The sequence below is a fragment of the Reyranella sp. genome (genome assembly GCF_004297265.1).
In the GTDB taxonomy this organism is placed as follows: Bacteria; Pseudomonadota; Alphaproteobacteria; order Reyranellales; family Reyranellaceae; genus Reyranella.
The window spans coordinates 222,278-277,878 of sequence record NZ_SCUT01000003.1 but is presented as its reverse complement, the minus strand read 5'-3'; the positions used below and the strand labels follow the sequence as shown (position 1 = coordinate 277,878).

General features: G+C 66.2%; 54 protein-coding genes (1 of these 54 cut by a window edge). 27 read left to right on the top strand and 27 right to left on the bottom strand.

The features are described 5' to 3' along the window. A partial coding sequence (locus EPO41_RS01625) for an aminotransferase class V-fold PLP-dependent enzyme (RefSeq protein ID WP_296319533.1) occupies window positions 1–1,102 on the bottom strand: 1,102 nt, incomplete at its 3' end. A gap of 99 nt (window positions 1,103–1,201) precedes the next feature. Between EPO41_RS01625 and EPO41_RS01620 the strand changes: the two genes are divergently transcribed. Beyond that, the gene (locus EPO41_RS01620; RefSeq protein WP_296319531.1) at window positions 1,202–2,605 is read left to right on the top strand and encodes an aminotransferase class III-fold pyridoxal phosphate-dependent enzyme; all 1,404 of its coding nucleotides are present in this window, start codon (window positions 1,202–1,204) and stop codon (window positions 2,603–2,605) included. 116 nt (window positions 2,606–2,721) lie between these two features. Beyond that, window positions 2,722–3,642: an SMP-30/gluconolactonase/LRE family protein gene (locus EPO41_RS01615; protein WP_296319529.1), complete on the top strand. Its 921-nt coding sequence runs from the start codon at window positions 2,722–2,724 to the stop codon at window positions 3,640–3,642. Window positions 3,643–3,648: 6 nt separating this feature from the next. Here the strand turns inward: EPO41_RS01615 and EPO41_RS01610 are convergent, their stop codons facing one another. Further along, window positions 3,649–4,038, bottom strand: coding sequence for an SET domain-containing protein-lysine N-methyltransferase (locus tag EPO41_RS01610; RefSeq protein WP_296319526.1), 390 nt, complete (start codon window positions 4,036–4,038; stop codon window positions 3,649–3,651). Between the two features lie 177 nt (window positions 4,039–4,215). Between EPO41_RS01610 and EPO41_RS01605 the strand changes: the two genes are divergently transcribed. Continuing rightward, complete coding sequence (locus EPO41_RS01605; protein WP_296319524.1) at window positions 4,216–4,653, top strand: GNAT family N-acetyltransferase; 438 nt, start codon at window positions 4,216–4,218, stop codon at window positions 4,651–4,653. Here EPO41_RS01605 and EPO41_RS01600 read toward each other — a convergent pair. After that, complete coding sequence (locus tag EPO41_RS01600; protein ID WP_296319518.1) at window positions 4,650–5,051, bottom strand: RidA family protein; 402 nt, start codon at window positions 5,049–5,051, stop codon at window positions 4,650–4,652. The two genes, EPO41_RS01605 and EPO41_RS01600, sit on opposite strands and share 4 nt — an antisense overlap. 19 nt (window positions 5,052–5,070) lie before the next feature. Next, on the bottom strand, window positions 5,071–6,042 hold the full coding sequence (locus EPO41_RS01595) for a tripartite tricarboxylate transporter substrate binding protein (RefSeq protein WP_296319516.1): 972 nt from the start codon (window positions 6,040–6,042) through the stop codon (window positions 5,071–5,073). Between the two features lie 20 nt (window positions 6,043–6,062). Between EPO41_RS01595 and EPO41_RS01590 the strand changes: the two genes are divergently transcribed. Next, window positions 6,063–8,162, top strand: a complete 2,100-nt coding sequence (locus EPO41_RS01590) for an acetate--CoA ligase family protein (protein ID WP_296319514.1) — start codon at window positions 6,063–6,065, stop codon at window positions 8,160–8,162. Window positions 8,163–8,176: 14 nt separating this feature from the next. Here EPO41_RS01590 and phhA read toward each other — a convergent pair whose 3' ends face one another. Then, window positions 8,177–8,920: a phenylalanine 4-monooxygenase gene (gene phhA / locus EPO41_RS01585; RefSeq protein ID WP_296319512.1), complete on the bottom strand. Its 744-nt coding sequence runs from the start codon at window positions 8,918–8,920 to the stop codon at window positions 8,177–8,179. A gap of 110 nt (window positions 8,921–9,030) precedes the next feature. Here phhA and EPO41_RS01580 point away from each other — a divergent pair, with 110 nt between their 5' ends. Next, on the top strand, window positions 9,031–9,516 hold the full coding sequence (locus EPO41_RS01580) for an Lrp/AsnC family transcriptional regulator (protein WP_296319511.1): 486 nt from the start codon (window positions 9,031–9,033) through the stop codon (window positions 9,514–9,516). On the opposite strand, the gene EPO41_RS01575 is transcribed toward EPO41_RS01580, so the two are convergent. Further along, window positions 9,489–10,445, bottom strand: a complete 957-nt coding sequence (locus tag EPO41_RS01575; protein ID WP_296319508.1) for a threonine dehydratase — start codon at window positions 10,443–10,445, stop codon at window positions 9,489–9,491. The two genes, EPO41_RS01580 and EPO41_RS01575, sit on opposite strands and share 28 nt — an antisense overlap. Before the next feature lie 48 nt (window positions 10,446–10,493). Here EPO41_RS01575 and EPO41_RS01570 point away from each other — a divergent pair, with 48 nt between their 5' ends. The 6 genes from EPO41_RS01570 (at window position 10,494) to EPO41_RS01545 (ending at window position 17,490) form a co-directional block, all read left to right on the top strand. Beyond that, the gene (locus tag EPO41_RS01570; protein ID WP_296319506.1) at window positions 10,494–11,663 is read left to right on the top strand and encodes a M20 aminoacylase family protein; all 1,170 of its coding nucleotides are present in this window, start codon (window positions 10,494–10,496) and stop codon (window positions 11,661–11,663) included. Window positions 11,664–11,687: 24 nt separating this feature from the next. Further along, entirely contained in the window at window positions 11,688–13,448 is a 1,761-nt protein-coding gene (locus EPO41_RS01565) for a glucan ABC transporter ATP-binding protein/ permease (protein WP_296319505.1), read from the top strand. A 68-nt stretch (window positions 13,449–13,516) separates the two neighbouring features. Next, window positions 13,517–14,530, top strand: coding sequence for an ABC transporter substrate-binding protein (locus EPO41_RS01560; protein WP_296319503.1), 1,014 nt, complete (start codon window positions 13,517–13,519; stop codon window positions 14,528–14,530). Window positions 14,531–14,548: 18 nt separating this feature from the next. Then, the gene (locus tag EPO41_RS01555; RefSeq protein WP_296319501.1) at window positions 14,549–15,334 is read left to right on the top strand and encodes an ABC transporter ATP-binding protein; all 786 of its coding nucleotides are present in this window, start codon (window positions 14,549–14,551) and stop codon (window positions 15,332–15,334) included. Continuing rightward, window positions 15,331–16,107 carry an ABC transporter permease gene (locus EPO41_RS01550; protein WP_296319499.1) on the top strand — a complete coding sequence of 259 codons (777 nt, stop codon included), beginning with the start codon at window positions 15,331–15,333 and terminating at the stop codon, window positions 16,105–16,107. The genes EPO41_RS01555 and EPO41_RS01550 overlap by 4 nt, the downstream gene beginning before the upstream one ends. 132 nt (window positions 16,108–16,239) lie before the next feature. Next, window positions 16,240–17,490: an Hsp70 family protein gene (locus EPO41_RS01545; protein WP_296319497.1), complete on the top strand. Its 1,251-nt coding sequence runs from the start codon at window positions 16,240–16,242 to the stop codon at window positions 17,488–17,490. A 7-nt stretch (window positions 17,491–17,497) separates the two neighbouring features. Here the strand turns inward: EPO41_RS01545 and EPO41_RS01540 are convergent, their stop codons facing one another. After that, window positions 17,498–19,030: an ABC-F family ATP-binding cassette domain-containing protein gene (locus EPO41_RS01540; protein WP_296319495.1), complete on the bottom strand. Its 1,533-nt coding sequence runs from the start codon at window positions 19,028–19,030 to the stop codon at window positions 17,498–17,500. A 138-nt stretch (window positions 19,031–19,168) separates the two neighbouring features. On the opposite strand from EPO41_RS01540, the gene EPO41_RS01535 reads away from it, so the two are divergent. After that, the gene (locus EPO41_RS01535; RefSeq protein WP_296319494.1) at window positions 19,169–20,263 is read left to right on the top strand and encodes an LLM class flavin-dependent oxidoreductase; all 1,095 of its coding nucleotides are present in this window, start codon (window positions 19,169–19,171) and stop codon (window positions 20,261–20,263) included. Here the strand turns inward: EPO41_RS01535 and EPO41_RS01530 are convergent. Then, complete coding sequence (locus EPO41_RS01530; protein ID WP_296319492.1) at window positions 20,260–21,438, bottom strand: amidohydrolase family protein; 1,179 nt, start codon at window positions 21,436–21,438, stop codon at window positions 20,260–20,262. The genes EPO41_RS01535 and EPO41_RS01530 overlap by 4 nt on opposite strands. 13 nt (window positions 21,439–21,451) lie before the next feature. After that, the gene (locus tag EPO41_RS01525) at window positions 21,452–22,234 is read right to left on the bottom strand and encodes an aldolase/citrate lyase family protein (protein ID WP_296319490.1); all 783 of its coding nucleotides are present in this window, start codon (window positions 22,232–22,234) and stop codon (window positions 21,452–21,454) included. 57 nt (window positions 22,235–22,291) lie between these two features. On the opposite strand from EPO41_RS01525, the gene EPO41_RS01520 reads away from it, so the two are divergent. From EPO41_RS01520 to EPO41_RS01505, 4 genes are read left to right on the top strand one after another with little or no spacing between them, the layout of a single operon-like run. Further along, a complete protein-coding gene (locus tag EPO41_RS01520) occupies window positions 22,292–23,158 on the top strand; it encodes an aldose 1-epimerase (protein ID WP_296319488.1) in 867 nt (288 codons plus the stop codon). A gap of 9 nt (window positions 23,159–23,167) precedes the next feature. Beyond that, window positions 23,168–23,935, top strand: coding sequence for an SDR family oxidoreductase (locus EPO41_RS01515; protein WP_296319486.1), 768 nt, complete (start codon window positions 23,168–23,170; stop codon window positions 23,933–23,935). Further along, the gene (locus EPO41_RS01510; RefSeq protein WP_296319484.1) at window positions 23,932–24,615 is read left to right on the top strand and encodes a hypothetical protein; all 684 of its coding nucleotides are present in this window, start codon (window positions 23,932–23,934) and stop codon (window positions 24,613–24,615) included. The genes EPO41_RS01515 and EPO41_RS01510 overlap by 4 nt, the downstream gene beginning before the upstream one ends. 10 nt (window positions 24,616–24,625) lie before the next feature. Then, window positions 24,626–25,501: a DUF3592 domain-containing protein gene (locus EPO41_RS01505; RefSeq protein ID WP_296319482.1), complete on the top strand. Its 876-nt coding sequence runs from the start codon at window positions 24,626–24,628 to the stop codon at window positions 25,499–25,501. Here the strand turns inward: EPO41_RS01505 and EPO41_RS01500 are convergent. Genes EPO41_RS01500 through EPO41_RS01480 form a run of 5 tightly spaced genes read right to left on the bottom strand, consistent with a single transcriptional unit; the run spans window position 25,491 to window position 32,146 of the window. Next, complete coding sequence (locus EPO41_RS01500; protein ID WP_363246939.1) at window positions 25,491–26,183, bottom strand: alpha/beta hydrolase; 693 nt, start codon at window positions 26,181–26,183, stop codon at window positions 25,491–25,493. The two genes, EPO41_RS01505 and EPO41_RS01500, sit on opposite strands and share 11 nt — an antisense overlap. Window positions 26,184–26,225: 42 nt before the next feature. Beyond that, window positions 26,226–27,470 carry a DUF4010 domain-containing protein gene (locus EPO41_RS01495; protein WP_296319479.1) on the bottom strand — a complete coding sequence of 415 codons (1,245 nt, stop codon included), beginning with the start codon at window positions 27,468–27,470 and terminating at the stop codon, window positions 26,226–26,228. 42 nt (window positions 27,471–27,512) lie between these two features. Beyond that, on the bottom strand, window positions 27,513–28,697 hold the full coding sequence (locus EPO41_RS01490) for an MFS transporter (protein ID WP_296319477.1): 1,185 nt from the start codon (window positions 28,695–28,697) through the stop codon (window positions 27,513–27,515). Then, on the bottom strand, window positions 28,694–29,797 hold the full coding sequence (gene mtnA, locus EPO41_RS01485; RefSeq protein ID WP_296319475.1) for an S-methyl-5-thioribose-1-phosphate isomerase: 1,104 nt from the start codon (window positions 29,795–29,797) through the stop codon (window positions 28,694–28,696). The genes EPO41_RS01490 and mtnA overlap by 4 nt, the downstream gene beginning before the upstream one ends. A 9-nt stretch (window positions 29,798–29,806) precedes the next feature. Then, window positions 29,807–32,146: a transketolase gene (locus tag EPO41_RS01480; protein WP_296319473.1), complete on the bottom strand. Its 2,340-nt coding sequence runs from the start codon at window positions 32,144–32,146 to the stop codon at window positions 29,807–29,809. A gap of 100 nt (window positions 32,147–32,246) precedes the next feature. On the opposite strand from EPO41_RS01480, the gene EPO41_RS01475 reads away from it, so the two are divergent. After that, window positions 32,247–32,720 (top strand): Lrp/AsnC family transcriptional regulator, encoded by a 474-nt coding sequence (locus tag EPO41_RS01475; protein ID WP_296319471.1) that lies wholly within the window; start codon window positions 32,247–32,249, stop codon window positions 32,718–32,720. 116 nt (window positions 32,721–32,836) lie between these two features. On the opposite strand, the gene EPO41_RS01470 is transcribed toward EPO41_RS01475, so the two are convergent. Further along, window positions 32,837–33,745: a PhzF family phenazine biosynthesis protein gene (locus EPO41_RS01470; RefSeq protein WP_296319469.1), complete on the bottom strand. Its 909-nt coding sequence runs from the start codon at window positions 33,743–33,745 to the stop codon at window positions 32,837–32,839. A 36-nt stretch (window positions 33,746–33,781) separates the two neighbouring features. Between EPO41_RS01470 and EPO41_RS01465 the strand changes: the two genes are divergently transcribed. The 3 genes from EPO41_RS01465 (at window position 33,782) to EPO41_RS01455 (ending at window position 37,206) form a co-directional block, all read left to right on the top strand. Next, window positions 33,782–35,455 carry an AMP-binding protein gene (locus EPO41_RS01465; protein ID WP_296319467.1) on the top strand — a complete coding sequence of 558 codons (1,674 nt, stop codon included), beginning with the start codon at window positions 33,782–33,784 and terminating at the stop codon, window positions 35,453–35,455. Window positions 35,456–35,667: 212 nt separating this feature from the next. After that, window positions 35,668–36,798, top strand: a complete 1,131-nt coding sequence (locus EPO41_RS01460) for an acyltransferase (protein ID WP_296319464.1) — start codon at window positions 35,668–35,670, stop codon at window positions 36,796–36,798. Window positions 36,799–36,948: 150 nt separating this feature from the next. After that, window positions 36,949–37,206, top strand: a complete 258-nt coding sequence (locus EPO41_RS01455; RefSeq protein ID WP_296319462.1) for a DUF2798 domain-containing protein — start codon at window positions 36,949–36,951, stop codon at window positions 37,204–37,206. A 12-nt stretch (window positions 37,207–37,218) separates the two neighbouring features. On the opposite strand, the gene EPO41_RS01450 is transcribed toward EPO41_RS01455, so the two are convergent. Then, window positions 37,219–37,965: an alpha/beta hydrolase gene (locus EPO41_RS01450; protein ID WP_296319460.1), complete on the bottom strand. Its 747-nt coding sequence runs from the start codon at window positions 37,963–37,965 to the stop codon at window positions 37,219–37,221. Between the two features lie 39 nt (window positions 37,966–38,004). After that, entirely contained in the window at window positions 38,005–38,487 is a 483-nt protein-coding gene (locus EPO41_RS01445) for a PaaI family thioesterase (protein WP_296319458.1), read from the bottom strand. A 163-nt stretch (window positions 38,488–38,650) separates the two neighbouring features. Here EPO41_RS01445 and EPO41_RS01440 point away from each other — a divergent pair, with 163 nt between their 5' ends. After that, window positions 38,651–39,211, top strand: coding sequence for a hypothetical protein (locus tag EPO41_RS01440; protein ID WP_296319456.1), 561 nt, complete (start codon window positions 38,651–38,653; stop codon window positions 39,209–39,211). 38 nt (window positions 39,212–39,249) lie between these two features. Further along, window positions 39,250–39,723 (top strand): hypothetical protein, encoded by a 474-nt coding sequence (locus tag EPO41_RS01435; protein WP_296319454.1) that lies wholly within the window; start codon window positions 39,250–39,252, stop codon window positions 39,721–39,723. On the opposite strand, the gene EPO41_RS01430 is transcribed toward EPO41_RS01435, so the two are convergent. Both EPO41_RS01430 and EPO41_RS01425 read right to left on the bottom strand, forming a co-directional pair. Continuing rightward, entirely contained in the window at window positions 39,720–40,874 is a 1,155-nt protein-coding gene (locus EPO41_RS01430; protein WP_296319452.1) for an ArgE/DapE family deacylase, read from the bottom strand. The two genes, EPO41_RS01435 and EPO41_RS01430, sit on opposite strands and share 4 nt — an antisense overlap. A 10-nt stretch (window positions 40,875–40,884) precedes the next feature. After that, window positions 40,885–42,126 carry a Zn-dependent hydrolase gene (locus tag EPO41_RS01425; RefSeq protein WP_296319450.1) on the bottom strand — a complete coding sequence of 414 codons (1,242 nt, stop codon included), beginning with the start codon at window positions 42,124–42,126 and terminating at the stop codon, window positions 40,885–40,887. 78 nt (window positions 42,127–42,204) lie between these two features. Between EPO41_RS01425 and puuE the strand changes: the two genes are divergently transcribed. Together puuE and EPO41_RS01415 are read left to right on the top strand one after the other, a co-directional pair. Then, window positions 42,205–43,119, top strand: a complete 915-nt coding sequence (gene puuE, locus EPO41_RS01420; protein WP_296319448.1) for an allantoinase PuuE — start codon at window positions 42,205–42,207, stop codon at window positions 43,117–43,119. A 235-nt stretch (window positions 43,120–43,354) separates the two neighbouring features. Beyond that, window positions 43,355–43,807 (top strand): hypothetical protein, encoded by a 453-nt coding sequence (locus tag EPO41_RS01415; protein ID WP_296319446.1) that lies wholly within the window; start codon window positions 43,355–43,357, stop codon window positions 43,805–43,807. A gap of 91 nt (window positions 43,808–43,898) precedes the next feature. On the opposite strand, the gene EPO41_RS01410 is transcribed toward EPO41_RS01415, so the two are convergent. Genes EPO41_RS01410 through EPO41_RS01400 form a run of 3 tightly spaced genes read right to left on the bottom strand, consistent with a single transcriptional unit; the run spans window position 43,899 to window position 47,105 of the window. Beyond that, window positions 43,899–45,101, bottom strand: coding sequence for a pyridoxal phosphate-dependent aminotransferase (locus EPO41_RS01410; protein WP_296319444.1), 1,203 nt, complete (start codon window positions 45,099–45,101; stop codon window positions 43,899–43,901). 14 nt (window positions 45,102–45,115) lie between these two features. Continuing rightward, entirely contained in the window at window positions 45,116–45,964 is an 849-nt protein-coding gene (locus EPO41_RS01405; RefSeq protein ID WP_296319442.1) for a DMT family transporter, read from the bottom strand. 1 nt (window position 45,965) lies between these two features. Beyond that, the gene (locus EPO41_RS01400) at window positions 45,966–47,105 is read right to left on the bottom strand and encodes an amidohydrolase family protein (protein WP_296319440.1); all 1,140 of its coding nucleotides are present in this window, start codon (window positions 47,103–47,105) and stop codon (window positions 45,966–45,968) included. Between the two features lie 86 nt (window positions 47,106–47,191). On the opposite strand from EPO41_RS01400, the gene EPO41_RS01395 reads away from it, so the two are divergent. Together EPO41_RS01395 and EPO41_RS01390 are read left to right on the top strand one after the other, a co-directional pair. Next, the gene (locus tag EPO41_RS01395) at window positions 47,192–48,937 is read left to right on the top strand and encodes an NAD(P)/FAD-dependent oxidoreductase (protein WP_296319438.1); all 1,746 of its coding nucleotides are present in this window, start codon (window positions 47,192–47,194) and stop codon (window positions 48,935–48,937) included. Window positions 48,938–48,983: 46 nt separating this feature from the next. Continuing rightward, the gene (locus EPO41_RS01390; RefSeq protein WP_296319437.1) at window positions 48,984–49,445 is read left to right on the top strand and encodes a CHRD domain-containing protein; all 462 of its coding nucleotides are present in this window, start codon (window positions 48,984–48,986) and stop codon (window positions 49,443–49,445) included. Here the strand turns inward: EPO41_RS01390 and EPO41_RS01385 are convergent, their stop codons facing one another. Continuing rightward, window positions 49,446–50,273, bottom strand: coding sequence for an amidohydrolase family protein (locus tag EPO41_RS01385; protein ID WP_296319434.1), 828 nt, complete (start codon window positions 50,271–50,273; stop codon window positions 49,446–49,448). It abuts the gene before it with no gap. 10 nt (window positions 50,274–50,283) lie between these two features. After that, window positions 50,284–51,312, bottom strand: coding sequence for an aldo/keto reductase (locus tag EPO41_RS01380; protein ID WP_296319432.1), 1,029 nt, complete (start codon window positions 51,310–51,312; stop codon window positions 50,284–50,286). Window positions 51,313–51,376: 64 nt separating this feature from the next. Here EPO41_RS01380 and EPO41_RS01375 point away from each other — a divergent pair, with 64 nt between their 5' ends. After that, entirely contained in the window at window positions 51,377–52,018 is a 642-nt protein-coding gene (locus EPO41_RS01375; RefSeq protein WP_296319430.1) for a glutathione S-transferase family protein, read from the top strand. 153 nt (window positions 52,019–52,171) lie between these two features. Here EPO41_RS01375 and EPO41_RS01370 read toward each other — a convergent pair whose 3' ends face one another. The 3 genes in view from EPO41_RS01370 to EPO41_RS01360 are tightly spaced (at most 26 nt apart) and all read right to left on the bottom strand, a layout consistent with a single transcriptional unit that may run on beyond the window. After that, window positions 52,172–53,068: a TauD/TfdA family dioxygenase gene (locus EPO41_RS01370; protein ID WP_296319428.1), complete on the bottom strand. Its 897-nt coding sequence runs from the start codon at window positions 53,066–53,068 to the stop codon at window positions 52,172–52,174. A 26-nt stretch (window positions 53,069–53,094) separates the two neighbouring features. Continuing rightward, window positions 53,095–55,131: a bifunctional aldolase/short-chain dehydrogenase gene (locus tag EPO41_RS01365; RefSeq protein ID WP_296319426.1), complete on the bottom strand. Its 2,037-nt coding sequence runs from the start codon at window positions 55,129–55,131 to the stop codon at window positions 53,095–53,097. A gap of 8 nt (window positions 55,132–55,139) precedes the next feature. Beyond that, window positions 55,140–55,601, bottom strand: partial view of a tripartite tricarboxylate transporter substrate binding protein gene (locus tag EPO41_RS01360; protein ID WP_296319424.1) — the 3' end only. The gene runs 525 nt beyond the window's last position; the window shows 462 of its 987 coding nt (coding positions 526–987); the start codon falls outside the window, past its right edge; its stop codon occupies window positions 55,140–55,142.

Sequence of the window (55,601 nt, the reverse complement as noted above, 5' to 3'; positions counted from 1 at the left end):
CGGTCGTGGCGAGGCAGCCCAGCAGCATCGGCTCGTTGAGATCGCCCATGTGGCCGATGCGGAACATCTTGCCCATCATCTTGCCGAGCCCGCCGCCCAGCGACAGGTTGAAGCGATCGATGGCGGCCTTGCGCATCGGGTCGGAACTGATGCCCTCGGGCATGACGACCGCCGTCACCGAATTCGAAAGGCGCTCCTCGTTCTGGCAGAAGAGCTGCGGCCCCTTGCCGTCGGAGCCCCAGACGCGCACCGCGGCGCGGGTCGCCTCGGCGAGACGGGCATGGCGCGCGAACACCGCGTCGAGGCCTTCCTCCTCCAGCATCTTCAGCGACTCCTGCAGGCCGAAGAACATGTGCACGGGCGCGGTGCCGACGAACTTCTGCGGCGCGCGGCCGGTCATCATCTCCCAGCTCCAGTAGTGGCGCGGCGTCTTGGACTTGCGCGACACTTCCAGTGCTTTGTTGCTGACGCCGGTCAGCGACATGCCGGTGGGCAGCATCAGGCCCTTCTGGCTGCCGCCGACCGTGAGGTCGATGCCCCAGGCGTCCATCTTGTATTCCATGCTGGCCAGCGAGGAGATCGTGTCGCTGAGCAGCAGGGCGGGATGCTTGGCCTCGTCGATGGCGCGGCGCACTTCGGCGATCGGCAGGACCATGCCCGTCGCGGTCTCGTTGTGGACGGTCAGGACGGCCTTGATCCTGTGTTCCTTGTCGGCGGCGAGGCGCTCGGCGACCCTGGAAATGTCGGCGCCCTTGCGCTGGTCGGCGGCGAGCAGCTCGACCTTGATGTCGAGATGATGCGCCATCTCGGTCCAGCTCTCGGAGAAGTAGCCGGTCTCGACCATCAGCACGGTTTCACCGGGCGAGAACAGGTTGGCGAGGGCCGCTTCCCAGGCGCCGTGGCCGGTCGAGGAATACATGAACAGGTTCTGGTCGGTCTTGAGCACCCGCTTCACGCCGTTGTGGCAGGCATGATGGATGGCGACGAACTCGTCCGACATGAAATCGATTACGGGCCGGTCCATCGCACGAAGGATGCGGTCGGGAATGTTGGTCGGGCCGGGATTGTTGAAGAATTGGCGGCCACGGGGCTTGGCGTTCACGGCGTTCCTCCACCTTGGGACGGCGAACTTTGGCGCGAGGCCCTTGGCGAAACAAGCGAGACAAGCGATGCTCAGCCATTAGCTGGATTGAGGGCAAGTATGACCGTGCAAGAGAAAGATTCATCGCAGACGAACTCGGCCGTGGTCGCCGACTACAAGGCGAAGACGGGCAAATCGGCGGCCCTGTTCGAGCGCGCCCACAAGGTGCTGCCGAGCGGCATCACCCACGACGCGCGCTACCTCGATCCTTATTCGATCCACGTGTCGCGCGCCGCGGGACCGCGCAAGTGGGACGTCGACGGCAACGAGTATGTCGATTACTTCGGCGGCCACGGCGCCATGCTGCTCGGCCATTCGCATCCCGCCGTCGTCGAGGCGGTGAAGCGCCAGATCGAACTCGGCACGCATTACGGTTCGAGCCACGAGCTGGAAGTGCGCTGGGCCGAGCTGGTGTGCGAGCTGACGCCCTGCGCCGAGCGCGTGCGCTTCACCGCATCGGGCACCGAGGCCTCGCACATGGCGATCCGCCTCGCGCGCGCCCACACGGGCAAGGACAAGATCGTCCGCTTCCTCGGCCACTTCCATGGCTGGCACGACCATGTGACGGCCGGTGCGGGTGCGACCTATGACGGTGGCACCACGCCCGGCGTGCCGCAGGAGGTGAGTTCGCTCTCGATCGTCATGCCGAGCAGCGATGTCGCCGCGGTCGTGAAGGTGATCGAGGAGCGCGACGACATCGCCGCCGTGATGTTCGAACCGTCGGGCGCCTCGTGGGGCCAGGTGCCGCTGCCGCCGGGCTTCATCCAGGCGGTACGCGACGCCACGGCGAAGAAGGGCGTGGTCATGCTGATGGACGAGGTCATCACCGGCTACCGCTGGTCCTCGGGCGGCGCGCAGAAGGCGTTCGGTATCACGCCGGACCTCTGCATCCAGGCCAAGATCGTGGCCGGCGGCCTGCCGGGCGGCGCGGTCTCGGGCAAGCGGGAGATCATGGACCGGATCGATCATGCCGCGACCGCGGCCCGCAAGATCGAGCGCATCCTCCATCCCGGCACCTTCAACGCCAACCCGCTGTCGGCCGCCGCGGCCGTCACCGCGCTGTCGCTGGTGCGCGACGAGGACCTGGCCGAGAAGGCCAACAGGACGGCGGCCGAACTGCGCAAGGCGCTGACCGAGGTGCTGGTGCAGGAAGGCGTGCCGTGGGGCATCTACGGCCAGAGCTCGACCTTCCTGATCTATCCCAATCCGTTCGGCGATTCGATCGATCCCGCGACCTTTGATCCGCTCACGGTGCCGATCGAGAAGCTCAAGGGCGCGCGCGGCGCCGGCCCGCTCACCGGCAAGATCCGCATGGGTCTGATGACCCACGGCGTCGACGTCATGGGCGCCCCCGGCGGCTTCGTCTCGGCCACGCACGGCGGTGCCGAGATCGAGAAGACGGTTCACGCGCTGCGCCAGACCATCCGTGCGCTGAAGGCCGAACGCGAAGTGAAGGCGGCTTAGGCGGCTGGGGGCGCGCGACTCCAGTCGCGCGTCTTCGTTGCTGAAAAAATGATCGCGCCACTTAAGACCGGAGGTTACTCCGCTCGCAGTGGCGCGCCCCCGGCGGGAGACCAAACATGTACGGAATGACTAAGCCCGTCCGGGCGACTGAGTTCACGCGGCTGCCGGAGAGGTTCCGCAAGCCGTCGCGCACCGCGTGGGGCGATACCAATGCGGTGGGCCAGCTGCTCGACTCCTTCCTCGAAGGACCGAGCTTCGATCGCGCCGGCAATCTCTACGTCACCGACATTCCGTTCGGGCGCGTCTTCCGCATCGACCCGGCGGGCGAATGGACGCTGGTGACCGAATACGACGGCTGGCCGAACGGGCTGAAGATCCACAGGGACGGCCGCATCTTCATCACCGACTACAAGCGCGGCATCGTCCTGCTCGATCCCGATACCGGCACGGTGACGCCGCTCCTCGAGACGCGCGGCTCGGAGAGCTTCAAGGGCGTCAACGATCTCTTCTTTGCCGCCAACGGCGATCTCTATTTCACCGACCAGGGCCAGACCGGTCTGCACGACCCGACCGGCCGCGTCTACCGCTACGGCACGGACGGCAGGCTCTCCATGCTGGTGAACACCGTGCCGAGCCCCAACGGGCTGGTGATGAACAAGGCGGAGACCGTCCTCTATGTCGGCGTCACGCGCGGCAATGCCGTCTGGCGCCTGCCCCTGATGGGCGACGGGACGGCGAGCAAGGTCGGCCTGTTCATCCAGATGAGTGGCGGCCATGCCGGTCCCGACGGCATGGCGCTGGACGAGGAGGGCGGGCTGGTGATCGCCCATCCCAGCACGACGGCCTGGCGCTTCGATTCGCTCGGCCGCCCGACGCACCACGTCGATTGCGGCGACGATATCTACTGCACCAACGTCGCTTTCTCAGGCAACGACCTCTATGTCGTCGTGTCGCGCCGCAGCGAGAAGGTCGCGGCCGGCACCATCCTCAAGGCGACCATGCCGGTCGCCGGCAAGGCGATGTTCTCGCACGCCTAGGCTTGGTTACACTTCCGCGGTCGGGTCGTAGCCGTAGTCGAAGGTCAGCTCCTCGCCGCTGGAGAGACGGCGTATGGACCACGTCTCGATCATCCAGCGATCGTGGACCTGGATCATCCGCCATTCGCAGTTCGGCTCCGGATCGTGGTTGATCAGGGAGATATGCCCGATCGCCACAAGGCCGCGTGTGGAGCAGACAGGATGGTCGAAGTAGTTTCCGTTCAGGACCGTCTCGGTGACGTGCTTGATGTCCCGCTTGGGCAGCTCCCAGGTAAAGCAGTCATCGATCTTGGTGCGCGGATCGATGGTGGAGCAGGCGGTGAGCCCGAGACCACGACCCGGTATTGCCGTGACCTGATACGGTCGGACGGTCAGAGGGGTTTTAATGCGCTTCACGTGCTGGCAGCTTCTGAAACTCTAGGTACGCGCAAGCGGCCTTCTTCTTCCCGAACAGCCGCATGCAGACAATGAGGTGGCAATACTCGATCCCCCTGTTGCCGATCAAGTGTCCGAAGCTCCCGGAGTAGCAATGGCCGTGCCGATCATCGGCAAGAGCGTGTATGGTCGGGCGCAATGATCATCATCAGCAAGCTCGCACCGTCCGACCGCGTGCAATGGGAAGCTCTGTTCCGTGCCTACATGGATTTCTACGAGCGCACGCTCCCACAGGCGATGTACGACCGCGCCTGGGCCGAGTTCGCGAAGGACACGCGCATGCACGCGCTGGGCGCCCGGCTCGACGGACGCCTGGTCGGCATCACGCACTTCCTGATCCACGCCAACACCTCGTCGGACGATGTCTGTTACCTGCAGGACCTCTTCACCGAGGCCGATGTGCGCGGCAAGGGCGTGGCACGCGCGTTGATCCAGGCGGTCGCCGACTGGGCGAAGTCGCAGGGCTGCCCGCGGCTCTACTGGCAGACGCAGGCCGGCAACGCGACGGCGCGCCTCCTCTACGACAAGATGGCCGTGAACCGCGGGTTCATTCGCTACGATATTGAGCTGACTTAACGCCTGCCCTTGCCGATATGGGCGACGGCCTCGATCTCGACGAGGATTTCCGGCGCCGCCAGCGCGCTCACCTCGACCAAAGTCGAGGCCGGGAAATCGCCGGTGAAGAACTCGCGGCGTGCCTGCCAGACCTTGGTGTTGTTGGCGATCTCGGTGAGGAAGATCGTGATCTTCACCACGTCCGACATGGCGCCGCCGGCGGCTTCGACCAGGGACTTGATCTTGCCGAAGATCACCTTGGCCTGGGCATATTCGTCCATCGCGCCCAGCGCCTTGGGATCGGCGCCGCGCGCGGTCATGCCGGAGACATAGGCGACGCCATCGACCACGAGGCAGTTCGACCAGCGCTCGGGCGGCGGCTCGGCGACGTCGGGCGAGGTCACGCGGCGGATGGTCATGTCGTCCTCCTGTATCTGGCTATCCGGGTTTGGCGCCGGAAGCTTTCACGACCGGCGTCCACTTGTCGATCTCGCCCTGGATGAAGCGCGTTACCTCGGCAGGCGTCATGGTGCTGCCCTCGGCGCCGATCTCCTCCCAGCGCTTGATGACGGCGGGCTCCTTCAGCACGGCCTGCATCTCCGTGGCCAGCCGGTCGACAATCGGCTGCGGCGTCTTCGCCGGCACCGAGATGCCGAACCAGGAATAGGAGATCAGGTCGGGATATCCCAGCTCCTTCATGGTCGGCACGTCGGGGAAGGCGGGGCTGCGGGTCTCGCCGCTGACCGCCAGCGCCGTCACCTTGCCGGCCTTGATGTGCGGTGCGGCCGAAGGCAGCGAATCGAACATCACCGGCACATTGCCGGCGATCGTGTCGATCATGGCAGGTCCGGCGCCGCGATACGGGACGTGGACCAGGCCGGCGCTGATCACCTGCTCGAGGCGCGCGCCCAGCAGGTGGTTGCTCGAGCCCGCGCCCGAGGTCGCGTAGGAGACCTTGCCGGGATTGGCCTTCGCGTAGTCGATGAACTCCTTGAAGGTCTTGGCCTGGAAGTTCGGGTTGGCGACCAGGACGCTGGGATTGGTCGAGGCGATGGAGACATGGATGAAGTCGCCCATCGGATCGAAGTCGGCTCCGCCATAGAGGGTGGGCGAGATCGACAGGCCGGAGATCACCGACATCAGCAGCGTGTAGCCGTCGGGTGGAGACTTGGCGACGATCGCCGTGCCGACCATGGCACCCTTGCCGGGCTTGTTGTCGACGATGATGTTCTGACCAAGCCGCTGGCCGAGATACTCGGCGACCATGCGCGCCACGACGTCGGTGGTGCCGCCGGGTGCATAGGGCACGACGAGCTTGATGGGCTTGCTGGGCCATGGCGCGGTTTGCGCGGCGGCGGGGGTGGCGGCGACGGCGAGCGTCGCGGCGACGAAGGAGCGGCGGTTGAGCATGTGCGGAGTATACTTGGGGCATGAGCGATCCCAAGGTCCTGTTCTCCGCCCTTTTCGAACCGCGACGTGTCGCGCTGATCGGCGCGTCGTCGGATGTCACCAAAACGACTTCGCGGCCTCAACGCTTCCTGCGCAAGCATGGTTTCACCGGCGAGATCCTGCCCGTCAATCCGTCGCGTAGCGAAATACTGGGCGAGAAAGCCTACAAGGATCTCGACGCGATCCCCGGCGACATCGATCACGCCTATATCCTGCTGAACGGCGCGGCAGCGGTGCAGGCGCTTGCCGATTGCGGCCGGCGCGGCGTCAAGGTGGCGTCGATCCTGGCCGGCGGCTTTGCCGATGCGGGCGCCGCCGGCGCCTCGCTGCAGGACGATCTCGCGAAGGTCGTGCGCGAGACCGGCATCCGTCTGGTCGGGCCCAACAGCATCGGCACGGTGAGCACCGATCCCGCCATCGCGCTCACCGCCAATGCCGCCTTCGCCGTGGAAAAGCTTCGCGCCGGGAATTGGGCCGTCGTGAGCCAGAGCGGCAGCCTGATCGGCGCCCTGCTGTCGCGCGCCGACGCACGCGGCATCGGCTTCTCGCGGCTGATCTCCGTCGGCAACGAGGTCGACCTTGCGGTGGGCGAGATTGCGGATCTGCTGGTCGACGATCCGAAGACAAAGGCCATCCTGTTGTTCATGGAGACCCTGCGTGACGGCGAGCGGCTGGCGCGCGCGGCGCGGCGGGCGCATGAGGCCGGCAAGCCCGTGATCGCCTACAAGCTCGGTCGGTCCGATATCGGCCAGGAACTCGCAAAGTCGCACACCGGCGCCATTGCCGGTTCCGATGCGACGTTCGATGCGTTCTGCCGCCGACACGGCATCGCCCGCGTCTCGATGTTCGAATCGCTGATCGACGTGCCGTCGCTGCTGGTCGGGCACGCAAATCCACGGCGTGGCGGGCGTCGCGTCGCGGTGGCGACCACGACGGGTGGCGGCGCGGCGATGGTGGTCGACAGCATGGCGGTGGCCGGCCTCGACATCGTTGGTCCGCCGCGCAATCTCGTCGAGTGGTTGAAGCCGCAGGGCATCGCGGCCGGTGACGGCAAGCTGGTCGATCTCACCCTGGCCGGCGCCAAGCCCGAGATCGTGGCGGGCACGATCGAGCGGCTGCTGGCCCACGACGGCAACGATGCGGTGATCTTCGTGGTCGGCTCCTCGGCGCAGTTCAATCCCGAACTCGCGGTCGAGCCGCTGCTGCGCTTCGCCAGATCGGCCAAGCCCTTCGCGGTGGCGCTGACGCCGGCGGCGGAGAAGTCGCTGGCGCTGCTGACGGCGGCGGGCGTGCCGGCGTTTCGCCATCCCGAGTCCTGTGCCGAGGCGATGGCGCTCTGTCTTCTGCGCACACCGCCGCAACCTGTGCCGCGTCTCGAAGAACCGTCACTGGAGGCGATCTCGGCTCTGCAGGCCGGCCGCGAATCGGGTTTCGACGAGCGCCGTGCCGCCGATTTCTTCGCCGCGCTGGGCATGCCGATGGCGAAGTCGGTGGCGGTCCCGGATGCCCGGCGTATCGCCGCCGCCGTCGCCGAGGTCGGCGGGCCGGTGGTGCTCAAGATCCTGTCGGTTGACATCCCACACAAGACGGAAGCGGGAGGCGTGGCGCTGGGCATTCCCGACGGTCAGACCGCCGCCGTTGCCGCGCGCGAGATCGAGAAGCAGGTGAAAGCCTACGCGCCCGACGCGCGGCTGCAGGGCTTCCTGGTGCAGAAGATGGAGCGCGGGCTGGTCGAGGTGATCCTGGGTTACCGTCGCGATCCCTTGGTTGGTCCCACCATCACCGTCGGCCTCGGCGGCGTGCTGGCCGAGATCTACAAGGACGCCTCGACGCGTCTCGCCCCGGTCGACGCGGCCGAGGCGATGCAGATGATCGCCGAGGTGAAGGGCCTCGCGACCGTGCGTGGCTATCGCAACATGCCGAAGGGCGATGTCGCGGCGTTGGCGAAGGCGATCGCGGCGTTTTCGAGTCTGGCGCACAGGCAATTCGCCGGCGTGGCCGAAGCGGAGATCAATCCGCTGCTGGTGAAACGCGATGGCGAGGGCGTCGTCGCGGTCGACGGGCTGGTCGTGCTGGCCTGAGGGGCGTTGCTGCGTCAGTGACGCTGCGGCCGGTCCATGAGCTGGCGGAAATCGTCGAGGACGAAGTAGGTGTTCTGCAGCCGGTCGATCTCGTAGGGCCGGTTCATCGCGACCGACGCATCGAAGGGCACGCGCTCGACGCCTTCGCCCTCGAGCGCGTGCTTAACCTCGGCGGCCGAGGATAGAATGCCGGCGCCATACGCCTTCAGCCCCTGCGCGGTGCGGATCAGGCCGAACTCCACGGTGAACCAGTAGAGCCGGGCCAGCAGATGGACGTCTGGGCCGGCTTCGACGCCGCGGCGGCCATACTCCTGCATGTAATCCGCGAACACGGGATTGGTGAGCAGCGGCACGTGGCCGAAGAAATCGTGGAACAGGTCGGGTTCGACCAGATAGTCGATCTCCTCGCGCTTGCGGATCCATACCGTCACCGGAAAGCGGCGATGGGCGAGATGATCGTAGAAAGCCGCATCCGGGATCAGCCCGGGTACGCCGACGATGCGCCAGCCGGTCAGCGGCTCCAATCGCGCGTTCACCTCTGCGAAATCGGGGATGGTGTCGCCCAGCCCGATCGCGTCGAGGCCCGCCAGGAATTCGGCACAGGCATATCGCTCGGCCAGCGCGCGCTGACGCTGGACCAAAAGGCGCCACACCGCCTGTTCCTCTTCGGAATGGAGGTCGGGATGCTGCGGTACGGTCCAGTCCGGCGCCATGCCAGCATAGTCGCCACGCAGATTGTCGAGGGGTGCAGTATCCATGACCTCAATATGGGCGCGCCCGGCTGGTGAATCCCGGCGAAGTTGAACTTCGGAAAGGCAGATTTGAGGGATATTATCCAATAAATATCCTCAAGAGAGTGATTATCACCATGGTCGAGCTCGATGACATAGACAGGCGCATCGTCGCCACCCTGCAGGCGGAAGGCCGGCTCCCGATGGTCGATCTGGCGGAACGGGTGGGCCTGTCGCCCACGCCCTGCCAGCGTCGGGTGAAGCGACTAGAGGAAGAGGGTGTGATCGACCGCTACGCCGCCCTGGTCTCGCCGGCGGCGCTGGGCCTCGCCCTGCAGGCCATGGTGCAAGTGACGCTGGAGGATCATTCCGAGAAGACCGTCGACGCGTTCGAGGCGGCCATCCGCGCGCGGCCCGAAGTCGTGGCCTGCTATGCCATGACCGGCGACATGGATTTCCTGCTGCACGTGCTGGCGCCGGATCTCGCGAGCTTCAGCGACTTCGCGATGAAGGCACTGCTGCGCATGCCCGGCGTCCGCGGCACGCGCTCCTCCTTCATCATGCAGGCGGTGAAGAGCGATCTCGCCTGGGCGCCTCAATCACCAGCGAGCGTGCGCAGGTAGACCGGCCGGTCGATATTGCCGCCGCTCAGGATGAGGCCGATCCGCTTGCCCGCGAAACGGTCGCGTTCCTGCAGCAGCGCTGCGAGCGCGGCGGCCCCGGCGCCTTCCGTGAGCTGGTGCGTGTCCTCGTAATAGGCGCGCATCGCGGCGCCGATCTCGGCGTCGCTCACCTGCACGATGCGCTCCGCTCCCTTCAGGATGATCTCGAGCGCTCCGGCGTCCGGGCCACGCACCGCCATGCCGTCGGCCATCGTGTCGGCGCTGTTGGTCGCCACGACCTTGCCCGCGGCAAAGGAGAGCGCGTAGGCCGGCGCCTCGGTCGAGACGACGCCCACGATCTTCGTCTTGAGCCCCAGCGCGTCGCGTACGGCAATGGTGCCGCAGATGCCCGAGCCCAGTCCGATCGGCACATAGACCGTGTCGAGCGTCGGCGCAGCGCGGAACAGTTCGAGCGCGTAGGAGGCGACGCCCGCCACCAGGTCTCGATCGAACGACGGCACCATCGCAAGGCCGCGCTCGCCCGCGAGCTTGATCGCGGCGTCCTTGGCGGCATCGAAGTCGTGGCCGGCCTCGATCAGCTCGGCGCCGAAGGCGCGCATGGCGGCGTTCTTCTCGACCGAATTGCCATGGGGCACGACAATCGTGGCGGCGATGCCATTCCGCGCCGCCGCCAGTGCGATGCTCTGGCCGTGATTGCCGCGGGTGGCGCTGACGACGCCCTCGAGCTGCGGCGAGCTACGCTTCAGCCGGTCCATGTAGACCAGCCCGCCACGCACCTTGAAGGCGCCGGTCGGCGTGTGGTTCTCGTGCTTGACCCAGGTTTCGCAGCCCGTGCGGCGGGCGAGCAGGGGCCACGCATATTGTGCGGTGGGCGGCATCGCGGCATGCACGATTGCGGAAGCCGCTTCGATTTCGCTAAGGGACAACATGCCGTTCACTTTGGTCTAAGATGGCCGAGGTTCCAACCGGAGTACTCCATGCCCGTCCTGCCGCGTTCCCTCGAAATTCAGGCCGAGATTTCGGCGATCCGCCGTGACATCCACGCTCATCCCGAACTTGCCTTCGAGGAAAACCGCACCTCCGACGTGGTGGCGGCCAAGCTGGAGGAATGGGGCCTGGAAGTGACGCGCGGGTTGGGCAAGACCGGCCTGGTCGGGACCTTGCGCAAGGGAAATTCGCTGAAGTCGATCGGGCTGCGGGCCGACATGGACTGCCTGCCCATGGACGAGACCAACGATTTTGCGCACCGGTCGACGAACCCCGGCCGGATGCACGCCTGCGGCCATGACGGCCACACCGCCATGCTGCTGGGAGCCGCCAAGATGCTCAGCGAGACGCGGAACTTCGAGGGGGCGGTCCACTTTATCTTCCAGCCGGCCGAAGAGGGGGGCGGGGGGGCCAAGGTGATGATCGAGGACGGGCTGTTCGAGAAATTCCCCTGCGACGCGGTGTTCGCGATCCACAACAAGCCCGGCGTCCCGCTCGGCCATATCGTGACCAAGGGCGGGCCGCTGCTGGCGGCCGCCGACCGCTGGGACATCCGCATCACGGGCAAGGGCGGTCATGCCGCCCATCCGCATACCACGCTCGACCCGATGGTCGTCGGCGCCAATATCGTCATGGCACTGCAGACCATCGTCTCGCGCAACATCGACCCGATCGATTCCTCGGTCGTGACCGTCGGCTTCTTCCATGCGGGTTCCGCCTACAACGTCATTCCGGGCGACGTGCATATTGGCGGCACCACCCGCACGACGACTCCGGAAAACCGCGCGCTGGTGAAGCGGCGCATCGACGAGATCTGCGAGGGCGCGGCGAAGATGCACGGAGTGAAGATCGAGGTCGAGCACAAGCCGGGCTATCCGCCGACGGTGAACGACGTCGAGCAGGCCCGCTTCGCGGCCGACGTGGCGGCCGGCGTCTGCGGCGACCACGCGGTGAAGGACAATACCCGCCCCAGCATGGGCGCCGAGGATTTCTCCTACATGTTGGAGAAGGTGCCGGGCGCCATGGTATGGCTGGGCAATGGCGGCGACTCGGTGAGCCTTCACAACTCCCGTTACGACTTCAACGACATGGCGATCCCCTTCGGCGTAAGCTTCTTCGTGCGCACCGTCGAGCGCTTCCTCGACCCGAAGGCAGCCTAGAGAGAACGGACGCGGACGAACCTCATGGAATTCTTCCGCGTCTATGGCCGTGTCATCGGCCTGTTGCGGGCCGAGAAGGGCCTCGCCATCACGCTCGCCATCGCGAACATCGCGGTGGCCGGCCTGCAATTCTATGAACCCGTGCTGTTCGGCAAGGTCATCGACCTGCTGAGCAACGCGCGCGACCGGCCGGTCGACCAGCTCTGGCACGATGCGCGTTATATCCTGGGCCTCTGGGCGCTCGTCGGCCTCGGCGGCATCGTGGCCAACATGGTTGTGTCGCTGCAGGCTGACCGCATGGCCCATCGTCGCCGCCTGGGCGCAATGGCGACCTACTTCGAGCATCTGCTGATGCTGCCCTTCTCGTTCCACAACGCCCAGCATTCCGGCCGGCTGATCAAGATCATGCTGACCGGCGTCGACAACCTGTTCGGCATCTGGCTGTCGTTCTTCCGCGAAAACCTCGCGACCCTGGTGGCGCTGTTCGTCATGCTGCCGCTCAGCATGTTCATGAACTGGCGGCTGGGGTTCCTGTTGCTGGTCCTGATTCTCGTCTTCGCCGTTACCAACGTCTGGGTCGTGAGTCGCACCGACCGCCTGCAGAAAAAGGTCGAGGACCTTCACAGCGAGCTGGCGGGCCGGGCCGGCGACGCGCTGGGCAACATCAACCTCATCCAGAGCTTCGTGCGGCTGGGCGCGGAAACCAGCGAAATGCACCGCATCATCGGGCAGACCCTGCAGGCACAGTTCCCGGTGCTGAACTGGTGGGCGCTGCTGTCGGTGATGACGCGCGCCGCCTCGACGGTCACCGTGATCGCGATCTTCGTGCTCGGCACCTGGCTCTACACCCGCGGCGAGGCGACGGTCGGCGAGATCGTGAGCTTCATGGGCTTCGCCACCATGCTGATCGGCCGCATGGACCAGGCCTCGGGCTTCGTCAGCCGCATCTTCTTCCAGATGCCGTCGCTGGGCGATTTCTTCCGCGTGCTGGATTCGCAGTCGAGCGTGCCGGACAAGCCGAACGGCATCGACATCGGTCGCGTCCGCGGCGACGTCGAATTCGACGACATCAACTTCTCCTACGACGGCAAGCGTCCGGCGCTGGTCCATTTCTCGCTCAAGGTCCCGGCGGGCTCGACGGTGGCCTTCGTCGGCCCGACCGGCGCCGGCAAGAGCACCGCGCTGTCGTTGATGCACCGCATGTGGGACGCCCAGTCGGGCGTGATCCGCATCGACGGCGTCGACCATCGCGATATCAAGCTGGAATCGCTGCGGCGCAACATCGGCGTGGTGTTCCAGGACAGCACCATGTTCTACCGCTCGATTGCCGACAATCTGCGCATCGGCAAGCCCGATGCCACGCAGGCCGAACTGGAGGAGGCCGCCAAGCTCGCTGAGGCGCACGACTTCATCATGCGCCAGCCGCAGGGTTACGAGACTTTGGTCGGCGAACGCGGCACCACCCTTTCGGGCGGCGAACGTCAACGCCTCGCAATTGCCCGGGCGCTGCTCAAGAATCCGCCGATCCTGATCCTCGACGAGGCGACCAGCGCACTCGACTCCGTCACCGAGGCGCGCATCCAGAAGGCGTTGAAGGTCCTGATGCAGGGTCGCACCACTTTCGTGATCGCCCATCGCCTGTCGACCATCCGCGATGCCGACCAGGTCGTCGTGTTCGAGCACGGCCGGGTCGTCGAGCAGGGCGCCTACCAGGCACTGATCGGCCAGGGCGGGGCCTTCGCGCGCCTCGTGGCCACGCAGCAGGCTGGCATAGAATCTGCCTGATATCCCCTTGGCGGGCGTGAAATGTCCGCCTAAGAGTCGCCGACAGGGAACCCAGGGGGATCAAGAAGATGAGCAAATTCGCCAAGATGCTGGGCGGTGCGGCAGCCGTTGCGCTGGCGCTCGGGAGCTTCCCGGCCAATGCCCAGACTGCCATCAAGTTCACCCTGGACTGGGTCTTCCAGGGCCCGACCTCGCCGTTCCTGGTGGCGCTGGAGAAGGGCTACTACAAGGCCGAGGGCCTCGACGTCACGATGGACCCCGGCCAGGGCTCGGCCGGCGCGGTGCAGCGCGTGGCCACGGGTGCCTACCAGATCGGCTTCGCCGACGTGAATTCGACCATCGAATACAATGCCAAGAACCCGGGCAAGGAAGTGCTCTGTGTGTTCATGGTCTACGATTTCGCGCCGTTCGGCGTCTATGCGCTGAAGAAGAGCGGCATCAAGACGCCGAAGGACCTCGAGGGCAAGAAGCTGGGCGCTCCGGTGTTCGACGCCAGCTTCCGCCTGTTCCCGGCCTTCGCCAAGAAGAACGGCATCACCAAGTGGGAGCACGTCAACCTGACGCCCCAGCTGCGCGAGCAGAGCCTGGTCCAGGGCACGGTCGACTTCATCTCCGGCCACTATTTCTCCTCGATGCTCGACCTCAAGGCGCGCGGCGTGGCCTTCGAGGACATCGTGGCGATGCGCTTCGTCGATTTCGGCATGGACGTCTACGGCAACGGCGTCGTCGTCTCCGGCGAGATGGCCAAGAACGAGAAGGCCGTGAAGGGCTTCCTCGCCGCCACGATGAAGGGCTGGAAGGACGTCATCGCCAACCCGCAGCTCGGCATTGCCGCCGCCAAGAAGCGCGATCCGCTGATCGACGAGAAGCTCGAAATGGAGCGCCTCAAGATCTCCCTGGAGACCAACATCCTGACCCCCTGGGTCAAGGCCAACGGGATGGGCGACGTCGACCCGGTCCGCTTCGCGCGCGCCGTCAAGGACGTCTCCGAGGCGTTCGGCCTGCCGAACGCGCCGGCCCCGGACAAGGTGTTCAGCAACGCCTACCTGCCGCCCAAGGCCGACCGGATGGTGTCCAAGTAAGCGACCGGGCCCGAGGCAATGGCCTTCGTCGATCTCAAGGGCGTCAGTCTCACCTACCGGCTCGGCAAGGACACGACGCTGGCTCTTGCCGATGCCACGCTGGGCATCGACAAAGGCGAGTTCATCGCCGTCGTCGGACCGTCGGGCTGCGGCAAGTCCACCATCATGAAGCTGGTCACCGGGCTCCTGCCGCCGTCGGGCGGTGAGATTGCGGTGGACGGAAAGAAAGTGACGGGGCCGATCAAGGGCGTCGGCATGGCGTTCCAGAACCCGACCCTGATGCCGTGGCGCACGACCATGAACAACATCCTCCTGCCCATGGAGGTGGTCGAGCCGCACAAGCGTCGTTTCCGCAGCCATCGCGCCGAGTATGTCGAGCGCGCGATGAAGCTGCTGAAGACCGTCGGCCTCGCCGATTTCGCCGACAAGTACCCCTGGCAGCTTTCGGGCGGCATGCAGCAGCGCTCGAACCTGTGCCGTGCGCTGATCCACGAGCCCGAGCTGCTGATGCTCGACGAGCCGTTCGGGGCGCTCGACGCCTTCACGCGCGAGGAACTGTGGGGCGTCATGCAGGCGCTGTGGCTGGAGAAGCGTTTTACGGGCGTGCTGGTGACGCACGACCTGCGCGAGGCCGTCTATCTCGCCGACACCGTCTATGTGATGAGCCGCCGGCCCGGCCGCATCGTGCTGGCGAAGAAGATCGACATCCCGCGGCCGCGCACGCTTGCCACCACCTTCGAGCCGCACTTCGTCGACATCGTCCACGAACTGCGCGACCGCATCCACCAGGAGCACGCGCCATGAGCGACCTCCGGCGCGAGGCGCTGAAGCACGCCATGCCGTGGCTGGTCCTGGCGGCCCTGCTGATCGTCTGGGAAGTCTGCTGCATCGTTTTCCAGGTGCCGGAGATCATCCTGCCCAGGCCGACCAAAATCTTCGCGGTGTTCGTCCAGCGCTTCGACATCCTGATGGCCTATTGCTGGGACACGTTGTGGACCACGACGATCGGCTTCCTGCTGGCGATCGCGGGCGGCCTGCTGCTGGGTCTCGCTGTCGGCGCTTCGCCCTTCGTCTATTCCGGCCTCTATCCGCTGCTGATCGCCTTCAACGCCATCCCCAAGGTCGCGATCGTGCCCATCCTGATGATCTGGGTCGGCGTCGGTTCGCTGCCGGCCGTCATCACAGCCTTCGTGATCAGCTTCTTCCCCATCGTGGTGAACGTCGCGACCGGCCTCGCCACCATCGAGCCCGAGATGCGCGACGTGCTGCGCAGCCTTGGCGCCTCGCGACTGGAGATCCTGACCAAGGTCGGCATCCCGCGCGCCATGCCCTACCTGTTCGCCAGCCTCAAGGTCGCGATCACCTTGGCCTTCATCGGTTCCGTGATCTCCGAAACGGTGGGCGGCAACAACGGCATCGGCTTCCTGATGCTGTCGGCCAGCGCCCGCAACGACGCGCCGACCACCTTCGCCGGCCTGTTCGCCATCGCCATCATGGGGGTCGCCATGTACGCGGTCTGCGCCATGGTCGAGAAGCGCATGACCCGCTGGGCCTTCCGCGGCGAGATCGTCGCCTAGCCGCAAAAGCAAAAGGGCCGCCATTTCCCTGGCAGCCCGCTATCGCGCATAGAGTAGGCGAAAACAAACAGTCTGGCAACGCACGGCGCATCGTAATAGATGACATCCCCTTCGCGACCCAAGGGGACTGTGATGACCGCCTGCGGACTTGATTTCGGCACGTCGAATTCGGCGATCGGCGTGGTGCGTGACGGCACCGCGACGCTGGCCCCCGTGGAAGGCGACAATACGCTGTTGCCGAGTGCTGTGTTCTTCGACCAGGAGACCAAGGGCCGCGTGCTGCTGGGCGAGGCCGCCATCGCGGCCTATGTCGATCACACCGAAGGCCGCCTGATGCGGGCGCTGAAGTCGATCCTGGGTTCGTCCCTGATCGACGAGGAGACCAGTCTCGGCGGCCGCAAGGTGCCGCTCACCAAGGTGGTCGAGATCTTCGTGCAGAACCTCAAGCACAAGGCCGAGGCGTTCGCAGGGGAGGAGATCACCTCCGTCGTGATGGGCCGCCCGGTGCGCTTCGTCGATGACGACGACACGGCGGATGCGCGGGCGCAGGCGGTGCTGGAGCGGGTGGCGCGCGAGGCCGGCTTTCGCGACATTGCTTTCGCCTACGAGCCCATCGCGGCGGCGCATCACTACGAGCAGACCGTGCAACGCGAGGAGCTGGTGCTGATCGCCGACATCGGCGGCGGCACCAGCGACTTCTCGATCGTGCGCGTCGGCCCGGGACGCCGCGACCGCACGGACCGCAGCGGTGACGTGTTGGCGACATCGGGCGTGCGCATCGGCGGTACCGACCTCGACACCGCGCTTTCGCTCACGTCGGTGATGCCGCTGCTCGGCCTCGGCACGCAGCTGGTCGCGAAGAATCTGCCGATGCCGAACGCGATCTATCACCAGCTCGCGACCTGGGCGACGATCAACTTCGCCTACACCTATCGCAACGAACGCGAGGTCGGCGAACTCCAGTCGCTCGCCGCCGAACCGGAGAAGGTGGCGCGCCTGCTGAAGCTCGTGCACGAAGGCCTCGGCCATCGCGTCGCCTTCGCGGTCGAGGATGCCAAGATCGCGTTGAGCGCCGAGGACCGCGCCGCCATCCCGCTGGCTTTCCTCGAGGCCGGCCTCTCGGCCCTCGCCACGCGCCACGAGTTCGATCGTGCGATCGGCACCGCGACGGAGCGGCTCTACAAGGCTGCGGGCGGCTGCATCGCCGCCGCCGGTCTCAAGCCCGAGGCGATCGAAACGATCTTCCTCACCGGCGGTTCGAGCCGCGTCCCCGCCGTGCGCACCGCCGTCGCGCGGGCGTCCCCGTCGGCGCGCATCGCCGGCGGCTCCGACCTCCTCTCCGTCGCCCTCGGTCTCGCGCAGATGGCGGGGCGTGCGGTCTGACCGACGATTAAACCTGCGAATCGAAGAAGGCGTCGGCGTCGTCGGTTTCGACCAGCCGGCCCTTGCGAATCTCCAGGAACCGCGTGGCGACGGTGCGCGTGAAGAAGCGGTCGTGGCTCACGAAGAGGCACGATACGTCGCTCTTCTCGAGCTGCGCCTCCAGGTCTTCCTGGCCCTCGATGTCGAGATGGTTGGTCGGCTCGTCGAGCACGTAGAAGTTCGGCCGCAGGAGCTTCATCTTCAGGAACACGAGCCGCGCGCGCTCGCCGTGGCTCAGCACGCCGATCGGCTCCTTGAGGCGCACGAAGGCGAAGCCGGCGCCGGCGAGTTGGTGCACCGCGTCCTTCTCGGTGACGCCCTCGGCCTGGACGACATAGTCGAGGATCCTGGTCGCGACCGGCAGCTCGCTCATCGCCTGGTCGAAATAGACCAGCCGGCAGGCCGGATTGAAGCGCACGGCGGCCTGGCCGTCGTAATGCTCGCGGCCGGGCTCGTAGGCCGCTGCCAGCGCGGAAAGAAGCGTCGACTTGCCGGTGCCGTTGGTGCCGAGCAGGGCCACGCGCTCACCCGCTGCTATGGCGAGGCGATCGATGCCGATCAGCTTGCGGTCCCCGCCGGGAACCATCACGTCGAGGTTCGAGAGGCGCAGCGCCACCTTGGCGTCGATGTCGCCGTCGGCCAGTTCGAGCCGTCGCTCGCGCGCGACATAGGTCTGCGTGCGTTCCTTCTCGATGCGCGCGATGCGGCTTTCGACGGCGTTCTTGCGCTTGTTGAGGTCGGGGTTCTTGACCGCCCAGACCTTGTAGCGCGCCGCGGCCTGCTCCAGCCGCTTGATCTCGCGATCCTCCTGCCGTGCGCGCGCCGCCGCGGTGACGTCACGGCGCAGCAGCTCCTCGCGCGCGATCGAGAAGCGCGTCTTGAAGGTGTGCACGCCGTCGGCGCGCAGGAACAGCGTGCGCTCCGTCACACGGTCGAGAAACTCGCGGTCGTGGCTCACGATCAGCATCGGCACGGTGAACTCGCCCGTGAGCCAGCGCTCCAGCGTATTGATGTTGGCGAGGTCTAGATGGTTGGTCGGCTCGTCGAGGATCAGGATGTCCGGCTCTTCCAGACGCGCTGCTGCCGCGATCAGCATCAGCCGCTGCCAGCCGCCCGACAGGGTGCCGAACGGCTTGTCGAGGATTTCCGGATCGACGCCGATCTCGTCGACCAGCACGTCGATTCGCCAGTCCTCGCCGTCCTGGCCGACCTTGGCCAATGACTGGGCCAGCACCTCGCGCACCGACTGCCCGGCGAGGCCTTCGGGGACGTCCTGCGGCACCTGGCCGATGCGCAGGCCGCGCGAGCGGATCACCTGTCCGGCATTGAGTTCCAGCACGCCGGTCAGGCACTTGAGCAAGGTCGACTTGCCCGCGCCGTTCTCGCCGACCAACGCCGTGCGCGCATCGTCCAGCAGGAACGACACGTTCTCGAAGACACGGCCCGAGCCGTAGAAGAAGGAAGCCTGCTCCATGCCGAGCACGGCCTGACGCGATGCCATTGTCTGTCCTGACGCGAAAACGACCGCGCCTTTACCACCGCTCTGCGGCCGGCGCGAGGGGCAGATGGGCTCGCAGGCTTGCCGGATGGCGCTTCGCGTGAAAGCATTTCAACAAACAAGAACGTGGAGGGAAGCCCGATGGACGTCGGCATGATGATGGTGTTCACCAACTACGGTTGGGAGAATTGCTCCGACCAGCGCGTGTGGGACGAGGAGATCCGGCTGGCGCGGATCGCTGCCGATTCGGGTTTCGACTGCCTGTGGTCGGCCGAACATCATTTCAACGACTACTCGTTCGTCCCAGACAATCTCGCGCTGATGACCCATCTGACGGCGCTCTGCCCGAACATCGACGTCGGGACGGCCGCCGTCATCCTGCCCTGGCACGATCCGCTGAGGGTCGCCGAGAACGCCGCCGTGGTCGACCTGCTGAGCAAGGGGCGGCTGCGGCTCGGCATGGGACGCGGACTGGCGCGCCGCGAGTTCAACGCCTTCCGCATCAGCATGGACGAATCGCGCGGCCGCTTCGACGAAGCCGCGCCGATGATCGTCGAGGCGCTGAAGACCGGTTTCATGGAAGGCGACGGCAAGTACTACAAGCAGCCCCGCATCGAGATCCGGCCCAGGCCGCAGCATTCCTTCGACGGCCGTATCTATGCCGTGGCGTCGAGCGAGGATTCGATCGATTCGGCCGCCAAGCTCGGCGCCCACATGGTGATGTTCGCCGACCGGCCGTGGGAGATGCGCGCGCCGATGATCGAGAAAGGACGCCAGCTCCATCGCCAGTATCATGGCACCGAGCCGCCGCGGGTGATGCTGACCGAGTTCTGCGTCTGCGGGCCCGACGCCGCGACCATCGAGGACGAGGCGCGGCAGTACCAGGGCAAGTTTGTCGAGAGCAATTTCTACCACTACGAATTCCTCGGCGAGCACTTCAAGTCGGTGAAGGGCTACGACTCCTACCAGCAGAAGGCCGATCTCGCGCGCAAGGGCGGCGGTATCGAAGGCGCCATCACGGGCTTCATGCAGGCGGCGTCCTGGGGCACGCCGGACAAGATCCTGCGCGGGCTGGAGGCACGCCGCAAACTGCTCGGCGACTTCGAGATGAACGTCGCCTTCCGCTTCGGCGGCACGCCCTACGAGGTGAGCGAGCGCGGGCTGAAGCTGTTCGCCAAGGAAGTCCTGCCGGTCGTGAAGTCGTGGGGACCCATCAAGGCGGCGCAGGCGGCCTAGATCAGCACTCCATCCTTGGCGACGATGCGGCCTGCTTTGACGACGAGGCCGCGGCGTTTGCGGGTGGCGACGGCTTCGGCGAGCGTCGTGGCTTCGACCGTGACGAAGTCGGCGGGGCCGCCGACCTTGAAGCCGTAATCCTTGAGACCGAGTACGCGGGCGGCGGCCGCCGTGACCATGTCGAAGGCGATCGCCAGCTCGGCGTCGTGGCGGAAGTTGGCGCGGTAGCCGATCTGCATGGCACGGTCGAGCATGTCGCCGTTGCCGAAGGGCGACCAGGCGTCGCGGATATTGTCGGAGCCGCCGAACACTTCGACGCCATGCTCGCGCAGCAGCTTCAGCGGCGGAATGGTCGCGCCGCCCGGCCCATGGCTCATGATGGCGACGCCCGCCCGTGCGAGCCTATCGGCGGCGCGGGTGACGCTGTCGGTCGAGACCGAACCCAGCGCGAAGGCGTGGCTGACCGCGACCTTGCCTTGCAGGCCATTCGACTCGGTGCGCGCGGCGATGGCCAGGATCTGGGCCAGGCCGCCTTCGCCGCCATCGTGCAGGTGAATGTCGACACCCGCGCCGCGGCGGCTGGCGATGGCGAACACCGTATCGAGATGGGCGTCGAGGTCGCCGTCGATACCGACGGGATCGAGGCCGCCGACGAGATCCGCGCCCTGCGCGATCGCCTCGTCGAGCAGCTCCGCGGTGCCGGGGGAGCGCAGAATGCCGCTTTGCGGGAAGGCCACGATCTCGATGGTGACGAGGCCCTGGAAATGCTCGCGGATCTTCAGCACCTCGTCGAGGTTTTTGAGACCGAGCTGGTTGTCGATGTCGACATGACTGCGCATGTGAAGCGTGCCGCTGGCCACGATCTGGCGCACCAGGTTCGAGCCGGTCTCGAACTCGGGCACGGTGCGTGCCGCGCGCACCCGGCGCTCGGCCTCGATACGGTCGGAGACTTGGTTGCCGGCGGATTGATTGGGCACCCACGGCAAGCCGAGCAGCGTCTTGTCGAGATGGATATGGCCGTCGACCAGCGGCGGCAGCACGAGCGTGCCGCCGAGATCGATTGTGTCTGCGCCGGAAGCCGCGACCGAGGCCGGGAGGAGGGCGGAGATCCGCCCTGCCTCGACCTCGATATCGTGCCGGCTGCCATCGGGCAGCGTGGCGTTGGTGAAGCGCACGCTCGTGATCGCCTTACTTGGCAGCCGTCGGGCCGCCTTCCTTGCGCGTCTGGGACACCGCCTCGCGCGCGGCCTTGGCCATCAGGCCGGCGTCATTGGCGATGGTAACGAGCTGGAAGCCCATGTGGATCATCTTCGCGGCGTAGCTACCGGTGCCGTTGTGCAGGCCGGCGAATTGGCCGCGCTTCTTGGTGGCGGCGAGCAGCTTGTCGTAGATCGACAGGATCTGCGGCTCCTCGCGGTCGAGCATCGGCTTCAGGCCGAGCGACAGGCCGAGGTCGGACGGTCCGATATAGATGCCGCTGACGCCCGGCACGTCGAGGATGGCGTCGATATTGTCGATCGCTTCCTGAGTCTCGATCATCGGGATGATCAGCACCTCGTCATTGGCCATCGCCTGGTAGGGAGTTGCCTCGCCATAGGCGCCGGCGCGGATCGGGCCGTTGGAGCGCTTGCCCTTGGGCGGATAGAGCGCATAGGAGACCAGGGCCTTGGCTTCGGCCGGCGTGTTCACCATCGGGCAGATGACGCCCCAGGCGCCGCCGTCGAGCACCTTGCCGACGATGCCGGGCTCGTTCCATGGCACGCGCACCAGCGGGGTGATCGGATGCTTGTCCATCGCCTGGAAGCAGCGAACCATCGAGAGATAGTCCTGAACGCCATGCTGCATGTCGACGGTGACGCTGTCCCAGCCGCACTGCGCCATGGTCTCGGCGGCGAAGCCATCGGGGATCGCCAGCCATCCATTGACGCAGGCCTTGCCGGCCTGCAGCCGCTTCTTCAGCATGTTCGACATCGATGCGTTTCCTCGTGATTTGAGAACGGGCAAGTTTACACGGCGGCGGGGGATGGTGTGACGCTTTTGTCGCTGCGGGCGGGCCGGCTGGCCGTCGATCTGGCACCGGAGGCGGGCGGTTCGATCGCGCGATTTGCGATGGAGGGCGTGGGCGATCTGCTGCGCCCGGCCTCGAACGCGGCCCTCGCTACGGGCACCGGAAAAGATACGGCCTGCTATCCGCTCGTGCCATTTTCCAACCGCATCGCGAACGGCCGTCTCGCCATCGGCGATGAGGTCATCCAGCTGCGCGCGAACTGGCCCGGCGTACGTCATCCGATGCACGGCGACGGCTGGGCGCAGGCGTGGAACGTGGTGCACCACGACCCGCATTCGGCCGAACTGGCCTATGTCCACGCGCGCGGTGCGGGGGCTGCAGGCTGGCCGTTCTGCTACCGCGCCCGCCAGACCTTCGCGCTCCATGAAACAGGACTGACGGTCGGTCTTTCGATCCAGAACCTCGAAGATCGCGATGTGCCGGCGGGGCTCGGGCTGCACCCTTTCTTCGTGTGCAATGCCGATACCGAGCTCGCCTGTCGCCTCGCGGGCGTCTGGCGGACCGATCCGGAGGTCTTGCCGCTGCAGCGCGTGCCGGTGCCGGCGGAGTGGGATTTCTCGCGCTCGCGCCGGGTCGACGGGATGGGGCTCGATCATTGTTTCGATGGCTGGGATGGGGAGGCGACCGTCACATGGCCGCAACGTGGACTTCGCCTCGTCCTGTCCGCGACGGAGGCATTTCGTCATCTGGTGATCTATGTTCCCGACGGCCAACGGTATTTCTGTGTCGAGCCGGTGAGTCACGCCAACGGCGCGGTCGGGCAAACCCGGCTGACGGCGGGCGCCACGCTCGGCGGCGAGATCTCGTTCAGGCTGGTCCAAATTTAGAGGAACCTCATGCCGCCCTTCGCTTCCTACCCCAGCCTCTCGGGTCGCACCGTCTTCGTCTCCGGTGGCGGTTCGGGCATCGGTGCCTCGGTCGTCGAGCACTTCGCCGAGCAGGGCGCCAAGGTCGGCTTCGTCGACATCGACGAGGCGGCCTCGAAGGCGCTGGTCGAGAAGATCGAGGCCCGGCGCCACACCGTGCCGCTGTTCGTGCCGTGCGACATCCGTGACGTGGCGGCCTATCAGCGGGCCATCGAAGGCGTGGCAGCGAAGCTCGGGACCATCACGGTGCTGGTGAACAACGCCGCGCGCGACGACCGGCACACGCTCGGCCAGGTGACGCCGGATTTCTGGGACGAGCGCATCGCGGTCAACCTGCGCCACGCATACTTCGCCATCCAGGCGGTGGCGCCGGCGATGAAGAAGGCGGGCGGCGGCTCGATCGTGAATTTCAGCTCTGTGAGCTATCACACGATGACGCCCAATCTCTCCGTCTATCAGGCGGCCAAGGCCGCCGTGATCGGCATGACGCGCGGCCTTGCGCGCGACCTGGGCGGCGACGGCATCCGCCTCAATGCCGTGACGCCTGGCTGGATCATGACCCAGCGCCAGCTCGACCTCTGGGTGACGCCGGACGCCAAGGCCGCGCAGCTGGGCGCCCAATGCCTGAAGGAGTTGCTCTATCCGCCGGACATCGCGCGCATGGTCCTGTGGCTCGCCGCGGACGACAGCCGCCTGGTGACGGCCCAGAACTTCGTCGTCGATGGAGGCCGAATGTGAACACAGCTGCCATCGCCTCGCTGCCGAGGCGCTTCTTCCACGGCTGGGTGCATCTGTTTCGGCATCTGCTTCCGCCAACCCTGTATTTTTTCGTCGCCTTCAATCTGATCGTCTTCACCACCAACCTGTTGGCGCGTGACTACTGGTTCAATCTCAGCAGCTTCATGCTGGCCAGTACGATGGCGCTGGTCGTCGGCAAGGTGGTGCTGGTCGTCGACAAGGTTCGCATCATCGACAAGTTCCGCGGCGCCCCGCTGATCCAGCCGATCCTCTACAAGACGATCTTCTATTCCCTGGTCGTTACGATCGTACGCTTCCTGGAAAAGGTCCTGGACGTCGCATTCGACGCGCACAGTCTCGACCAGATCTACCGGATGGTGCTGGTCGACTTCACCTGGCATCGCTTCGTCGCGGTACAGGTCTGGATCTTCGTCTGCTTCCTGCTCTACGTGACCGCCAGCGAGATCAACGCGCTGGTCGGCGACGGCCAACTCAGGCGTCTCTTCTTCCATCACCGGTCGTCGGAATACGGCCTGACGCGCCGCCAGCATATCCGTGCGCTGACGGAGATCAGCCGGCTGGCGCGCGACACGCCGCGCGACCGGTTGCTCGATCCCACCACGCCGCAGGGCAGCCGCTTGGCCGAGCTGATCGACCGGCTGCGGCGGCGCAACGCCTGACGACGGGCCCGTGGCCATCGACGCGAGTTGGCGCTGGATCGCGTGGACGATCCTCGGGATCGGCGGGCTGATCACGGCCGGCGGTGTGCTTATGGGCCTTGGCAATCTTCGTCACGCGCTCTACGGCGAGCGGGCTGACGGGATCGTCACCGAGATCGTGCGCGAAGGCGACATGTACGCGCCGGTAGTACGCTTCCGGCTGCCCCAGGGCGAGACCGTGGAGGTGAAGGAGCTTGGTTCGGGTGCGCCGGATTTCGCAGCAGGGGACACCGTCACCGTTATTTATCTGCCCGAAAACCCGCAGGACTTCCGGCTCGATACTTTCGAGCGACTTTGGCTGGTCCCGATCATTGTCACGGGCTTCGGCGGTTTCTGGCTGATGTTCGGAGCGGTCTCCTGGGCGTTGTCGCGCAACGCCGACCTCGCGCTGGTGGGCGAGCGCGTCTTCTCCGTGATTTCGCTGTCGGCGCTGCTGATCAGCGTCTTCGTGCTGTGGAGCGCCGTCGACCTCTATGCGAGCGGTGGCCGGGCCCTTGGCACGGTCGCGGAGATCCGCGAGAGCCGCTCGATCGTCACCGAGGAGGTGACGACGCCGGCCGGCCGCGAGGTGTGCCGCGACGTCGAGCGCATCTCCTTCGCGCCGATCGTGCGTTTCACCACGCCGGAGGGCCGCGAGATCGAGTTTCATGGACGCGGCGGCAGCGGCACCTCGTTTGCGGCCGGCGAGGCGGTGAACGTCGTCTATGACCGCGGCCAGCCCGGCCGTGCCCGTATCGTGTCGTTCGTCGATCTGTGGCTGCCGGCGGCCGTGGCCTTCGCGGTGGCGCTGGTCTTCGGCGCCGCCGTGCGTCTTTCGCGCTGGAGCCGGCGCCGCGCTACAGGTTAGCGCGTCCAATCCAGGTAGCCAGCAGAGCCGAAAGCTCGTGCGGCTTTTCAAGCGGGGCCATGTGGCCGCAGTCTTCGAGGACGCTGAAGCCGGGGTTCGGCAGCGCCTGCGCCATCCGTTCGGTTTCGGCAAAGGTGCGCAGCCGGTCCTGGCGGCAGGCCACGACCAGGGACGGGCAGGTGATGCGTTCGAGGTCTGCGTATCCGTCGCGCCGCACCAGCGCCGCCTGGCGCTTGCGGACCTCGGGCCCCAGCCGCCGCTGCATGCCGCGCAGCCGGTCGAGCAGGACGGGATCGGTATCGCGATCGGGATGCAGTCCCATCGCGTTGGAGACCGCACCGGCGGCACGCGGCGGCCGGTCGCCCGGGCGATATCCCGACTGGCGGCGCGCCCGTTCCTCGTCGGAATAGCCGCGCGCGGAGGAGGCGACGAAGGCCACGCCGGAGACGCGCTCCGGCGCCATCAAGGTGAGCACGCGCGCCACGAACCCGCCCATCGAAAAGCCGATCAGGACGAAGCGTTCAGGCGCTTCGACGAGCACGCGTCGCGCCATTCCCTCAAGGGTATCGTCCTCGTAGACGTTGCCGAAGTGAAGTGCGCCCAGGGGGCCGAGATCCGGGACCATGTCGGTCCAAAGATCGGCGTCACACATAAAGCCGGGGAGGAGGACGAGGGAACGCATTGCTGGTGTATTCAAGTTCGGAGCGCCTTCACTTTCGACACCTCACGCGACCAGCAAAGCCGCCCACGCTGCCGCCAGCATCAGGAGCTGGCCGGGAACGACATAGAGCGCGAATCGTGTGCCGCCGGTAGTGAAGGCGAACACGATCTTGGTCACGGTGTTGGTCGAGAAGGCAGCGAGGATCGGGGTCACCGCGGCGGACGGTGCCAGCCGTCCGTCCGCGACCAGCGAGGCAACCGAGATGGCGGGTGCGTGCGTGTCGGCAAAGCCTGCAGCGCCGGCCGCGAGGATGACGCCGGCCTCCCCCATCCAGTCCTGCAAGGCCGCGGCGAGAAGAAGGACGCTTGCCAGGATGATGGCGAAAATCAGTGCCGTGCGCAGGCTGAAGGCGCTGCCCTGCGTCTCTTCGACCTTGCCGCTGTCCGTCTGTAGCGCCCACAGGGTGAAGGCACCGCCATAGACGATCGCGGCGGCGCCCGAGAAAAGCAGCGGCATCAGGAGGGCCCGGAAGGCCGCGAGGTCGGTGACGGCGATCAGGATGCCGAGCTGCACGACCGTGGCGACGGACGACATCATTGCGCCGGCGGCCGCCGGTTTCGCGAGATGCGGATCGCGGGCCGAGCGCGCGCCCATGGCGCCGATCGTGGCCGAACTCGAGATGAAGCCCGAGGCAAGGCCCGCCAGCGGCAGGCCGAAGCGCGGCCCCACGACCCTTACGGCGACATATCCCAGAGCGCCCACGCCCATCACCAGGATCACCACCAGCCAGATCGTGCGCAGGTTCAGCGCGCCGTAGGGCCCGATCGGATGGTCGGGCAGCAGCGGTAGCACGACCAGCGTGGCGCCGGCAAAGATCAGCAGGTCGTGGATCTCCTCGTCGGTGAGTACCGAGCGGACGAAGCGATGCAAGGCGACGCGGGCATTGAGCAACAAGGCGACCACCACACCGACACCCGCGGCGAAGGCGGGTTCGCGAATGGCGAGCCCGCCCAGCAGCGTCGTCGACACGAGGGCCGTCTCGGTCGTGAGGCCAGGATCGTTGTCGCGCGCACGCCAGTAGGACAGGCCGGCGAAGGCCACCATGCCCAGCACGACGGCGGCCAACAGCAGATCGCCCCCGGCCGCGGCACCGGTCGCGCCGGCCAGCGAAGCGAGGGTGAAGGTGCGGAGGCCTGCAGCACCGCGGCCTGGCCCTTCGCCCTTCTTGCGCTCGCGGTCGATGCCGACCAGCAGGCCGACGCCGAGGGCCACGACGAAGCCGAGAAGGAGGGAATGGAGATCGAACATGAGGCGTGGACTGTAGCACCGGTTCCCGGCGTCAGCGCACTCTCAGCGAACCGTGCCGCTCACGCGCACCAGCAGGATGGTGGCGATCAGGGCCACCGTGGCGACGACGAAAGTGACGGCGAGCACACCTTCGGCGCCGTAGCTGGCCATCACCGCCGCCAGGACCGGCGGGGCGGCGGCCGAGACGATGCCTTGCGGCAGCGCGAGGCGGCCGAGATAAGTGCCGAACTGGGCGCGACCGAAGAGGGCAAGCGGCAAGGTCGCGCGCAGTACGGCCTTCATCCCGTTGGCGATGCCGTAGGCCATTATGCAGACCAGTGCGACGGCAAAGTTGCCGCCGGCCAGCAACGCCAGGCCCAGGCCGAACGGAAGCACTGCGCTGGAAAACAGCGTCGAGCTGGTAATCGTGTAGCGGTGGCCGAATGCCAGCTCGAATACCCGCACCGCAACCTGCGCCGGCCCGATCAGCGTGGCCAGCAGGAGCGCCGTCGCGGGATCGTGGCCGAGGCCGCGCAGCACGCCGATCGCGTGCACGATGAAACCGGTGAAGATGAAGGCGCCGCAGGCAAAAGAGATCGACAGCAGCAGGAAGATTCGTTCGGTGTGTGCCGACGGCGGTACCTGTGCCGGCGCGCCCGCCGGTGCATGCGTGCCGACCATGGGCCGACCCGGCAGCATCAGCAGATGGACCGGTGCGCAGATCGTGAGGTGGATCGCAGCGTAGATCAGCACCACGCCGCGCCAGCCGAAGAGGAGTTCGAGCGCCTCGGAAACCGGCCAGAAGACGGTCGACGCAAAGCCACCGATAATGGCCAGCACGGCGATCGCCTGCCGCGCCCGGGTCCCGGCGATCTGGGCGAGCGCGATGCTCGACGGCGTGTTGAGCGCGAGGGTCGAAGCGACGCCCATGGCGGCCCAGCAGAGCAAGTAGGTGATCATTCCCTGCGAGAGGGTGAGGGCGGCAAGCGACAGCGCGTAGAGGACGGACCCCACGGCCATGACGGCGCGCGCGCCGGTGCGATCGAGCAAGCGGCCGACCCGGGGCGAGAAGATCGCACCTACGCCGAACATCACGGTGATGCCGCCATAGACGACCTCGCTTGGCAGGCCGAGGTCGTGCTGGATATGCCGGCCCAGCACCGACGGCATCAGGAAGGTCGTGCCCCAGCCCACGATCTGGGTGAGGCCAAGCCCGGCAGTGGCCTGGGCCGCTTGGCTGACCTTCACGCTGCTCGGGTCTGTTGTTCGGGATAGAGCGAAAGAAGTCCGGCCTCGCTGGCGGCGCATACGCCGCGCTCGGTGATCAGCGCCGTCACCAAGCGCGCGGGCGTCACGTCGAAGGCGGGATTGGCGCCAGCGCTGCCCTCGGGAAGGATCGCCACCGTAGCGAGTTCGCCGGTCTCGGTGCGGCCCGTCATGTGCGACAGCTCACGTGCGCTGCGTTCCTCGATCGGGATGTCGCGCACGCCGTCGACGATCGTCCAGTCGATGGTCGGGTAGGGCAGACCGACATAGAAAGGCACGCCGTTGTCGTGCGCGGCCAGCGCCTTGAGGTAGGTGCCGATCTTGTTGCAGACGTCGCCGCCGCGCGTCGTGCGATCGGTGCCGGTGATGACGAAGTCGACCTGGTCGTGCTGCATCAGGTGGCCGCCGGCATTGTCGGCGATGACCGTGTGCGGCACGCCGTGCTTGCCCAGCTCCCATGCGGTCAGGCTGGCGCCCTGGTTCCGCGGTCGCGTCTCGTCGACCCAGACATGGATGGGAATGCCGGCATTGTGCGCCTGGTAGATCGGCGCCAGCGCCGTTCCCCAGTCGACGGTGGCGAGCCAGCCCGCGTTGCAGTGGGTGAGGGCGTTGATGCGCCCGCTTTTGTCGCGCGGCTTGAGCTTGCGGATGAGGCCGAGCCCGTTCTCGCCAATGCGGCGGCAGATCTCTGCATCCTCGTCGCAGATCTCGGCGGCGCGCCGGTAGGCGGCTTCGCGGCGCCGGGCGGCCGGCAGCGGCGCCAGCAGCGCGCGCAGGTCATCGAGCGCCCAGCGCAGGTTCACCGCGGTCGGCCGCGACTCCAGCAGCACCGTGTAAGCGCGGGCCAACATGGCATCGGACGGGTCGGTGGCCATGGCGAGTGCCATGCCGTAGGCCGCGGCGGCGCCGATCAGCGGTGCGCCGCGAACGATCATGGTGCGGATCGCCACCTCGGCATCCTCCATTGTACGGAAATCCCGCACGACGAAGCGATGGGGCAGAAGGGTCTGGTCGATCGCCTGGACGGTCGTGCCGTCGGCGGCGAGCCAGATGGTTCGGTAAGGGGTGCCGTCTACTTTCACCCCGTCATTTTAGACGGCGCGCGCCACCGCGTCGATTATCGCCGCCGAATCGAGCCCATAGGTTCGATAGAGATCGGGGATGTCGCCCGACTGGCCGAACTTCTCGATGCCGAGCGGCACGACCCGCTGGCCGCGCACCGATCCCAGCCAGGAGAGCGCCAGCGGATGGCCGTCCATCACCGTCACAATGCGCGCATCGCGCGACAAGGGGGCGAGCAGCCGCTCGACCGGGCTCGGTGAACGGTCGACCAAGCCCGCCGTGCGGCCGCGGTTCCGCTGCGCGGCCAGCCAATCGGTATGGAGTCGGTCGGGCGAGGTCAGTACGAGCAGGCCGGCACCGCTGAAGTCGCGCGCGACGCTTTCGTGTGCAGCGACCGCTTCGGGCGTCACCGCCCCCATGGCCACGATGGCCACGTCCGCGCCCTGCTCGGGCGGGGCGTACCAATAGCCGCCCGACACGATGTCGGCCTGCTGCTGCGGTGTCAGCGTGCGCTCGGGCTGGGCCAGGCTGCGCGTCGACAGGCGCAGATAGATCGAGCCGCCCTCGGGCTGCTGCATGTATTCGAAGCCGTGGCGCATCAGCACCGCCAGCTCATCGACGTAAGCGGGCTCATAAGAGACGAGGCCGGGCTGGCCGATGCCGATCAGCGGCGTGTGGATGCTCTGGTGGGCGCCGCCTTCCGGTGCGAGTGTCACGCCCGAGGGCGTCGCCACCAGCATGAAGCGCGAATCCTGGTAGCAGGCATAATTCAGCGCATCGAGGCCGCGCGCGATGAACGGGTCGTAGAGCGTGCCGATCGGCAGCAGGCGCGCGCCGAACAGCTGATGGCTGAGGCCGAGCGCGGCGAGCTGGATGAACAGGTTGTTCTCGGCGATGCCCAGCTCGACATGCTGGCCCTTCGGTGTCTGCCGCCAGAGTTGCGCCGACACGACCTTCAGCTCGCGGAACACGTCCTCGGCCTCGGTGTGGCCGAACAGGCCGCGCCGGTTCACCCAGGCGCCGAGATTGGTCGAGACCGTCACATCGGGAGAGGTCGTGACGATGTGGCGGGCGAGTTCACCATCCTCCGACGCGATGGCGTTCAGGATCTTGCCGAACCCTTCCTGCGTGCTCGACTTCCTGTCGCTCGGCCTGGTGAGCTGCGCGGGGATCGCGACAAGCGGCGCGTCGGTGCGGCGGCGGCCCTCGGCGTTGAACGGCGCGGCATCCAGGAAGGCCTGCAGCTCGGCCGGCTGCGCGGTGAGGCCCGCGAACTTGTCCCACTCCTGGCCGTCTTCGATCCCCATGCCCTTCTTGAAGCCCGCCATCTGGTCGAGCGTCATCAGGCCGGAATGGTTGTCCTTGTGGCCGGCGAAGGGCAGGCCCTGGCCCTTGATCGTGTAGGCGATGAAGCAGGTCGGCGTGTCGTCGTTCACGCCCTCGAACGCATCGACCACGGCCTGCATGTCATTGCCGGCCAGGTTGGTCATCAGCCTGTGCAGCGCCGCGTCGTCATGCTGCTCGAGGATGCGCCGCACGCCGGGATACTGGTTGAGGTCGCGGGTCAGCGCCTCGCGCCAGCCGGCGCCGCCCTTGAACACCAGCGCCGAGTAGAGCGAGTTGGGGCAGGCGTCGATCCAGTCGCGCAGATGCGCGCCGTCGGGCTGGGTAAACGCCGTCTCCAGCAGCTTGCCGTATTTCAGGGTGACGACCCTCCAGCCGACCAGCTCGAACATCTCCGCGACCCGGCCGAACAGCCGGTCGTTCACCACGCCGTCGAGGCTCTGGCGATTGTAGTCGATCACCCACCAGAGGTTCCGGACGTCGTGCTTCCAGCCTTCGAGCAGCGCCTCGAAGATGTTGCCCTCGTCGAGTTCGGCGTCGCCGACCAGCGCCACCATGCGGCCCGTGGGCCGCTTGCCGTCGCCCAGGTTCTTCAGGCGCACATAGTCCTGCACGATCGACGAGAACAGCGTCATGGCGACGCCGAGGCCGACCGAGCCGGTCGAGAAGTCGACGTCGTCGACGTCCTTGGTGCGCGACGGATAGGACTGGGCGCCGCCCAGCGCGCGGAAGCGTTCGAGCTTCTCGCGGGTCTGATGCCCGAACAGGTACTGGATGGCGTGGAACACCGGCGAGGCGTGCGGCTTCACCGCGACGCGATCCTCCGGCCGCAGCACCGAGAAATAGAGCGCCGACATGACCGTTGCCAGGGAGGCGCAGGAGGCCTGGTGGCCGCCGACCTTGAGCCCGTCGCGGTTGGGACGGAGGTGGTTGGCGTGATGGATCGTCCAGGCGCTGAGCCACAGCACCTTGCGTTCCAGTTCACGGAGGAGGCGGAGACGCTGGATGGGGGCGAGGGTGGTCATGGACACCGGCATACGCCTGCTCCGCTGGTAGGTCCTTGCGTTCGGGTCGCCAAACAGGCTGTATGGGGCATGATTTCCCCAGATTGTGGCGATTTGAGCAATGATCTCCCTGGACGCGATCGACCGGCGCATTCTTGAACGGCTGCAGCACGATGGCCGCCTCAGCAACGCCGACCTGGCTGAGCAGGTCGGGCTGTCTTCCTCGCCGTGCTGGCGGCGGGTCAAGGCGCTGGAGGAGGCGGGCGTCATCAAGGGCTATGCCGCCCAGGTCGACGCCAAGTCGGTCGGGCTGTCGGTCAACGTATTCGTCAGCGTCTCGCTCACAACCCAGACCGAGAAGGCGCTGAAGGATTTCGAGCGTGCCGCGGCGGAACGGCCCGAGGTGATGGAATGCTACCTGATGACCGGCGACAGCGATTACCTGCTGCGGGTCGTGGTGCCCGACCTCGAAGCCTATGAGCGCTTCGTGATGGACTTCACGAAGATTCAGGGCATCGCGCAGATCAGGAGTTCGTTTGCGCTGCGCCCGGTGAAGCAGGGGGCGGCGTTGCCGCTGGCGGTATCGGGGCGTTAGGTCGCGATCATCTATCTTGTCATCCTGAGCGAAGCGAAGGATCTCACGCTAGCCACGGAGTTCATTGGTCGTTCGGCTAGGTCCTTCGCTGCGCTCAGGACGACAGGGTGGCGTTGCTACTCCAACTCAATCACTCCGCTCATCATCGGCTTGCAGCGGCCACCGATGTAGGTCGCGACCACCGTGCCACCTTTCTTTTCAGCGCTGGCCTGCAGAACGCTGGGGCGGCCCATGTCGAAACCCTGGCCGATCGTCTTCGCCAAAGTGATGTCGGACTCGGGCCGGTGATGCGCCAGCACGCCAATGAGTGCCACGTTGGCGGCACCTGTCGCGGGGTCCTCGGGGATGCCGTGCTCGGGGGCGAACATGCGGGTGTGGACGTCGATCTCGCCATCGCGCTCCTGCCGATAGAGATGGATGCCGACGATGCGGTCGCGCGGCAGCTCGCGGGCGAAGACCTCGGGGCGGGGTGCGGCCCGGCGCAGGGCCTCGCGCGACTTCAGTTCGACGAACAGCAACGGCGCGCCGCAGGAGGCGACGCGCGGCGGGTGGATGTCGAGCTTGAGATCGTCAGCCGTCAGCGAGCAGGCAGCCGCCACGAGAGCCGGATCGATCTCCTCGCCGAAGCTGAGCGGCACCGGGGCGGCGAGGCGGGTCGCCACGACCGCGCGGCCCTCGCGCACGATGTCCATGGCCACCAGTCCGGCCTTCTCCTCGAAGACCAGCCGGTCGCCGCTCACCGGCCGGCCGTAGCTGGTGCCGGCGCGGGCCAGCACGAAGGCCGTACCGACATTGGGATGGCCGGCGAAAGGCATCTCGGCCTTGGGCGTGAAGATGCGGACTTCCGCAGTATGGGCCGGGTCCTTCGGCGGCAGCACGAAGGTCGTCTCGGCCAGGTTGAACTCGGCCGCGATGGCCTGCATCCGTTCGCTCGACAGGCCCTGTGCATCGGTGATGACGGCCAGCGGGTTGCCCCCGAACTGGCGGTCGGTGAAGACGTCGACGGTGACGAAGTGGAGTTTCATGATTCCAAATCTCGCATGGCACGCTAATCTTCCCGCATGACCAAAGCTCAGGCCGCTCCCAAAATCTCCTACGATCACGGCGTCTCGGACAAGAAGCTGATCGGCGAGACGATCGGCGTCTTCTTCGACCGCACTGTCGAAACCCATCGCGAGCGCGAGGCGCTGGTGGTCCGCCACCAGAACGTGCGCTGGAGCTGGGGCGAACTCGGCCGGCGAGTCGACGATCTCGCCGCCGGCCTCCTGACGCTCGGGTTGGAGCGCGGCGACCGGGTCGGCATCTGGTCGCCCAACAATTCGGAATGGACTCTGGCGCAGTTCGCAACTGCGAAGGCCGGCCTCGTGCTGGTGAACGTCAACCCGGCCTACCGGCGCGCCGAGCTCGAATACGCGATGAACAAGGTCGAATGCAAAGCGCTGATCCTGGCGCCGGCGCTCAAGACCTCGAACTATCTCGAGATCGTCGACGATCTCGTGAAGGCGAAGAAGCTGCCGCACCTGAAACACGTCGTACGCCTCGGGGCGGACAAGACGCCGGGCATGCTGAACTTCGACGACGTTGCGACTGCTGGCGGCAATGCCGAGAAGATGCGCATTGCCGAGCTGGCGCCAAAGCTGCAGTTCGACGACGCGATCAACATCCAGTTCACGTCGGGCACCACGGGCTTCCCCAAGGGCGCGACGCTCAGCCACCACAATATCCTGAACAACGGCTACTTCGTGGGCGAAGGGCTCAAGCTCACGCCGCAGGACCGGCTCTGCATTCCGGTGCCGCTCTATCACTGCTTCGGCATGGTGATGGGCAATCTGGGTTGCCTGACGCATGGATCGACCATGATCTATCCGTCCGAAGCCTTCGATCCGCTGGCGACCCTGCAGGCCGTTGCTGAAGAGCGCTGCACGGCGCTCTATGGCGTGCCCACCATGTTCATCGCCCAGCTCGATCATCCCGACTTCGCCAAGTTCGACCTCAGGAGCCTGCGGACCGGCATCATGGCGGGTTCGCCCTGTCCCATCGAGGTGATGAAGAAGGTGCAGAGCCACATGCACATGGGCGAGGTCACCATCGCCTACGGCATGACCGAGACTTCGCCGGTGTCGACCCAGTGCGCCACCGACGATCCGGTCGAGCGCCGCGTCTCGACCGTCGGCCAGGTACTGCCGCACATCGAGATCAAGATCGTCGACACCGAGGGCAGGGCGGTGCCGCGCGGCGAGACCGGCGAGTTCTGCACGCGCGGCTATTCGGTGATGAAGGGCTACTGGAACGACGAGGCCAAGACAAAGGAGGCCGTCGACGAGGCTGGCTGGATGCGCACCGGCGACCTGGCGACCATGGACGAGCAGGGCTACGTCAACATCGTCGGCCGCCTCAAGGACATGATCATCCGCGGCGGCGAGAACGTCTATCCGCGGGAGATCGAGGAGTTCCTCTACCGCCATCCGAAGGTACAGGACGTGCAGGTGATCGGCGTGCCTGATCCGCGCTACGGCGAGGCGGTCTGCGCCTGGATCAAGCTGCATGCCGGCCAGACCGCGACCGACGATGAGATCCGCACCTTCTGCCAGGGACAGATCGCCCACTACAAGATCCCACGCTACATCGAGTTCGTGCCCGAGTTCCCGATGACCATCACCGGCAAGATCCAGAAGTTCGTGATGCGCGAGCAGACGATCGAGAAGCTCGGACTGAAGGCGCAGAAGACGGCCTAACGCAGGCGGCCCGCGAATTCATCTTCTGTGAGTCGGGGCGGGCGCAATTGTGACTCTTTGAAGGAGCGTGCAACGCCCCCGTCGGTTCCGCCGTTGTAGGCCGGTCCGACACCAACCGGGGCGTATTGCTCGTGAAGTCTGTCGCCGTTGCGTCCATCGATGCGTACGCCCATTCCCAAAACAGATATCGAGCCCTCGGCCAGACCCCGCAGGTGCGCATCGCCCAGCCGGCGGCGCATTTTCCCGCCTTCGATCATCTGCGCGTCTTTGTGATCGCCCTGGTCGTGCTGCAGCACGTGGCGCTGGGTTACATGGCGGGGGCTCAGGCCGTATCGGCCGGTTCCTACACCAACGGCAGCGCGCCGGTCGTCGACATGGCGCAATGGTCCGGCTTCAATGCCGTTGTCACCTGGACCAACGGCTTCTTCATGCCGCTGATGTTCTTGCTGTCGGGCTTGTTCGTGCGCTCCTCGCTGGCACGCAAGGGGCTGCGACAGTATCTCGTCGATCGCGCGTTACGATTGGGCGCGCCGCTGCTCGTCGGCATCGTAACGATCGTTCCGCTTTCATATTACGCCGCCTACCTGCTGGGTGGCGGCGGTGACAGTTTCGCGACATTCTGGGCGCGCATGGTCACGCTCGGCCCTTGGCCGAGCGGGCCGCTCTGGTTCGTCGGCGCGCTGCTCGTGTTCGACGCTGCGCTGGCCCTGCTGCTGGCGCAGGATCGCATCTGGCAATTCGCACGGCGCTTCGGTCATGCCTTGGACAGCAGGCCGGCCGGCGCCTGGCTGATGCTGTTCATCGTGGCCAGTGCGGCAGCCTACCTGCCGTTCCATCTCGCCTTCGGCAAGTCGCATTGGCTGACGGCCGGTCCCTTCGGCATCCAGTCGAGCCGCATCGGCCTCTATTTCCTGTCGTTTGCCGCGGGTGCGTTCGTCGGCGCGGATCGGTTGGCGCGGGCGTTCGAGCGGCAGTGGATCCGGTGGCCGCTGCTGGCTATCGTCGCGACAGTGGCCTTCTTCGCGCTCGACGGTCTGCCGGTCCCGTCGTGGGTCGACGGCGTGATGCTGGTTCTGTTCTCGACCATTACGGCGCTTGGCCTTCTGGCGCTTGCCGTTCGCTTCTCCGGCCAATCGGGGTCGATCGGCAACAGCCTCTGCGCCAATGCCTACGGCATCTATCTCATGCACTGGCCGATCGTGCTCTGGCTCCAATTGCTCCTGCTGGGGACGCCGCTCGCCCCGCTGGCCAAAGGCGCCCTCGTGATGACCCTGGGCTTCAGCCTGAGCTGGCTCGCCTCGAGTCTGTTCCGCCGCCTGCCCGGTGTCTCGCGCGCCGTATAGCGAGGCCGGATTTCTGGTTGCGAACAACTCGCAATTAGGTTAACAAAGCTCGTCTTCGAAGGAAGATCGTAAGCGTCTCACGTGAAGCAACGCAGTCAATGATCGCGAGCCTCGTTTGCTCTGGCCGCGACCCTGCGTGAGACATCCATCTTGTTTTCATATCTCGGATTGCGCCGCCTGCCGGCGCGCTATGCTGCAATCTTTCTTCCGCTCGTCCTGTCGCTCATCATGACCTTCGTCGTGTCGGGCATCTCGACCGCGCGGAGTGCCGGGCTGTCGCCCGGCTTCATCGCGATCTGGATGAGCGCCTGGGGCCTGTCCTGGCTGGTTGCGTTTCCCGTCCTTCTCGCCGTCATGCCCATCGTGCGGCGCATCGTCGGCCTGATCGTGGAGACACGGCCGGGCTGACGATCGGCTCCCTCAAGGCCGGTGCGCCTCCAGGAACATCCTGATGTGGCGCACCGCCAGCGGGACGCGCTCCGGCGTGTCCTTCCACGGATAGAGCGTGACCTGCGAGTTCGGCGCCAGCATCGCCACTTCCATCGCGACCTTGTAGGGATGCGGCGGGCTGTCGTCGGGGGCGACCAGGATCGGCGTCTTGCAGGCCTTCACGAACTCGCGTGGCACGGTGAACACGAAGTCGGCCTTCTTCGTGTACATGTTGGTGAGGAACTGGCTCACCTGGTCCATCGTGTACTCCGGCCGCCTGGCGACGAAGTCGGGACCCCAGCCCTTCATGTTGTTGTCGTAGAACTGGTTCGGCAGCTCCGGCCGGAAGCCCGAGGGCTGCGTCAGCACGGCGGCGATCACGCGGTCGCCGACCCGCTTGATCAGGTTCCAGATCAGCGGCTGGCCGATGCAGTAGCCCAGCACCATGAAGCGGTCGGCGCCGAGATGGTCCATCAGGCCGACATGGTCGTCGGTGAAAGCGTCCCAGGTGCGCTCGATGTCGAGCGGGCCGGTCGACTGGCCGCCATTGGCGTTCCGCAGGTCCGCGCAGACGCAGCGGAACCTGTCGCTGAATTCCTTCATCGCGCTGAACGGATGCGTTTTGTCGAGGCCGGCGATCGTCGAGTTGAGGCCGCCGCCCGGAATGATCAGCAGGGGCAGGCCCGCGCCCGCCTCTTCGTAGTGAATGCGAACGTCGCCTTTTTCGTAGAACGGCATGGATGTCTTCTCCCTGCCGCGAGCGTGCCACGCGCCGCGTCAGGGCGCAAAGATGAGACAGGTGGTCGTGCCGTGCGCCAGCAGACGGCCATTCCCGTCGGTAATGCGTCCTTCCGCGGTGCCGACGCGGCGACCGGCATTGAGCACGAGACCTTCGGCGCGGATCAGGCCGGTCTGCGGCGTGATCGGCCGCAGCAGCGAGATCTTGAACTCGACCGTCGTCTGGGCAAACCCCTTCGCCAAGGTCGTCTGGACCGCGAGGCCCATGCAGCTGTCGAGCAGCGTCGCCGCGAGCCCGCCATGCACCGTGCCCGACGGATTGAGATGCCGGTCGGTCGGCACGATCGAGACGACGACCCTGCCGTTCGCCGCCTCGATCACATCGTAGCCCAGCGTCTCGGCGATTGTATTGAGCGGCAGCGTCCCGTCGGCCAGGCCTTGCACGAATTCGAGTCCTGTCATTCCGGCCCGCGCCTCGGGGCTCACAGTTCCGTAGGTCTTGGGTGTGGTCTGTCCTGGCATCGACGGGTTCCCTGAGTGCTTTACCGCCTCCATGCTTACCGCTGAAAGCCGTCCTGGGTCTGGCCGGTTTCGGACCCGATCAGCATCGTGTTGTGCGCAATCTTCGGTAGAGTCATCGAAGGGTTTCCTGCTAATATGGAGCAGGTGGGGAGAGTTCGGCAGAATGACAGATTTGAGGCGGCGTCATGCCTTGATGGGGCTCGGCATGGCGCTTACGGGCTGTACGCCCGATCAGAAGGTCGTCACGCAATCCAACGCCGCCTACGTTTCAGGACAGAAGCTGACGCGGGTCCTGATTGTTACAAGGTTCTCCCGCCCCACGCTCACGGCGGGACAGAATGCGTCCCTCCTCAGTGCGACCGAACTGAAGCAGAGCTTCGACGCGAAATGGCCGCCGCTCGGGATCGCAGTCGAGGTCATTGATATAGATGGCGCCGCAGCCAACGGAAAACCGCTAATAGCGGCGGCAGACGCCCGTTTCCAGAGCCGTCAGGGGATGCTCCTGACCAGCGGCGTCATCAAGTTCCGCGGTCAATATGTCGACGACTACGAAATCGATGCGACTTTGTACGACAGGGGCACGCGGGACAGAGCCATTTGGCGTGCCAAGACCGACATGGTGGATTTCTGGAGGGCCAGCGGGATGGAGTCGAGGCGTCTGGCCGCGGCGGATCGTTATGTCGATGACCTGACGGCGAAGCTGAAAAAGGACGGGTTGATCTGATGTGGCGTCGATCACTGCTGTCGAGGCGGCGGGTCCTTTTGGCACCGAAGCTGGTTGCTGGCAGCCTGATTCTGTCCGCTTGCGACAAGCCCCCCACCTTTGCCCACGAACCGCTCAATTCCGGCTCGGCACCGGTGAGGATGCAGCGGCTGCTCCTCTGGCTGCCGCCAAATGACGACTTCATCGACGGAAAGTACATCACCGCGGAGTTCGTCAGACTACTAACGCCCTTTGGTATCGTCGTGGAAGCCGGACGCGCCAGCAGCGTGGAACTTTATCGCGGCACTGAGCAGAGCGAGATCGTCCAGCGGTTCAATCCCACCTACACGCTGGAGATAGACGTTGCCCGAGGTTCCAGCGGGAATTCGCCATCGCTGCTCGTGCGCGCCGCGCTCTACCGGGGCGGTGGCTCAAAACCCCTCGAAAAGTTTCATCATCACGCACAGTCGAAGGACCCGCGACGCTTCGTGCAGCAGATCGTCGAGAGCCTGAAGGCCGGCGGCTACCTCTAACCCAGAAGCCGCTTCACCACGTCGAGCTGGATGTGGGCGGCGTCAACCATCTCGGCAATCGGCACGCTCTCGTTGGCGGCGTGGCCTTGCGCACCGGAGCCGGGGCCGAAATTGATGATCTCGATATCGTCGTCGGCATAGTAGCGGCCGTCGCTGACGCCGGTGGCGTTGAGGAACTTCACCTTGCGGCCGCTGTACGCCTTGACCGCGGCTTCGAAGGCGCCGACGGCCGCGCCGTTCTCGGGCGCGAAGAAGCCGTTGGTGCCGGTCAGGAATTCGACACCGTACGTCGTCTTCGGCTCGCCGACGCTGTCGACCACCTTCTTCAGTTCCTTGAACGCATCCTTCACCTTCTCGTTGGGCAGCAGGCGGCGGTCGATCTCGACGGTGCAGGCCGACGGCACGACGTTGGTGTTGTGGCCGCCATGGAACATGCCGATGTTCACCGTCGACTTCTTTGCGCCTGAGACGCGATCCGCCAAGGCCTTGTCGTAGTAGGAGCTGAGCGCCCCCACGAGGCGCATCATGCGCAGGATGGCATTGTCGCCGGCGGCCGGGTTGCCGGCATGGGCGGCGCGGCCCTTGGTGGTGAGGCGCGCCCACATGACGCCGCGCTCGGCCACGATCAGGTTGTTCTCGGTCTGCGCCCCCAGAATCAACGCGTCAGGTCGCACCTTGCCGCTCTTGCGCAGATACTCCATGCCCTCGGGCCCGAGATTCTCCTCGTCGGCCACGAAGGTGAAGATCAGCTCGCCCGATGCCGGGCCGCCGCGGCGCGCGATCTCCTCGGCGATCCAGATCTGCACCGCCATGCTGCCCTTGCAGTTGCCCGCACCCAGCCCGTAGACGAGGCCGCCCTTGACCAGCGCCTTGTAGGGATCGCTCTTCCAGTTCGCGCGCTCGCCGACGCCCACCGTATCGACATGGGCGTTGAAGGCGATGACCGGGCCCTTCGCCTTGCCCTTCATGCGCGCCACGACATTGTCGACGCCCTTCTTGTGGGTGGCGATCTCGACCTTGTAGCCCGCCTTTTTCAGGCGCTTCGCCGTATAGGCGCAGATCTCGACCGAGGTGCCGGGCGGGTAGGGGCTCGGCAAGGCGATCAGGTCGGACAGGATCGCTACGAGTTCGGATTGCATCTTCTTCGACATCAACGGTTCCTCAGCGGTTGGCCAGTTCGACCAGCACCTCGACCAGGACGCGGGCGCCGGCGGCGAGGTCCTGGGGCGTGGCGTTCTCGATTTCGTTGTGGCTGATCCCGCGTTCGCAGGGAACGAAGATCATGCCGGTGGGGCAGAGGCGGGCGATGTGCATGGCGTCGTGGCCGGCGCCCGAGGGCATGTCCATATTGGAGAGCTTCAGCGCATTGGTCTTGGCCCGCACCAGGTCGACCACCATCGGATCGAAATTGGTCGGCGGCACCGCCGTCACGCGCTCGATACCCGAAGTGCAGGGCGCTGCCTTCGAAGCGACGATCTCCTTCAGCTTCCTCTCGTGCGCTTCCAGCACCGCATCGTCGGGATGGCGCATGTCGATGGTGAAGACCGTCCGGCCAGGCACCGTATTGGGCGAGCCCGGCGCCACATCGACCCTGCCGATGGTGAAGCGCAGCATGTCGTCAGCATCGGTCGTCGCCTCGTACATCGTCTGGGCGATGCGAAGGGCGGCGGCAAATGCATCCTTGCGGGCGGCGCGCGGCGTCGTGCCGGCATGCGCCTCCTCGCCCTCGATGGTGACGATGTAGCGGCGGCTGCCCTGGATCGCGGTGACGACGCCGATGGTCTTTTGCTCGTTCTCCAGCCGCGGGCCCTGCTCGATATGGGCCTCGACATAACCGTCGAGTGGGAAGCCGGGCTTGCCGCCCAGCATCGGCGCCGGTGCCGCCTTCAAGGTCTCGGCCAGTGCATCCTTGAGCGCGACGCCTTTCCAGTCCTTGACCTCGAACATCTCCTCAAGCGCGTTGTGGCCGGCAAACACCGCCGAGCCCATGGCGCCGGGCTGGAAGCGTGAGCCTTCCTCGTTGGTCCAGGCGACGGCGACCACGGGACGGCGTGTCTGCACGCCGGCATCTTCCAGCGCTTCCAGCGCCTCGAAGGCCGCCAGCACACCGTACATACCGTCGAAACGGCCGCCGGTCGGCTGGCTGTCCATGTGCGAGCCGCTCATCACCGGCAGGGCTTGGGGATCGGAGCCCTCGCGGCGCACGAAAAGGTTGCCGATGGCGTCGGTCGAGACGGCGAAACCGCGCGCCCGGGCCCAGGCGCCGAGCAGGTTGCGCGCCGCCGCATCCTCGGCGGAGAGCGCCTGCCGGTTGACGCCGCCCTTGGGCGTGCCGCCCAGTTTCGCCATGTCGGCGTGCCGCCGCCACAGCCGCTCTTCCCGGATCGCTTCGGCCGCGCCCATCTCGCCTCCACAAGCTTGTCGCGCGAGCTATAGCCGCGTCATAGTCGGGCTTCAATCGCTCGCGTTTCCGAGGAACTCATGCACAACCATCTCGACCGCAACCTGATCGGCTACGGCCCCAACCCGCCGCATGCGCAGTGGCCGGGCGATGCCCGCATCGCGGTGAGCTTCGTGCTGAACTACGAGGAGGGCGGCGAGAATACGATCCTGAACGGCGATCCGGCCTCCGAGGTCTTCCTCACCGAGACGCCGGGCGGCACGCCGATCGAGGGGGGCCGCGATCTCTCGACCGAGTCGATGTACGAGTACGGCAGCCGCGCCGGCTTCTGGCGCATCCTGCGGCTCTTCCAGGAACGCAACATGCGCTTCACCTCGTGGGCGGTCGGCCGCGCGCTGGAACTCAACCCCGCGGCCGGCAAGGCAATGGCCGAGGCCGGCCACGAGGTGGCGAGCCACGGCTGGCGCTGGATCAACTACAAGGACTTCACGCTCGAGCAGGAGCTCGACCATATGAGGAAGGCAGTGAAGGCGATCGAGCAAACCGCGGGCAAAGCCCCGGTCGGCTGGTACACCGGCCGCTTCGGCCTGCACACGCTCGAAGCCGTCATCAATCATGGCGGCTTCCTCTATTCGAGCGACTCCTATTCCGACGACTTGCCCTACTGGGTGAAGGTCGGCGGCGAGCCCCACCTGATCATCCCTTACACGCTCGAAGTGAACGACATGAAGTTCGGCGTGCCCCCGGGATTCACCGCGGGCGACGGTTGGCTGCAGGCGATGAAGGATAGTTTCGACGTGCTCTACGCCGAGGGGGCGCGCGCCCCGAAGATGATGTCGATCGGCCTGCATTGCCGCCTCGCCGGACGCCCCAGCCGCGCCGCGACCCTGGCGCGCTTCCTCGACTACGTGGCGTCGAAGCCCAGGGTCTGGGTGGCGACTCGCGAGGAGATCGCGCGGCACTGGATCAAGACTCATCCGGGCGTTGCAGCCTGAAAGCTGCCCGCACCGTTACAATTGGTACACGAATGCGGTTGCGGCGCTGCCGTGCCGCAGAGATCGGCGTGCCCGGCGTCCTTGGGCGCGAGGAGGGATTTAAGCCAGCGTAACCGGCATTTCATCGAGGTCGTTCATGGCACGATTGCGCTCGCGGCACCGCAACCTAGGCTCCTGTGGCGCCGGCTGGCCGGGGTTTACCCTGGGGATAAAATCGTGTGATCAATGGCGTGCCGTGAACATTCTTCGAACCGCCATCCCGCCGCTCCTGCTCGTCGCGCTCTGCGTCGGGCCGGGATGCGCCAAGAAGCCGACCGAGACCGCCGCGGTGCCGCAAGGTCCGACGGAGCATGAGCAGTTCGTCCAGGCGCGTAAGGACGAGGTCGTGCAGTCGCTCGCGGTCTGCGAAAGCGGCAGCTGGGGGCCGCACTCGACCCGCATCAGCGGCGGGCGCGGTTCCTATCACGGTCGATTCCAATACACGGCGCGCACCTACATCACCCTGCAGCAGCGGCGCGATGGTACGGTGCTCACGCCAAAAGAAGCCATCGAGGCGGCGCAGGACTACGAGAAGGCTGCGGCGCTGACGTCCTGGGTGATGTTCGACCAGGGCGAGACTTGGCACTGGCCGCTCTGCAACCGCAAGCTCGGCCTCGCCGCCAAGGTCCGGGAAATCAACGCACTTTAGTCGGGGCCTCTGTTCGGAGCGCGCCACTCCAGTGGCGCTCGGAAAGCATGAGCGCCACTGGAGTGGCGCGCTCCAATGAAGACTTTGCCCCCTAGCTGAGTTCGTCGCAGAATTCCTCGATGCGCGTGCAGCCTTCGCGAAGGCTCGCCATGTCGGTGGCGTAGGAAATCCGGAAGTAGGGGCTCATGCCGTAGGCCGCACCCTGCACCGTGGCGACGTGCTTCTCTTCCAGCAGCGCGGTGACGAAGTCGGTGTCGTTGGAAATCCTGCGGCCGCCCTTCGAGGTCTTGCCGATGCAGCCCGCGATGTTGGGGAACACATAGAAGGCACCCTCGGGCATGTGGCAGGTGACGCCCTTCGCGGCGCGCAGCATCGCCACGACCTCGTCGCGGCGCTTCTGGTAGTCGGCGGCCCGCTCCTTCAGCAGTTCCTGTGGTCCATTCAGCGCGGCAACGGCGGCGGCCTGGCTGATCGTCGAGATGCCCGAGCCGATCTGGCCCTGCATGTTGGTCATGGCCGCGATCATCGCGCGTGGACCCCCGGCGAAGCCGACCCGCCAGCCGGTCATGGCATAGGCCTTGGACGCGCCGTTGACGGTGAGCGTGCGGTCCTTCAGCGCCGGCTCGACCTGGGCCACGGTGCAGAACGTCGCGTCGCCATAGACCAGGTGCTCGTAGACGTCGTCGGCCATGACCAGAACATGCTTGTGCTTCAGCAGCACGTCGCAGATCTGGCGCATCTCGGCCGGCGAGCAGACGGCACCAGTTGGATTATTCGGGAAGTTCAGCACGACCCACCGCGTCTTCGGCGTGATAGCGGCGTCGAGATCGGCGGCGCGCAGCTTGAACTGGTTGTTCTCCGGGCAGGACACCGGCACGGGCTTCGCGCCGGCGATCACCGCCTGGTCGGCATAGGAGATCCATCCAGGCGCCGGGATGATGACCTCGTCGCCCGGGTTCACGCTGGCCATCAGCGCGTCGTACATGATCTGCTTGCTGCCGTTGGAGACCATGATCTCGTCCAGCGCATAGTCGAGCCCGTTGTCGCGCTTGAACTTACGCTGGATCGCCTCCTTCAGCGGCCTGATGCCGTCCTGCGGCGGATACTTGGTCTCGCCGGCCAGCGCCGCCTGGTGCGCGGCTTCGATCGCATGAGCCGGGGTGGGGAAATCGGGTTCGCCCGAGGACAGGCCGACGATCTTCACGCCCTGGGCCCGCAGGTCGCGCACCTTGCGGGTCATCGCGGCCGAGGCCGACACCTTCACGTTCTTCAGACGATCGGCAACCTCGAACATTTTTCCCCGTACTTTCAGCGTTTCCTGCGGATGGTGAGCGCGATGCCGCCCAGGATCGCCGCCGACGCAATAAGCAGCCTGGCGGTGATGGGCTCGGCGAGTAGCACTGCGCCCCCCAGCGCGGCAATGGCGGGGACGCAAAGCTGGATTGTCGCCGCGGAGGTAGCGGAAAGTGCCGGGAGGGCGGCGTACCAAAGCACATAGCCCAGGCCCGAGGTCACGGCGCCCGATGCAACGGCGTACGTGAGGCCCGTCGGGTCGGGACTGGCCTGGCTCGCTGCAGCCAGGCTGAGGACGGCGGCAAAGGGCACGGCGCGGATGAAATTGCCGCCGGTGGCCGCGGTGGCATCGCCGGCACCGCGCCCCAGCAGAGAATAGATGCCCCAGGCGAGCCCGGCGGCCAGCATGAGCCCCGCCGCCAATGGAGGCGGCGCCGACAGGCCGGGCAACAGCAGCCAGACGAGCCCCGCGACCGCCACCAGCACGCCGACGAGCCGCAACCCGACCACGCGCTCACCCTTGAACAGACCATAGGCGGTCATGGTGAGCTGCACGGCGCCGAACAGCAGCAGCGCTCCCGTCGCGGCGGTGAGATCGCGATAGGCGAAGGAGAAGCAGACCGCGTAGGCAAAGAGCATGGCGGCCATCGGCCAGCTTCCCGCCGCCAGCGGCTGCTTCCCGCGGGAGCGCAGCAGGACCCAGAGCACCAGTGCGCCGGAGGCGAGGCGGATCGAGGTGAAGCTGGCGGCGTCGATCGAGGTATCGCGCAGCGCCACACGGCAGAGCAGCGAGTTGCCGGCGAAGGCCAGCATCGCGAAGACGATCAGGAGGGCGGTGCGCGCCGCTCCGCCCTCCCGGCTCATGTCAGTTGGCAAGGCCGTAGAGCTTCATCGCATTGTCGCGCACGATCTTGCGCTTCACGTCGGGCGAGACGCCGGTCAGTTCCCGGGCCAGGAACTCCTGGCTGTCCGGCCAGATGCCGTCGGGATGCGGATAGTCCGAACCCCACATGACATTGTCCTCGCCGAGATGGCGCAGCAGCTCGATGCCCACCGGATCGGTCTGGTAGGTGGCATAGAATTGCCGGTGCCAATACTCGGAGGGCTTCATCTTGAGGTCGAGGTCCTGGAACTGGTCCTCCCATTCGAGATCCATGTGCTGCAGCACATAGGGGATCCAGCCGAGCCCGGCCTCGCCGATCACGATCTTGAGGTTCGGATAGCGCGCCGGGGCGCCGGAATAGATCAGGCCCATCAGCATGGTGCTCATGTGCATCTGGAAGCCGGTGATGTGCACGGCGAAGATGCGGCGCTGGATTTCGGGCGTGAACTTGGTGACGTCGGGCGAGCGGCCGCCGATCGTGTGGAAGTGCAGCGGGATGCCGGTCTCATGGCCGAACTTCCACAGCGGCTCCCAGAACGGATCCCAGAGCGGCGTCATGTCGGGGCGGTTGGCGATGTCGAGACCCTTCACGCCGCGCTTGGCGCAGCGCATCGCCTCGGCGACCGACTCTTCCATGTCGTAGTTCGGGATGTTGGCCAGGCCGACCAGCCGGTCGGGCGCCTGTTTACAGAAATCGTGGAGCCAGTCGTTGTAGATGCGCAGCATCACGATCGCAGCTTCAGGGTCGTTCAGCCGGCCGCTCGATCCCAGCACGCCGTACAGCACCTCGGCCTGCACGCCGTCGCGGTCCTGGTCCTTGAGGCGATGGTCGACCTCGGTCAGACGGCGGATGCCCTTCTTGCCGTCGCTGTAGAGGCCGGTCGAGGCCATGCGATCGGAGCGATGGATGATGCCCGGCACATATTCGCGGCCGGCCGACCCCATGCCGTTCACCAGACCGAACTTCGCGCCGTTGGCGCTCGTCCATTCCGGTCCCCTGGGTCCGTCGACGACATGCGGCATGCGCGTTTTCATCGATGCAGGCGCGTTGCTGGTGAAGAGATCCGGCGGCAGCCAGATCAGGTCGATATGCCCATCCGCGGAAATCACGTCGTATTTCATCGTTGGTTCCTCCCGGGCGCCCATTCCTCTGGACTCGTCCTTCTTCTAGAGTGCGCCGCCTGCATGTCCGTCGCAATGGGATGACAATGACCGAGACCGAGTGGCTTACCGAGTTTGCGTCCGCGTTGAAGCGATCCGATATCGATACTGCGACGGCGATGTTCGACGAAGAATGCTACTGGCGCGACCTCGTCGCGTTCACGTGGAATATCGTGACGCTGGAGAGCCGCTCTGCGATTGCTGAAATGCTCCGGGCCCGGCTTGCCGACGTGAAGCCCGACTCGTTCAAGCTCTCGGGCCGGCCCGGCTGGTTCACTTTCGAGACGGCGCAGGGCCGCGGCACGGGCCATGTCCGCCTGAAGGACGGCAAGGCCTGGACCTTCTTCACCGCGCTGATGGAACTGAAGGGCTTCGAGGAGAGGAAGGGGCCGACGCGCGAGCACGGCACGCAGCACGGCGCCTTAAAGGACCGCGTGACCTGGACCGACCGTCGTCGCGCTGATGCGAGGGAACTGGGCTACGAGCGCCAGCCCTATGTGCTGGTGATCGGCGGCGGGCAGGGCGGCATCGCGCTCGGCGCGCGACTGAAGCGGCTCGGCGTTCCGGCCCTGATCGTCGACCGCAACGCCCGTCCGGGCGATGCCTGGCGCAACCGCTACAAGTCGCTCTGCCTGCACGACCCGGTCTGGTACGACCATCTGCCGTATCTGCCGTTCCCCGACCATTGGCCGATCTACACGCCCAAGGACAAGATGGGCGACTGGCTCGAGTCCTACACGAAGATCATGGAGCTCGATTACTGGCCGTCGACCACGTGCAAGAGCTCGTCGTTCGACGAGAGCAAGGGCGAGTGGACCGTCGTCGTCGAACGTGACGGCAAGGAGGTGACGCTCAAGCCGAAGCAGCTCGTGATCGCGACGGGCATGTCGGGCTTCCCCGAGATTCCGAAGTTCCCGGGGGCCGATCGCTTCAGGGGCAGGCAACATCATTCCAGCCAGCATCCCGGCGGCGAGGGCTGGGCCGGCAAGAAGTGTGTCGTCGTGGGCTCCAACAATTCGGCGCACGACATCGCGGCCGACCTGTGGGAGCACGGTGCCGACGTCACCCTGCTGCAACGCTCGCCGACCCTGGTCGTGCGCGCCGATACGTTGGCGCGCAACCGGCCGCTCTATTCCGAGGAGGCGGTGGCCTCCGGCATCACGACCGAGATCGCCGATCTCACCACGGCATCGATGCCATACGCGGCCCTTCCTAAGGTCATGCAGCCGGTGATGGAGCAGATCCGGCGCGAGGATGCGGACTTCTATGCGCGGCTGGAGAGGGCAGGCTTCAAGCTCACCTTCGGTGAGGACAATACCGGCATCGGCCCGATGTATCTCCGCCGCGGCTCCGGCTACTACATCGACGTCGGTGCGTCCGAGCTGATCGCCGACGGCCGCATCAAGCTCAAGTCCGGTGTCGAGATCGAGCGTCTGACCGAGGATTCGGTCGTGCTGAACGATGGCACCGAGCTGAAGGCCGATCTCGTCGTCTATGCCACGGGATACGGCTCGATGAACCAGTGGGCCGCCGAGCTGATCTCGCCCGAGGTCGCCGACAAGGTCGGCAAGTGCTGGGGCCTGGGCTCCGGCACCGCCAAGGATCCCGGCCCCTGGGAGGGCGAGCTGCGCAACATGTGGAAGCCGACGGCGCAGGAGAACCTGTGGTTCCACGGCGGCAACCTCATGCAGTCCCGGCTCTACTCGATCTTCCTGTCGCTGCAGCTCAAGGCGCGGCAGGAGGGTCTGCCGACGCCGGTCTACGGCCGGGCGCCGGTGCATCACAAAGCGTGATCGAGGGCGGGGACGCCGGGCGGATTGGCGACGTAGACTGAAGAGTATGCATCGCTCGACCCGCCGCCTCGTCCTCTCGCTCGGCCTCCTGCTGGCCGCCGCGGGCTGCTCGTTCAACATGGGCGAGCCCAACCTGCCGAAGACCGACTTCCGCGCGGACCTGAGCGGTGCGCGCGAGGTGCCGGCCACCGACAGCAAGGGTGAGGGCTATTTCACGGCCACCTACCGGCCGTCGACCAAGGTGCTGGAATACAGGATCAACCTGGTGCGCCTGAGCGGTCCGGTGCGCCAGGTCGGCCTCTACGGCCCTGCAGCGCCTGGCCAGAACGCGGTGCAGACCGTTCCCATCGACGTACCCTTCTACGCCGACCGTTCGACCGTGAGCGATGGCGTGACGCTGACCGAGCAACAGGCCCGGGAAGTCCTGGCCGGCCTCTGGTACGTCAACGTGATGACGGAGAAATATCCCGACGGCGAGATCCGCGGCCAACTCCTGCCGCTGAAATAGTCAGTCGAACTTCAGTTTCCAGTCGATCCATTCGCACAAGCCGCGCCCCATCACGTCCTCGAGGTCGCGTCCCTTCAGCCACGGGAGTTCCTCGGTGAAGAAGGTCACGCACTGGCGGTAGGTGCATTGCATGCGGGTGATGTCGGTGCCCCAGAAGAAGCGCTTGGGGCCGAAGGCGTCGAAGATGCGGTGCAGCCCGTCATGGATGTTCCTGAACGGATAGCCCTTGGTCGAATAGTGCGGCGCGCCGGTAGCCTTGACCGCGACATTGGGAAGTTTCGCCATCGCCACCAGCTTGTCGAGATGGATGAAGGCTTCCTCGTCCTGGCCGTGACGGTTCAGGCCGCAATGATCGACGATCATCCTGAGGTTGGGGTGCGCTTCGGCGATCGCGCGGAACTTGTCCGGGAAGATGCCGCCCATGGTCGCGACGGGAATGCCTTCCTTCTCCGCCGCTGGCCAGACCCAGTCGAGCAGCCCGTCGTTCAGCCACTTCTGTTCGGCCGGTTGCAGCAGCGCCCAGCGCAGGCCCATCATGCCCGGCTGGTTGCGCCAACCCTTGATGCGCTCGCGGCTCTCGGGCGCTTCCAGTGGGAACTGTCCCATCACCGCGAAGCGGTCGGGATACTTCCGCGCCGCGTCGAGCGCGAGCTGGTTGGAGGTCGGATCCCAGGAGTAGGGCGGGTGGATCAGCGCGGCATCGACGCCGGCTTCGTCCATCTCCTTCAGCGCCTGCTCGGCCGTGAACTTCTCGGCCTTGCGGTGCAGGCCCGAGGGCGGCGTGACGGTCTGCGACCAGATGTGGATCTGCGCATCGACGATCTTCATTTGGATTTCCTCAGTTGGGTGTCGGCGCCGCGGGATCGAGCAGCTTTTCGCTCTTGAGCTCGCTCCACAGCTCGACCGGAATCTTGACGCTCATATGCGCCACGTTCTGCTTCACCTCGGCGATGCTGAGCGCGCCGGGGATGACGGCGCAGAAGGCGGGATGGAACAGAGGGAACTGCATCGCCGCGGCGCCGAGCGGCACGCTATGACGCTGGCAGACCGCCTCGATCTTCTGCGCCTTCTCGACCAGGTGCTGTGGCGCGGCCACATAGTCGTGCGTCGTGCCCGGCTTCACATTGCCGGTCAGGATGCCGGAATTGTACGGCCCGCCCAGGATCACCGAGACGTTCCGCTTCAGGCACTCCGGCAGGAACTCCTCCAGCGCGCCCTGTTCGAGCAGGGTGTAGCGGCCTGCCAGCAGCATGCAGTCGAAATCGCCGGCCTTGACGAAACGCGTGCTGGTGTCGCTCTCGTTGATGCCGACACCAATCGCGGAAATGATTCCGGCCTTGCGCAGCTCGTCGAGTGCACGGAAGCCAGAGTCCATCACGGTCTTGAAACGCTCGTCGAGGAGGGCGCGGTCCTTGATCGTCCAGAAATCGACGTCGTGGACCAGCGCGATGTCGATCCTGTCGATCCCCAGCCGCAGGTGCGAGTGCTCCAGCGAGCGCATCACGCCATCGTAGGTATAGTCGAACTCCGGCACGAAGCCCGGCAGGCCGTTCTCGCGGAAATCCTTGGGCAGGATCTCGCCTAGCTTCCGAACATGCAGGATGCGGCCGATCTTGGTCGAGAGCACATAGCTGTCGCGAGGCTTCTCGCGCAGGGCGGCGCCCATGCGCAGCTCGCTGCGTCCGTAGCCATAGAAAGGCGAGGTGTCGAAGTAGCGGATGCCGGACTCGTATCCGTCGTTGGTGAGCTGCACCGCCTCTGCATCGGGAATGGTGGCGCGGAAACCGCCCATCGGCGCGCCTCCCAGCCCGATCTCGGTGACTTCGAGTTTCGTCTTCCCGACCTTCCGGCGCTTGAGCGCTGTCATGTTCGTTTCCTCCGAGGACGGACGAGAGTACGAATTGCCTCCGCGCAATGCCACAGGAGTTCCCATGTCCGACGAGCGCCTCGTTCTGCACGGCAGTTTCACGTCGAGCTCGAGCTACAAGCCGATGCTGTTCCTGGCACTCTCGGGCCTGCCGTTCTCGTTTCGCACGGTCAACCTGAAGAACGGCGTGCAGAAGGAAGCGGCGCATCTCGCGATCAACCGCTACGGCCAGGTGCCGGTGCTGCGCCATCGCGGGCTCACCCTGGTGATGTCGAACGTGATCCTCGACTATCTCGCGCGCACCACCGGGCACTTCGAGCCGAAGACCGAGCAGCATCGCTGGCAGGCGCGCGAGTGGCTGTCGTGGGAGAACGACGCCATCACCAACGTGGCCCGGGTCCGCCATTTCGCGCGCTTCCGCCCCGACGTGTCGCAGGACATCGTAAATTTTTTCCGCCCGCAGGCCGAGGCGGCGCTCGACTTCGCCGACAAGGCACTGGCCGGTCGCGAGTGGCTGGTGGGCGATGCCTGCTCGATCGCCGACATCGGCTGCTGGGGCCGCATGGTCTTCGCCCACGAAGGCGGCCTGTCGATCGATTCGCGGCCGAACCTCGCCGCGTGGCGGGACCGGATCAAGGCACTGCCGGGCTTCGCGCTGCCCTACGACCTGATCCCGAAGAAGGATACCGAGTTCGAGGGACGTTAACCGTCATCTCGACCGGAGCCGCGCAACGCGCGGCGTAGCGGAGAGATCTTCTCTCGGCGATCTGCCGGCATTTGGTGGAGCGAAGGTCTCTCCGCTACGCCTCGCTACGCGAGGCTTCGGTCGAGACGACGGCTATTGTAAGGACGGATATTGTCAAGCCGCCTGCTGCCCCTCGACGGTCGGCCCTTCGCTCATTGTCGTGGTGCGGCGCATGTCGCGGACGATGTTGAGGTCGTCGAAGCGGCGGACGCGGTGCATGGTCGTGCGGTTGTCCCAGATCACGAAGTCGTTCTTCGTCCAGCGATGGACGTAGACGAACTGCGGTTGCGTCGCGTGTTCCATCAGGTCGCGGATGAAGGCCATGGCCTCCGGCTTGGGCCAACCGACGATGGCGCCGATATGGGCCGACAGGAGCAGAGACTTCCGGCCGGTCACCGGGTGCGTGCGCACCAGCCGGTGCAGCACCGGCTTCATGCTGTGGCGTTCCTCGTCGGTGAAGTTGGTGAAGCCCAGCTGACCGCGCGAGTAGATCAACGAGTGCTCGCAGACCAGGTCTTCGATCTCGGCTTTGGTCGCGTCGTCGAGCGCGTCGTAGGCGGCGCGCATGTCGGCGAATTCGGTGTTGCCGCCGTCGCGGGTCACGATGCGCCCGCTCAGCAGCGAATAGCGCGCGGGCACGATGCGGAAGGTGGCGTCGGAGTGCCACAGCCGGTTGCCGAGGGCCGCCATACGGCGACGGTCGTCGCGTTCCAGCTTCCGGTTCTGCTTGTCGAGGTTGGACACGTCGGCGAAGGCGGTGTGCAGGCGCATGTTGGAAGCGGTGATGGCCGTGTTGGCGCCGGCCTGCAGCGGACCGAAGTTCTTCGTGAAGGCGAGCTGCTGCTCGTCGGTCATGTCCTGGCCGGGCAGCACCAGCACGGCATACTTGTCCATGCCGGCCTCGACCGCCGCGACATCGGCCGGCGTCAGCGGCCGCGTCGCATCGATGCCGCTCATCTCGGCGGCGAACAGGGGCTGCTGAGGCTGGAGCGGACGCGTCTCGATCGACAATGGGACCTCCCTTGGGAAAGGAACCCCTAGCGCAGGGCAGCCGCGATGTTACCACCGTCCACGGTCGTGACAGCGCCCGTCGTCTTCGCCGCTTTGGCCAGCGAAACGAAAGCCTGCGCCACATCGTCGGCCGTCACTTCGAGGCCGAGCAGGTTGCCGCCCATATAGTCGGCCTCGCTGAGGCCGCGCGCCTTGGATCGCTGTGCGATCATTTCGTCCGTCAGGAGACCCGTGCGGATGCGATCGGCATTCACGGCATTGGCGCGGATGCCGTCGCCGCCGTGATCGAGCGCGTACTGGCGCATCAGGAACAGGGTCGCGGCCTTGGGCAAACCATAGGGTCCGAAGTCCGGTCCCGGGTTCACCGCCTGCTTGGAGGTGTTGAACAGCAGGCAGCCGCCAAGATTCTGGGTCCGCATGATGCGGACCGCGTTCTGTGCCACGCTTTGATGCGCCCAGAAATTGAGTTCGAAGCTTTTACGCAGCACCGACTCGTCGACATCGCCGATGCGGCCCTGCCAGGCCGCGCCGGCGTTCGACACCACGATGTCGACGCCGCCGAAGGTCGCCGCGACCTTGTCGAAGGCGTCTCGCACCGACTGCGAATCGGTCACGTCGCAGGCAACCGCGAAGCCTTTCACCTTGGAGACGTCGCGGTCGAGCACCGCGACCTCGGCGCCCTCGCGTGCGAAGGCGGCAGCGGTCGCGGCGCCGATGCCCGAGGCGCCGCCCGTCACGACCACGATGCGCCGCGCCAGTGGCTTTTCGGCGGCGCTGCTGAGCTTCGCCTGTTCGAGCGACCAGTATTCGATGTCGAAGATGTCGGGCTCGGGAATGCACTCGTAAGTGCCCAGCCGCTCGGCGTCGGCGATCACCGCCACCGTCGTCTCGGCGAGGTCGGCTGCGATCCTGGCATCCTTCGAGCTGTTGCCGATGCCGAACAGGCCGACGCCCGGCACCAGCGCGACGCGCGGGATCGGATCCAGCTCCTTCTTCGCCGTGACCTGCTTGCCGTTGTAACGCGTGAAGTAGGCGTGATAGTCGGCGGCGAACTTCTCAAGCGCCGCCTTGGCCTCGCTCTTGAATGCGTCGAGCTTGCCGGCCTCGGGCGCGGGCGCGATGAAGGCCACGTTCTTGGTGCGGATCGCATGGTCGGGGGTCACCGGACCCTGCTGGCTGTAGCGCGCGATTTCCTTGCCGTTCACGTAGGCCAGGATCTCCGGCGAGCTGCGGAACTCGAACACGAAACGCTGCGCGGCCTCGCGGCCGCCGGCCTTTGCCGGCAAGGAGAACAGGCCACGCAGGATCGGCGCGATCTCCGCCGCCGTCGCAGGGTTGGCGGGCAAGGTGGCGCCGGGGAAGATCTTGCGTGTCGCCTTGGCGAGACGCTGCTCGGCCATGGTCACGAGATCGATCATGCGGACATAGGCTTCCTCCGCCGTCGCGCCCATCGAGAAGATGCCGTGCTTCAGCAGGATCAACCCCTCGACGTCCGGATTGGCTTTTGCGATTTCGGCGGTCTTCTTGGCAAGCGCGAAGCCCGGCATGACATACGGCACAAGCGCCGCGCGCTTGCCGTAGAGGTCGGCGGCCAGCTCGGCGCCATCGGGCTGGTCGGTCAGCGCCAGTACGGCGTTGGAATGGGTGTGGTCGATGAACTTGTGGGGCAGGAAGGCGTGCAGCAGCGTCTCGACCGAAGGATTGGGCGCCTTGCTGTCGAGCAGGTTGGCGCGCTGCACGTTGACCATGTCCTCGTCGCTGAGCGCCTGCAGCCCCTGCAGCTCGCGCAGAGGGGCGAGACGGACGGCGGGCAGGCCGGGCGCCTCGATGGTGCCCATGTCCCAGCCGCTGCCCTTCACGCAGAGCACGTCGAGCGGCTGGCCGGTGACGTCCGCCATGCGCGTCTTTACCGAAGTGTTGCCGCCGCCGTGCAGCACGAGCTTCGGCTCGCCGCCCAGCAGGCGCGTCGTGTAGACCCGCAGGGCGAGGTCCTCGCCGATGCCCTTGGCGGCGTGGCTTGCGATGGCTTGCCGGGCGTCGACGCCGGACCAGAGGTTCTTCATGGCGCTGCCTATTCTCCCGGCTCGATCCCGGCATCCTTGGCGATCTTCACCCAGGTCGCGATCTCCTGCTCCTGGTAAGGCTTGAACTGCGCGGGATCGCGCGGCTCGACGGTGAAGCCCAGCTTGTCGATCTTCTCGACGACCTCGGGCTTCTTCAGGCTCTTCATGATCTCAGCCGACAGACGGTCGAGCGCCGGTTGCGGAGTGCCCGCCGGCGCGAAGAAGGCGGCCCACGAGGAGGCGTTGGCGCCGGTGACGCCCTGCTCCTCGAGCGTCGGGACGTCGGGGAGATGCGGATTGCGCTTGGCGCTGCCGATCGCGATGGCGCGGATCGTGCCCGCCTTGATCTGGGCCAGCACGCTGGGCAGCGTCGAGTTCGAGATGTCGATGCGGCCGCCGACGAGGTCCTGTACCAGCGGCGGCGCACCGCGATAGGGCACCTGGGTCATCTTGGTGCCGGTGCGCGCCAT

What these genes read in the sequence shown, in the direction of transcription:
- EPO41_RS01620 (WP_296319531.1), top strand. Translation starts at nt 1,202, where the DNA reads ATGACCGTGCAAGAGAAAGATTCATCGCAGACGAACTCGGCCGTGGTC.
- EPO41_RS01615 (WP_296319529.1), top strand. Translation starts at nt 2,722, where the DNA reads ATGTACGGAATGACTAAGCCCGTCCGGGCGACTGAGTTCACGCGGCTG.
- EPO41_RS01605 (WP_296319524.1), top strand. Translation starts at nt 4,216, where the DNA reads ATGATCATCATCAGCAAGCTCGCACCGTCCGACCGCGTGCAATGGGAA.
- EPO41_RS01600 (WP_296319518.1), bottom strand. Translation starts at nt 5,051, where the DNA reads ATGACCATCCGCCGCGTGACCTCGCCCGACGTCGCCGAGCCGCCGCCC.
- EPO41_RS01595 (WP_296319516.1), bottom strand. Translation starts at nt 6,042, where the DNA reads ATGCTCAACCGCCGCTCCTTCGTCGCCGCGACGCTCGCCGTCGCCGCC.
- EPO41_RS01590 (WP_296319514.1), top strand. Translation starts at nt 6,063, where the DNA reads ATGAGCGATCCCAAGGTCCTGTTCTCCGCCCTTTTCGAACCGCGACGT.
- phhA (WP_296319512.1), bottom strand. Translation starts at nt 8,920, where the DNA reads ATGGATACTGCACCCCTCGACAATCTGCGTGGCGACTATGCTGGCATG.
- EPO41_RS01580 (WP_296319511.1), top strand. Translation starts at nt 9,031, where the DNA reads ATGGTCGAGCTCGATGACATAGACAGGCGCATCGTCGCCACCCTGCAG.
- EPO41_RS01575 (WP_296319508.1), bottom strand. Translation starts at nt 10,445, where the DNA reads ATGTTGTCCCTTAGCGAAATCGAAGCGGCTTCCGCAATCGTGCATGCC.
- EPO41_RS01570 (WP_296319506.1), top strand. Translation starts at nt 10,494, where the DNA reads ATGCCCGTCCTGCCGCGTTCCCTCGAAATTCAGGCCGAGATTTCGGCG.
- EPO41_RS01565 (WP_296319505.1), top strand. Translation starts at nt 11,688, where the DNA reads ATGGAATTCTTCCGCGTCTATGGCCGTGTCATCGGCCTGTTGCGGGCC.
- EPO41_RS01560 (WP_296319503.1), top strand. Translation starts at nt 13,517, where the DNA reads ATGAGCAAATTCGCCAAGATGCTGGGCGGTGCGGCAGCCGTTGCGCTG.
- EPO41_RS01555 (WP_296319501.1), top strand. Translation starts at nt 14,549, where the DNA reads ATGGCCTTCGTCGATCTCAAGGGCGTCAGTCTCACCTACCGGCTCGGC.
- EPO41_RS01550 (WP_296319499.1), top strand. Translation starts at nt 15,331, where the DNA reads ATGAGCGACCTCCGGCGCGAGGCGCTGAAGCACGCCATGCCGTGGCTG.
- EPO41_RS01545 (WP_296319497.1), top strand. Translation starts at nt 16,240, where the DNA reads ATGACCGCCTGCGGACTTGATTTCGGCACGTCGAATTCGGCGATCGGC.
- EPO41_RS01540 (WP_296319495.1), bottom strand. Translation starts at nt 19,030, where the DNA reads ATGGCATCGCGTCAGGCCGTGCTCGGCATGGAGCAGGCTTCCTTCTTC.
- EPO41_RS01535 (WP_296319494.1), top strand. Translation starts at nt 19,169, where the DNA reads ATGGACGTCGGCATGATGATGGTGTTCACCAACTACGGTTGGGAGAAT.
- EPO41_RS01525 (WP_296319490.1), bottom strand. Translation starts at nt 22,234, where the DNA reads ATGTCGAACATGCTGAAGAAGCGGCTGCAGGCCGGCAAGGCCTGCGTC.
- EPO41_RS01515 (WP_296319486.1), top strand. Translation starts at nt 23,168, where the DNA reads ATGCCGCCCTTCGCTTCCTACCCCAGCCTCTCGGGTCGCACCGTCTTC.
- EPO41_RS01500 (WP_363246939.1), bottom strand. Translation starts at nt 26,183, where the DNA reads ATGCGTTCCCTCGTCCTCCTCCCCGGCTTTATGTGTGACGCCGATCTT.
- EPO41_RS01495 (WP_296319479.1), bottom strand. Translation starts at nt 27,470, where the DNA reads ATGTTCGATCTCCATTCCCTCCTTCTCGGCTTCGTCGTGGCCCTCGGC.
- EPO41_RS01480 (WP_296319473.1), bottom strand. Translation starts at nt 32,146, where the DNA reads ATGACCACCCTCGCCCCCATCCAGCGTCTCCGCCTCCTCCGTGAACTG.
- EPO41_RS01475 (WP_296319471.1), top strand. Translation starts at nt 32,247, where the DNA reads ATGATCTCCCTGGACGCGATCGACCGGCGCATTCTTGAACGGCTGCAG.
- EPO41_RS01470 (WP_296319469.1), bottom strand. Translation starts at nt 33,745, where the DNA reads ATGAAACTCCACTTCGTCACCGTCGACGTCTTCACCGACCGCCAGTTC.
- EPO41_RS01465 (WP_296319467.1), top strand. Translation starts at nt 33,782, where the DNA reads ATGACCAAAGCTCAGGCCGCTCCCAAAATCTCCTACGATCACGGCGTC.
- EPO41_RS01450 (WP_296319460.1), bottom strand. Translation starts at nt 37,965, where the DNA reads ATGCCGTTCTACGAAAAAGGCGACGTTCGCATTCACTACGAAGAGGCG.
- EPO41_RS01445 (WP_296319458.1), bottom strand. Translation starts at nt 38,487, where the DNA reads ATGCCAGGACAGACCACACCCAAGACCTACGGAACTGTGAGCCCCGAG.
- EPO41_RS01440 (WP_296319456.1), top strand. Translation starts at nt 38,651, where the DNA reads ATGACAGATTTGAGGCGGCGTCATGCCTTGATGGGGCTCGGCATGGCG.
- EPO41_RS01430 (WP_296319452.1), bottom strand. Translation starts at nt 40,874, where the DNA reads ATGTCGAAGAAGATGCAATCCGAACTCGTAGCGATCCTGTCCGACCTG.
- EPO41_RS01425 (WP_296319450.1), bottom strand. Translation starts at nt 42,126, where the DNA reads ATGGGCGCGGCCGAAGCGATCCGGGAAGAGCGGCTGTGGCGGCGGCAC.
- puuE (WP_296319448.1), top strand. Translation starts at nt 42,205, where the DNA reads ATGCACAACCATCTCGACCGCAACCTGATCGGCTACGGCCCCAACCCG.
- EPO41_RS01410 (WP_296319444.1), bottom strand. Translation starts at nt 45,101, where the DNA reads ATGTTCGAGGTTGCCGATCGTCTGAAGAACGTGAAGGTGTCGGCCTCG.
- EPO41_RS01405 (WP_296319442.1), bottom strand. Translation starts at nt 45,964, where the DNA reads ATGAGCCGGGAGGGCGGAGCGGCGCGCACCGCCCTCCTGATCGTCTTC.
- EPO41_RS01400 (WP_296319440.1), bottom strand. Translation starts at nt 47,105, where the DNA reads ATGAAATACGACGTGATTTCCGCGGATGGGCATATCGACCTGATCTGG.
- EPO41_RS01395 (WP_296319438.1), top strand. Translation starts at nt 47,192, where the DNA reads ATGACCGAGACCGAGTGGCTTACCGAGTTTGCGTCCGCGTTGAAGCGA.
- EPO41_RS01390 (WP_296319437.1), top strand. Translation starts at nt 48,984, where the DNA reads ATGCATCGCTCGACCCGCCGCCTCGTCCTCTCGCTCGGCCTCCTGCTG.
- EPO41_RS01385 (WP_296319434.1), bottom strand. Translation starts at nt 50,273, where the DNA reads ATGAAGATCGTCGATGCGCAGATCCACATCTGGTCGCAGACCGTCACG.
- EPO41_RS01380 (WP_296319432.1), bottom strand. Translation starts at nt 51,312, where the DNA reads ATGACAGCGCTCAAGCGCCGGAAGGTCGGGAAGACGAAACTCGAAGTC.
- EPO41_RS01375 (WP_296319430.1), top strand. Translation starts at nt 51,377, where the DNA reads ATGTCCGACGAGCGCCTCGTTCTGCACGGCAGTTTCACGTCGAGCTCG.
- EPO41_RS01365 (WP_296319426.1), bottom strand. Translation starts at nt 55,131, where the DNA reads ATGAAGAACCTCTGGTCCGGCGTCGACGCCCGGCAAGCCATCGCAAGC.